The sequence below is a fragment of the Flavobacterium sp. HJJ genome (assembly GCF_015351475.1).
Lineage (GTDB): Bacteria > Bacteroidota > Bacteroidia > Flavobacteriales > Flavobacteriaceae > Flavobacterium > Flavobacterium marginilacus.
This window is the reverse complement of sequence record NZ_JADKPR010000025.1, coordinates 1-57,671: the sequence shown is the minus strand read 5'-3', so window position 1 is coordinate 57,671 and position 57,671 is coordinate 1. Positions and strand designations below refer to the sequence as shown.

General features: G+C 35.5%; 58 protein-coding genes (1 of these 58 running past the window's edge). 40 read left to right on the top strand and 18 right to left on the bottom strand.

The genetic code is table 11. The annotated features are described in order from the left end of the window. Positions 1-35, bottom strand: the beginning of a protein-coding gene (locus IRZ80_RS17190) for an FKBP-type peptidyl-prolyl cis-trans isomerase (RefSeq protein ID WP_194642930.1). It extends 427 nt beyond the left edge of the window; only the first 35 of its 462 coding nucleotides appear in the window; its start codon is at positions 33-35; its stop codon lies beyond the left edge, outside the window. 393 nt (positions 36-428) lie between these two features. Here IRZ80_RS17190 and IRZ80_RS17185 point away from each other — a divergent pair, with 393 nt between their 5' ends. The 17 genes from IRZ80_RS17185 (at position 429) to IRZ80_RS17105 (ending at position 17,589) form a co-directional block, all read left to right on the top strand. After that, on the top strand, positions 429-1,787 hold the full coding sequence (locus IRZ80_RS17185) for a rhodanese-related sulfurtransferase (RefSeq protein ID WP_194642928.1): 1,359 nt from the start codon (positions 429-431) through the stop codon (positions 1,785-1,787). 6 nt (positions 1,788-1,793) lie between these two features. Then, positions 1,794-3,035, top strand: a complete 1,242-nt coding sequence (locus tag IRZ80_RS17180; RefSeq protein ID WP_194642926.1) for a peptidase U32 family protein — start codon at positions 1,794-1,796, stop codon at positions 3,033-3,035. Next, the gene (locus IRZ80_RS17175; protein ID WP_194642924.1) at positions 3,035-3,265 is read left to right on the top strand and encodes a ferredoxin; all 231 of its coding nucleotides are present in this window, start codon (positions 3,035-3,037) and stop codon (positions 3,263-3,265) included. Before IRZ80_RS17180 ends, IRZ80_RS17175 begins: the two co-directional genes overlap by 1 nt. 92 nt (positions 3,266-3,357) lie before the next feature. After that, positions 3,358-4,347 (top strand): virulence RhuM family protein, encoded by a 990-nt coding sequence (locus IRZ80_RS17170; protein WP_194642922.1) that lies wholly within the window; start codon positions 3,358-3,360, stop codon positions 4,345-4,347. 160 nt (positions 4,348-4,507) lie between these two features. After that, the gene (locus IRZ80_RS17165) at positions 4,508-5,911 is read left to right on the top strand and encodes a stage 0 sporulation family protein (protein ID WP_194642920.1); all 1,404 of its coding nucleotides are present in this window, start codon (positions 4,508-4,510) and stop codon (positions 5,909-5,911) included. Further along, positions 5,895-6,374: a gliding motility lipoprotein GldH gene (locus IRZ80_RS17160; protein WP_194642918.1), complete on the top strand. Its 480-nt coding sequence runs from the start codon at positions 5,895-5,897 to the stop codon at positions 6,372-6,374. The genes IRZ80_RS17165 and IRZ80_RS17160 overlap by 17 nt, the downstream gene beginning before the upstream one ends. Positions 6,375-6,383: 9 nt before the next feature. Continuing rightward, the gene (locus tag IRZ80_RS17155) at positions 6,384-8,702 is read left to right on the top strand and encodes a penicillin-binding protein 1A (RefSeq protein ID WP_194642916.1); all 2,319 of its coding nucleotides are present in this window, start codon (positions 6,384-6,386) and stop codon (positions 8,700-8,702) included. A gap of 257 nt (positions 8,703-8,959) precedes the next feature. Next, the gene (locus tag IRZ80_RS17150; protein ID WP_194642914.1) at positions 8,960-9,658 is read left to right on the top strand and encodes a CoA transferase subunit A; all 699 of its coding nucleotides are present in this window, start codon (positions 8,960-8,962) and stop codon (positions 9,656-9,658) included. 40 nt (positions 9,659-9,698) lie between these two features. After that, positions 9,699-10,358: a CoA transferase subunit B gene (locus IRZ80_RS17145; RefSeq protein WP_194642912.1), complete on the top strand. Its 660-nt coding sequence runs from the start codon at positions 9,699-9,701 to the stop codon at positions 10,356-10,358. Positions 10,359-10,708: 350 nt separating this feature from the next. Beyond that, entirely contained in the window at positions 10,709-11,824 is a 1,116-nt protein-coding gene (locus IRZ80_RS17140; protein WP_194642910.1) for a sensor histidine kinase, read from the top strand. Further along, positions 11,821-12,510 carry a LytR/AlgR family response regulator transcription factor gene (locus IRZ80_RS17135; protein WP_194642908.1) on the top strand — a complete coding sequence of 230 codons (690 nt, stop codon included), beginning with the start codon at positions 11,821-11,823 and terminating at the stop codon, positions 12,508-12,510. The genes IRZ80_RS17140 and IRZ80_RS17135 overlap by 4 nt, the downstream gene beginning before the upstream one ends. A gap of 132 nt (positions 12,511-12,642) precedes the next feature. Next, positions 12,643-13,398 carry an intradiol ring-cleavage dioxygenase gene (locus IRZ80_RS17130; protein WP_194642906.1) on the top strand — a complete coding sequence of 252 codons (756 nt, stop codon included), beginning with the start codon at positions 12,643-12,645 and terminating at the stop codon, positions 13,396-13,398. 14 nt (positions 13,399-13,412) lie between these two features. Beyond that, positions 13,413-14,111 (top strand): pirin, encoded by a 699-nt coding sequence (locus tag IRZ80_RS17125; RefSeq protein ID WP_194642904.1) that lies wholly within the window; start codon positions 13,413-13,415, stop codon positions 14,109-14,111. Positions 14,112-14,117: 6 nt separating this feature from the next. Next, entirely contained in the window at positions 14,118-14,630 is a 513-nt protein-coding gene (locus IRZ80_RS17120) for a hypothetical protein (protein ID WP_194642902.1), read from the top strand. 341 nt (positions 14,631-14,971) lie between these two features. After that, complete coding sequence (locus IRZ80_RS17115) at positions 14,972-15,346, top strand: hypothetical protein (protein WP_194642900.1); 375 nt, start codon at positions 14,972-14,974, stop codon at positions 15,344-15,346. 451 nt (positions 15,347-15,797) lie between these two features. After that, the gene (locus IRZ80_RS17110; RefSeq protein WP_194642898.1) at positions 15,798-16,265 is read left to right on the top strand and encodes a GNAT family N-acetyltransferase; all 468 of its coding nucleotides are present in this window, start codon (positions 15,798-15,800) and stop codon (positions 16,263-16,265) included. 64 nt (positions 16,266-16,329) lie between these two features. After that, complete coding sequence (locus IRZ80_RS17105) at positions 16,330-17,589, top strand: MFS transporter (RefSeq protein ID WP_194642896.1); 1,260 nt, start codon at positions 16,330-16,332, stop codon at positions 17,587-17,589. 63 nt (positions 17,590-17,652) lie between these two features. Here IRZ80_RS17105 and IRZ80_RS17100 read toward each other — a convergent pair whose 3' ends face one another. Both IRZ80_RS17100 and IRZ80_RS17095 read right to left on the bottom strand, forming a co-directional pair. Further along, positions 17,653-18,396 (bottom strand): hypothetical protein, encoded by a 744-nt coding sequence (locus tag IRZ80_RS17100; RefSeq protein ID WP_194642894.1) that lies wholly within the window; start codon positions 18,394-18,396, stop codon positions 17,653-17,655. 60 nt (positions 18,397-18,456) lie between these two features. Beyond that, on the bottom strand, positions 18,457-20,058 hold the full coding sequence (locus IRZ80_RS17095) for a fumarate hydratase (protein ID WP_194642892.1): 1,602 nt from the start codon (positions 20,056-20,058) through the stop codon (positions 18,457-18,459). 451 nt (positions 20,059-20,509) lie between these two features. On the opposite strand from IRZ80_RS17095, the gene IRZ80_RS17090 reads away from it, so the two are divergent. After that, positions 20,510-21,073, top strand: a complete 564-nt coding sequence (locus IRZ80_RS17090; RefSeq protein ID WP_194642890.1) for a DUF4256 domain-containing protein — start codon at positions 20,510-20,512, stop codon at positions 21,071-21,073. Here IRZ80_RS17090 and IRZ80_RS17085 read toward each other — a convergent pair. Further along, the gene (locus tag IRZ80_RS17085; RefSeq protein WP_194642888.1) at positions 21,070-22,710 is read right to left on the bottom strand and encodes a S41 family peptidase; all 1,641 of its coding nucleotides are present in this window, start codon (positions 22,708-22,710) and stop codon (positions 21,070-21,072) included. The genes IRZ80_RS17090 and IRZ80_RS17085 overlap by 4 nt on opposite strands. A 225-nt stretch (positions 22,711-22,935) precedes the next feature. Next, entirely contained in the window at positions 22,936-23,337 is a 402-nt protein-coding gene (rnpA, locus tag IRZ80_RS17080) for a ribonuclease P protein component (RefSeq protein ID WP_194642886.1), read from the bottom strand. Between the two features lie 264 nt (positions 23,338-23,601). On the opposite strand from rnpA, the gene IRZ80_RS17075 reads away from it, so the two are divergent. From IRZ80_RS17075 to IRZ80_RS17055, 5 genes are all read left to right on the top strand, one after another. Then, positions 23,602-24,183 carry a lysophospholipid acyltransferase family protein gene (locus IRZ80_RS17075; protein WP_317174788.1) on the top strand — a complete coding sequence of 194 codons (582 nt, stop codon included), beginning with the start codon at positions 23,602-23,604 and terminating at the stop codon, positions 24,181-24,183. A gap of 142 nt (positions 24,184-24,325) precedes the next feature. Further along, on the top strand, positions 24,326-25,060 hold the full coding sequence (locus IRZ80_RS17070) for a lysophospholipid acyltransferase family protein (RefSeq protein WP_194642884.1): 735 nt from the start codon (positions 24,326-24,328) through the stop codon (positions 25,058-25,060). A 12-nt stretch (positions 25,061-25,072) separates the two neighbouring features. Then, entirely contained in the window at positions 25,073-26,059 is a 987-nt protein-coding gene (locus tag IRZ80_RS17065) for an acyl-ACP desaturase (protein WP_194642882.1), read from the top strand. Positions 26,060-26,154: 95 nt separating this feature from the next. Continuing rightward, the gene (locus tag IRZ80_RS17060) at positions 26,155-26,808 is read left to right on the top strand and encodes an HD domain-containing protein (protein WP_194642880.1); all 654 of its coding nucleotides are present in this window, start codon (positions 26,155-26,157) and stop codon (positions 26,806-26,808) included. 32 nt (positions 26,809-26,840) lie between these two features. Continuing rightward, positions 26,841-27,296 (top strand): hypothetical protein, encoded by a 456-nt coding sequence (locus tag IRZ80_RS17055; protein ID WP_194642878.1) that lies wholly within the window; start codon positions 26,841-26,843, stop codon positions 27,294-27,296. 77 nt (positions 27,297-27,373) lie between these two features. On the opposite strand, the gene IRZ80_RS17050 is transcribed toward IRZ80_RS17055, so the two are convergent. The 6 genes from IRZ80_RS17050 to IRZ80_RS17025 form a co-directional block, all read right to left on the bottom strand. Then, complete coding sequence (locus IRZ80_RS17050; RefSeq protein ID WP_194642876.1) at positions 27,374-27,772, bottom strand: hypothetical protein; 399 nt, start codon at positions 27,770-27,772, stop codon at positions 27,374-27,376. A 217-nt stretch (positions 27,773-27,989) separates the two neighbouring features. After that, positions 27,990-28,772, bottom strand: a complete 783-nt coding sequence (locus IRZ80_RS17045) for an enoyl-CoA hydratase/isomerase family protein (RefSeq protein ID WP_194642873.1) — start codon at positions 28,770-28,772, stop codon at positions 27,990-27,992. Between the two features lie 10 nt (positions 28,773-28,782). Next, a complete protein-coding gene (locus tag IRZ80_RS17040) occupies positions 28,783-30,198 on the bottom strand; it encodes a sensor histidine kinase (RefSeq protein ID WP_194642954.1) in 1,416 nt (471 codons plus the stop codon). Positions 30,199-30,254: 56 nt separating this feature from the next. Then, positions 30,255-30,809 (bottom strand): CopD family protein, encoded by a 555-nt coding sequence (locus tag IRZ80_RS17035; protein WP_194642871.1) that lies wholly within the window; start codon positions 30,807-30,809, stop codon positions 30,255-30,257. A 34-nt stretch (positions 30,810-30,843) separates the two neighbouring features. Then, positions 30,844-31,857 carry a ferrochelatase gene (gene hemH / locus IRZ80_RS17030; RefSeq protein WP_194642869.1) on the bottom strand — a complete coding sequence of 338 codons (1,014 nt, stop codon included), beginning with the start codon at positions 31,855-31,857 and terminating at the stop codon, positions 30,844-30,846. Between the two features lie 101 nt (positions 31,858-31,958). Beyond that, on the bottom strand, positions 31,959-32,831 hold the full coding sequence (locus IRZ80_RS17025) for an AraC family transcriptional regulator (RefSeq protein ID WP_194642867.1): 873 nt from the start codon (positions 32,829-32,831) through the stop codon (positions 31,959-31,961). A 228-nt stretch (positions 32,832-33,059) separates the two neighbouring features. On the opposite strand from IRZ80_RS17025, the gene hemA reads away from it, so the two are divergent. The 9 genes from hemA to IRZ80_RS16980 all read left to right on the top strand — a co-directional run bounded on the left by hemA (position 33,060) and on the right by IRZ80_RS16980 (position 40,402). Continuing rightward, positions 33,060-34,316, top strand: a complete 1,257-nt coding sequence (gene hemA, locus IRZ80_RS17020) for a glutamyl-tRNA reductase (protein WP_194642865.1) — start codon at positions 33,060-33,062, stop codon at positions 34,314-34,316. Between the two features lie 158 nt (positions 34,317-34,474). After that, complete coding sequence (hemC, locus tag IRZ80_RS17015; protein WP_194642863.1) at positions 34,475-35,401, top strand: hydroxymethylbilane synthase; 927 nt, start codon at positions 34,475-34,477, stop codon at positions 35,399-35,401. 16 nt (positions 35,402-35,417) lie between these two features. Next, positions 35,418-36,071 carry a uroporphyrinogen-III synthase gene (locus IRZ80_RS17010; protein ID WP_194642861.1) on the top strand — a complete coding sequence of 218 codons (654 nt, stop codon included), beginning with the start codon at positions 35,418-35,420 and terminating at the stop codon, positions 36,069-36,071. 92 nt (positions 36,072-36,163) lie between these two features. Beyond that, positions 36,164-37,189 (top strand): uroporphyrinogen decarboxylase, encoded by a 1,026-nt coding sequence (gene hemE, locus IRZ80_RS17005; protein WP_194642859.1) that lies wholly within the window; start codon positions 36,164-36,166, stop codon positions 37,187-37,189. Between the two features lie 81 nt (positions 37,190-37,270). Beyond that, positions 37,271-37,648 carry a hypothetical protein gene (locus IRZ80_RS17000; protein WP_194642857.1) on the top strand — a complete coding sequence of 126 codons (378 nt, stop codon included), beginning with the start codon at positions 37,271-37,273 and terminating at the stop codon, positions 37,646-37,648. Between the two features lie 44 nt (positions 37,649-37,692). Further along, the gene (locus IRZ80_RS16995) at positions 37,693-37,998 is read left to right on the top strand and encodes a hypothetical protein (protein WP_194642855.1); all 306 of its coding nucleotides are present in this window, start codon (positions 37,693-37,695) and stop codon (positions 37,996-37,998) included. Beyond that, a complete protein-coding gene (gene hemF, locus IRZ80_RS16990) occupies positions 37,999-38,901 on the top strand; it encodes an oxygen-dependent coproporphyrinogen oxidase (protein ID WP_194642853.1) in 903 nt (300 codons plus the stop codon). A gap of 118 nt (positions 38,902-39,019) precedes the next feature. Further along, positions 39,020-40,015, top strand: a complete 996-nt coding sequence (gene hemB / locus IRZ80_RS16985; protein WP_194642851.1) for a porphobilinogen synthase — start codon at positions 39,020-39,022, stop codon at positions 40,013-40,015. Positions 40,016-40,018: 3 nt separating this feature from the next. Continuing rightward, positions 40,019-40,402, top strand: coding sequence for a c-type cytochrome (locus IRZ80_RS16980; protein WP_194642849.1), 384 nt, complete (start codon positions 40,019-40,021; stop codon positions 40,400-40,402). A gap of 211 nt (positions 40,403-40,613) precedes the next feature. Here the strand turns inward: IRZ80_RS16980 and IRZ80_RS16975 are convergent, their stop codons facing one another. Both IRZ80_RS16975 and IRZ80_RS16970 read right to left on the bottom strand, forming a co-directional pair. Next, complete coding sequence (locus IRZ80_RS16975) at positions 40,614-41,321, bottom strand: class I SAM-dependent methyltransferase (RefSeq protein WP_194642848.1); 708 nt, start codon at positions 41,319-41,321, stop codon at positions 40,614-40,616. Between the two features lie 11 nt (positions 41,322-41,332). Then, positions 41,333-41,956: a class I SAM-dependent methyltransferase gene (locus tag IRZ80_RS16970; protein WP_194642846.1), complete on the bottom strand. Its 624-nt coding sequence runs from the start codon at positions 41,954-41,956 to the stop codon at positions 41,333-41,335. 90 nt (positions 41,957-42,046) lie between these two features. On the opposite strand from IRZ80_RS16970, the gene IRZ80_RS16965 reads away from it, so the two are divergent. From IRZ80_RS16965 to IRZ80_RS16940, 6 genes are all read left to right on the top strand, one after another. After that, positions 42,047-42,919: a LysR family transcriptional regulator gene (locus tag IRZ80_RS16965; protein WP_194642844.1), complete on the top strand. Its 873-nt coding sequence runs from the start codon at positions 42,047-42,049 to the stop codon at positions 42,917-42,919. A gap of 56 nt (positions 42,920-42,975) precedes the next feature. Beyond that, positions 42,976-43,740 carry a hypothetical protein gene (locus IRZ80_RS16960; RefSeq protein WP_194642842.1) on the top strand — a complete coding sequence of 255 codons (765 nt, stop codon included), beginning with the start codon at positions 42,976-42,978 and terminating at the stop codon, positions 43,738-43,740. A 33-nt stretch (positions 43,741-43,773) separates the two neighbouring features. Beyond that, entirely contained in the window at positions 43,774-44,244 is a 471-nt protein-coding gene (locus IRZ80_RS16955; protein WP_194642840.1) for a methylated-DNA--[protein]-cysteine S-methyltransferase, read from the top strand. A 98-nt stretch (positions 44,245-44,342) separates the two neighbouring features. Further along, complete coding sequence (locus IRZ80_RS16950; RefSeq protein WP_194642838.1) at positions 44,343-45,056, top strand: 3'-5' exonuclease; 714 nt, start codon at positions 44,343-44,345, stop codon at positions 45,054-45,056. 12 nt (positions 45,057-45,068) lie between these two features. Further along, positions 45,069-46,139, top strand: a complete 1,071-nt coding sequence (locus tag IRZ80_RS16945) for a winged helix DNA-binding domain-containing protein (protein ID WP_194642836.1) — start codon at positions 45,069-45,071, stop codon at positions 46,137-46,139. A 325-nt stretch (positions 46,140-46,464) separates the two neighbouring features. Continuing rightward, positions 46,465-47,904: a nucleoside recognition domain-containing protein gene (locus IRZ80_RS16940; RefSeq protein WP_194642834.1), complete on the top strand. Its 1,440-nt coding sequence runs from the start codon at positions 46,465-46,467 to the stop codon at positions 47,902-47,904. Positions 47,905-48,521: 617 nt separating this feature from the next. On the opposite strand, the gene IRZ80_RS16935 is transcribed toward IRZ80_RS16940, so the two are convergent. The 5 genes from IRZ80_RS16935 to IRZ80_RS16915 form a co-directional block, all read right to left on the bottom strand. Continuing rightward, on the bottom strand, positions 48,522-50,219 hold the full coding sequence (locus IRZ80_RS16935) for a SulP family inorganic anion transporter (RefSeq protein WP_228520940.1): 1,698 nt from the start codon (positions 50,217-50,219) through the stop codon (positions 48,522-48,524). Then, a complete protein-coding gene (locus IRZ80_RS16930; RefSeq protein ID WP_194642831.1) occupies positions 50,212-51,183 on the bottom strand; it encodes a polyphosphate kinase 2 family protein in 972 nt (323 codons plus the stop codon). Before IRZ80_RS16930 ends, IRZ80_RS16935 begins: the two co-directional genes overlap by 8 nt. Positions 51,184-51,574: 391 nt before the next feature. Continuing rightward, positions 51,575-51,985 (bottom strand): BrxA/BrxB family bacilliredoxin, encoded by a 411-nt coding sequence (locus IRZ80_RS16925; RefSeq protein WP_194642829.1) that lies wholly within the window; start codon positions 51,983-51,985, stop codon positions 51,575-51,577. Between the two features lie 138 nt (positions 51,986-52,123). Beyond that, positions 52,124-52,588, bottom strand: a complete 465-nt coding sequence (locus IRZ80_RS16920; protein ID WP_194642827.1) for a thioredoxin family protein — start codon at positions 52,586-52,588, stop codon at positions 52,124-52,126. Further along, a complete protein-coding gene (locus IRZ80_RS16915) occupies positions 52,589-54,865 on the bottom strand; it encodes a TonB-dependent receptor (RefSeq protein WP_194642825.1) in 2,277 nt (758 codons plus the stop codon). Positions 54,866-54,955: 90 nt separating this feature from the next. On the opposite strand from IRZ80_RS16915, the gene IRZ80_RS16910 reads away from it, so the two are divergent. Then, on the top strand, positions 54,956-56,827 hold the full coding sequence (locus IRZ80_RS16910; protein WP_194642823.1) for an Nramp family divalent metal transporter: 1,872 nt from the start codon (positions 54,956-54,958) through the stop codon (positions 56,825-56,827). A gap of 46 nt (positions 56,828-56,873) precedes the next feature. Next, positions 56,874-57,527 (top strand): metal-dependent transcriptional regulator, encoded by a 654-nt coding sequence (locus tag IRZ80_RS16905; protein WP_194642821.1) that lies wholly within the window; start codon positions 56,874-56,876, stop codon positions 57,525-57,527. Positions 57,528-57,671 lie beyond the last annotated feature (144 nt).

Below are 57,671 nucleotides of genomic sequence, written 5' to 3'. Positions count from 1 at the left end.
AGTACTGCTATAATCGCCAAAATTGAGTATTTCATAAGTTTTTTAATTATTGTTGGTCACAAATATACTTTTTTGAGTTCATATTAGTAATAAGATTTTCTAAAAAAAATCCAAACAGGCATCCATTTCATTATGTGTTTTTTGGATAGGATGTCAATTTGAATCCAATTGTAAATGGTGGAAAATCAATACTATATTTCTTTTTGAGCACAGATTGCGGCGAATTGCTTCGCCAGTTCGGCTTTCAGCCTCATATACAAGACCAATCTTACTAAAAACATCAAATCTTTCTGCTTCCAAAAAAGTTGAAATCACAATATTCCGCTAAATATCAAGTGAAAATACTAAAAATTCACTAATTTTGCGCCCGATTTCGAACCAACGCTATCGGAATCAACATATATTTCTCAACTTAAACTGTTTATAGCATGCAACTGTACAACACCTTAAGCGCAGAAGAAAGAGCCATCATGATCGATGATGCCGGTAAACAACGACTAACGTTGTCTTTCTATGCGTATGCCAAAATTCAAGATCCTAAACAATTTCGCGACGATTTATTTGTAGCCTGGAATGCACTCGATGCTTTGGGCCGAATTTATGTTGCCAACGAAGGCATCAATGCCCAAATGAGTATTCCTGCCGAAAATCTGGAGGCTTTTAGAGCGACTCTGGAAGTCTATGATTTCATGAAAGGCATTCGTTTAAATGAGGCTGTTGAGCATGATGATCATTCCTTTTTGAAACTGACCATCAAAGTTCGTCACAAAATTGTTGCTGACGGTTTGAACGACGATACTTTTGATGTAACCAATATAGGCGTTCACCTGAAAGCCAAAGAATTCAACGAAATACTTGAAGATCCAAACACGATTGTGGTGGATTTTAGAAATCACTACGAAAGTGAAGTGGGGCATTTTAAAAACGCCATCACTCCTGATGTGGAAACATTCAGAGAGAGTCTGCCAATAATCAATGAACAGCTTCAAAACCACAAAGAAGATAAAAACCTGGTAATGTACTGCACCGGAGGTATTCGTTGTGAAAAAGCAAGTGCATATTTCAAACACCAAGGTTTTAAAAATGTTTTTCAATTAGAAGGCGGAATCATCAACTATGCAAAACAACTGAAAGAAGAAGGTCTTGAAAGCAAATTCATTGGTAAAAACTTCGTGTTTGATAATCGTCTAGGTGAAAGAATTACCGATGATATTATTTCGCAATGCCACCAATGCGGGAAACCTTGCGACAACCACACCAATTGTGAAAACGACGGCTGTCATTTATTGTTTATCCAATGTGACGAATGCAAAAGTGCGATGGAAAACTGCTGTTCTACTGAATGTCTTGATATTATTCACCTGCCATTGGTGGATCAGGTGCGATTGAGAACTGGGCAACAGGTTGGAAACAAAGTTTTCAGAAAAGGAAAATCGGAGAACCTAAGATTCAAACATTCGGGTGACTTACCAAATACAGCTTTGGCTCCTGCAGAAAAAACTGTCGATATTCGTCAAAAAGTAAAAGTAAAAAAAGTGCTTCTTGGCAAAGCGGAACATTTTTACGTGAAAGCGAGCGTTGGTCAATTTACTATTGAAAACCACGAACTAAACAGTGGTGACAAAATTTTAATCTCTGGCCCGACAACAGGTAATGAGGAATTAGTTTTAGACAAAATTATCGTAAACGGAGCTGCAACTCCAACGGCTAAAATTGGCGATAAAGTGACTTTTGAAGTTCCTTTCAGAATTAGATTATCGGATAAAATATACAAAATTTTAGAATAGTTTATCATGACAGCAACAAACAAAATTGAACTCATGGCTCCCGCTGGGAACTTTGAGTCGCTTCAGGCTGGATTAGATAATGGCGCTGATTCTGTTTATTTCGGAGTAGAACAATTGAACATGCGTGCCCGTGCCACGGTAAATTTTACGATGGACGATTTACCCGAAATCGCCCGCCGTTGCGAAGCCCAAAATGTTAGAAGTTATTTAACGTTGAATACTATTATTTACGATCACGACTTATCGGTTGTCAAAACATTATTGAACAAAGCCAAAGAAGCCAATATCACTGCGGTGATAGCCTCTGACCAAGCAGTCATTGCAATGGCAAGAGGAATTGGAATGGAAGTTCATATTTCGACACAGTTGAATATCACCAATATCGAAACCATCAAATTCTACAGTCTTTTTGCCGATACGATGGTTTTGAGCCGTGAATTGAGTCTGCGACAAGTAAAAAAAATCACGGAACAAATCGAAAAAGAACAAATCAAAGGGCCAAACGGTAAACTTGTTGAAATCGAAATTTTCGGTCACGGTGCTTTGTGTATGGCCGTTTCGGGGAAATGCTATTTGAGTTTGCATTCGCACAACTCATCGGCAAACCGTGGTGCCTGCAAACAAAATTGCCGTAAAAAATATACCGTTATCGATCAGGAAACGGGTTTTGAAATCGAGTTGGACAACGAATACATGATGTCTCCAAAAGATTTATGTACATTGGATTTTCTGGATCAGGTAATCGATTCGGGCATTCAAGTATTGAAAATTGAAGGCCGAGGCCGTGCTCCGGAATATGTTGCTACCGTAATAAAAACCTACCGTGAAGCAATTGACAGTTATTTCGAAGGTACTTTTACCAAAGAAAAAATAGCAGTTTGGATGGAAGATTTGAACACTGTTTATAACCGTGGTTTTTGGTCAGGTTATTATCTTGGTCAGGAATTAGGTGAATGGAGCGATGTTTCGGGATCGATGGCGACACAGAAAAAAGTCTATGTGGGGAAAGGAACCCATTTTTTCCCAAAAGCGGCAATTGGACAATTCAAAATCGAAGCTTACGACATAAAAATCGGTGATAAAATATTGGTAACAGGTCCAAGCACCGGAGCGCAGGAAATGGTTATTGAAGAAATGTTTGTGAATGACACTACAGCAGAGAAAGCAACGAAAGGTGACGACTGTACTTTGAAACTTCCTTTCAGAATCCGAATGTCCGACAAATTATATAAAATCGTAGAAACCTAATGGTCATTGTTACGCTACAAAGGGACAAATGTATTGGCTGCAATTATTGCGTAGAAATGGCACCAGTTCAATTTCGAATGTCCAAAAAAGACGGAAAATCGGTGTTGATTAAAAGCGTGAATGCTAAAGGTTTTTTCACTTTGAAATCACCCGACCACACGATAGTTGAAAGTTGTGAGCTGGCAGCCAAAGCTTGTCCGGTGAAAATTATTACGTTGAAAGAGACTTAGAAATTCGTAAAAAAACTACTTTTTTATTTTGCTATCTTTACATTTGTTCCAATTCAAATCCAATGATTTTAGAATAACATTGACAAATAGTTATGAGTGAAGATCTAAAAAAGTTTATTTTATATACCGCGCCAAACGGAGAAATTCGTGTTGATGTACTGCTTCAAAATGAATCGGTGTGGTTGACTCAAAAAGCAATAGCAGAGTTGTTTGGCGTTAAAGTTCCAGCTATAAGTAAACATTTTAAGAATATTTTTGAAGAAGGAGAATTGGTAGAATCTTCAGTTATTTCCAAAATGGAAACAACTGCTTCTGATAATAAAAATTACATTACAAGTTATTATAATCTCGATGCTATAATTTCAGTTGGATACCGAGTAAACTCTACAAAAGCAACCCAATTTAGAATTTGGGCAACTCAAACTTTAAAAGACTATATTATAAAAGGTTTTGTATTAGATGACAATCGTTTAAAACAAGGTCAGGTTATTTTTGGAAAGGATTATTTTAAAGAATTACTTCAAAGAGTTCGTTCTATCCGGGCGAGCGAAAGAAGAATTTACCAGCAGGTAACCGATATTTTTGCCGAATGCAGTATTGATTATGACAACAATTCAGAGATCACTAAAAACTTCTATGCAACAGTTCAGAACAAATTTCATTTTGCCATAACCGGCAAAACTGCTGCCGAAATAATATTTAATACTGCCGACGCCCAAAAGGAAAATATGGGACTGACTACCTGGAAAAACAGTCCAAACGGAAGGGTTTTAAAATCGGATGCGGTGATTGCAAAAAACTATTTACAGGAAAAAGAAATTAAACAGCTGGAACGAACAGTAACAGGTTATTTTGATTACATTGAAGGATTGATAGAAAGAGAAAATACTTTTACAATGGAACAATTAGCAACAAGTGTTAATAAATTTCTCGACTTTAACGACTATAAAGTTTTGGAAGGAAAAGGGAAAATTTCTAAAATTCAGGCTGATAAAAAAGCAATTGCCACTTATGAAGTCTTCAATAAAACACAAAAAATAATTTCTGATTTTGATAAGGAAATAAAAAAACTCAAATCATAATACCATTAATTTCTTAATTCCGCCTTCAGCTTTTCAGCAAAACTTTACATTTTTTTTGGCATTTTTACCCCTTGCGACTTAAACCAAAAAAATACTATCTTTACAGATTAAATCTTTTAAGAACTTAAATTGCTTTTATAGCAATACTACATATAGCATTATGGCATGTACAAGTTGTTCAACTTCTGATGGCGGCGCACCAAAGGGTTGTAAAAATAATGGGACTTGCGGCACCGACAGCTGCAACAAATTAACGGTTTTTGACTGGCTTTCGAACATGAGTTTACCCAATGGAGAAGCTCCTTTTGACTGTGTGGAAGTCCGTTTTAAAAACGGCAGAAAAGAATTTTACCGAAATACCGAGAATTTAACATTAAGCATGGGGGATATAGTGGCAACTGTTGCTTCGCCTGGACATGACATTGGAATTGTAACCCTTACAGGAGAATTGGTAAGAATTCAAATGAAGAAAAAAGGGGTGAATCCTGCCGGTAATGATGTTGCTAAAATTTATCGCAAAGCATCTCAAAAAGATATCGATATTTGGACTGTAGCCCGAAACAAGGAAGAGCCGATGAAGGTTCGTGCCCGTGAATTGGCCATTGCCCAAAAACTGGAAATGAAAATTTCGGATATTGAATTTCAAGGTGACGGCTCTAAAGCGACTTTCTATTATACTGCCAATGACAGAGTCGATTTCAGACTTTTAATCAAAGATTTTGCTAAAGAATTCAGCACCAGAGTTGAGATGAAACAAGTAGGTTTCCGTCAGGAAGCAGCTCGTTTAGGCGGAATCGGTTCCTGCGGAAGAGAATTATGCTGTTCTACTTGGCTGACTGATTTTAGAAGTGTGAACACATCAGCTGCACGTTATCAGCAATTGTCTTTAAATCCTCAGAAACTTGCGGGTCAATGCGGTAAACTGAAATGCTGTCTTAATTACGAACTGGACACTTACATGGATGCCTTAAAGGATTTTCCTGAATTTGATACCAAATTAATTACTGAAAAGGGAGATGCCATTTGCCAGAAACAAGACATTTTCAAAGGTTTAATGTGGTTTGCTTACACTAATAATTTTGCTAACTGGCATGTTCTAAAAATTGAACAGGTAAAAGAAATTATTGCTGAGAACAAACTAAAAAACAAAGTTTCTTCGTTAGAAGATTATGCGGTTGAAGTTGTTTCTGAGCCAGAACAGAATTTTAATAACGCAATGGGTCAGGAAAGTTTAACACGTTTTGACCAGCCGAAAAGAAAGAAAAAACCAAACAAAAAACCAAGAGCTGCGGGTGAAAAAATGATAGTACCAAACAATGGTAATAATGCAAACAATCAAAATAAGCCTGCAATTCAGAAAAATAATCCCCAAAATAATACAAAATCAGGCATTGACCAGAAAGAGAATCCAGTCAGAGAAAATCAGAACGGAAATAACGCCAATAGAAACCGCAAGAAAAACAACCGCAAAAAACCAAACGGTAATCGTCCGGCTGGTGCTGAGAATAAATCAGAAGAGCCTAGAAAACCAATAATTATTAAAAAAAATGAGAATAAAGAATAGTCTTTTACTGATTTTCGCTGCAGTGCTTCTTTTTTCATGTGATAAAAAAAGAGTTTTTGATGAGTATAAATCTGTAGGAAGTGCTTGGAACAAAGACAGTATTGTTACTTTTGATCTGCCTGTTTTGGATTCTACAAAAAGATACAATTTATTTGTAAATTTAAGAGATAACAACAATTATAAATACAGCAATTTGTTTCTTATTGTTTCTTTGGAAAGTCCTAATGGATATACCAAAGTTGATACTTTAGAATACCAAATGGCAGCACCTGACGGGACACTGCTAGGAGATGGTTTTACAGATCTTAAAGAGAGCAAATTATATTACAAAGAGAATGTCCGTTTTAGAGGTAAGTACAAGGTGCATATTAAACAAGCGGTCAGAGAAAACGGAAAAGTGCCTGGCGTAGCTTTTTTGGACGGGATTACCGAAGTTGGTTTTAGAATAGAAAATAAAGATTAGAACACGATTATGGCTATCAAAAAAAATAACCCTCAGACAAAAAACATCAATAAAGATGTGAAATATTATTCCAGAAAATTTTGGAAAATTTACTTCTACGGACTGGGAATTATTGCTTTATTCTTCCTTTTTGCTTCATGGGGTCTTTTTGGATCTATGCCTTCGTTTGAAGATTTAGAAAATCCAGATTCTAATTTAGCAACCGAAATTATTTCTTCTGACGGAGTTGTTTTAGGTAAATACTTTAAGCAGAACCGTTCACAATTAAAATATTCGGACTTGCCAAAAAGTCTAGTTGACGCGTTAGTCGCTACCGAAGACGCACGTTTTTACGAACATTCAGGTATAGACGGAAGGGGAACATTAAGAGCTATCGCAAGTTTAGGAACAAGCGGAGGAGCGAGTACTTTGACGCAGCAGTTAGCAAAACAGTTATTTCACGGAGAAGGATCGAAATTTTTACCTTTCCGTATTGTACAGAAAATGAAAGAATGGATTATTGCCATTCGACTGGAAAGACAATATACTAAAAACGAAATCATTGCAATGTACTGCAATGTGTATGATTTTGGAAATTATTCTGTAGGCGTAAGCTCAGCTGCCAAAACGTATTTTTCTAAAGAGCCAAAAGATTTAACTACCGACGAATCAGCTATTTTAGTAGGTATGTTCAAAAACTCAGGACTTTATAATCCGGTTAAAAATCCAGTTGGTGTAAAAAACAGAAGAAATGTGGTGCTTTCTCAAATGGAAAAGGCAAAACTCATTACTGAAGATCAAAAACACCAATTGCAGAGCCTGCCTATCACATTACATTTCAAATTAGAAAGCCATAGAGAAGGTACAGCAACTTACTTTAGAGAATACCTTCGTGAATACATGAAAAAATGGGTAGAAGAAAATAAAAAACCTGATGGTTCTGACTATGATATTTACAAAGACGGTTTAAAAATTTACACTACAATAGACTCCAGAATGCAGGCTTATGCCGAAGAAGCCGTTTCGGCGCACATGGCTAATATGCAGGAAGAATTTTTTATTCAGTCCAAAACCAATAAAAATGCGCCTTTTGTTAATATTTCTGATGCAGAAACCGATCGCATCATTAATCAAGCAATGAAATCATCTCACAGATGGGCTGTTTTAAAGGAACAGGACAAAAGTGACGAAGAAATCATTAAAACCTTTGGCGAAAAAACCAAAATGACGGTTTTCACTTGGAAAGGAGAAAGAGATACTATCATGACTCCAATGGATTCCATCCGCTATTACAAGCACTTTCTGCAGGCTGGAGTAATGTCTATGGAGCCACAAACAGGTAATATTAAAGTTTGGGTTGGTGGAATTAATTACAAATATTTTCAATACGATCACGTAGGACAAGGAGCCAGACAAGTAGGATCTACGTTCAAGCCTTTTGTATATGCAACTGCAATCGAGCAATTGAATATGTCTCCTTGTGACTCTATACTCGATGGTCCGTTTATGATACGCAAAGGACGTCATCATGTAACCGAAGATTGGGAACCAAGAAACTCTGATAACAATTACCGTGGAATGGTAACTTTAAAACAGGCACTAGCCTACTCCATCAATACAGTATCGGCAAAATTAATTGACAAAGTAAGTCCAGAAGCTGTAGTTGAATTAACTCATAAATTAGGAGTAAAATCAGATATTATCAATCAGCCGTCCATTGCTTTGGGAGCTGTTGAGATTACTGTTGAAGATATGGTAGCAGCCTTCAGTACATTTGCTAATCAAGGAGTTTACACCAAACCGCAGTTCTTAACTAAAATAGAGAACAAAAGCGGCGAAGTTATCTACGAACCAATACCGGAATCCCACGATGTTTTGAACAAAGACATTGCATTTGCCATTATTAAACTGCTAGAGGGTGTAACTGAGAGCGGTTCTGGAGCAAGATTGAGAACTCAAGGAGGAGGAAGCGGAGACAACCGATGGACAGGTTATCCGTATATGTTTAAAAACCCTATTGCAGGAAAAACTGGAACTTCTCAAAATCAGTCTGATGGCTGGTTTATGGGAATGGTACCAAACCTTGTAACGGGTGTTTGGGTAGGCTGTGAAGACCGTTCGGCACATTTCAAGAGTCTAACTTACGGCCAGGGAGCTGCAATGGCTTTGCCTATCTGGGGGTATTTCATGAACAAATGCTACAAGGATGAAAATTTAAAAATTTCCAAAGAATCTTTTGAAAGACCAGCCAATCTTTCTATCAAAGTAGATTGTTACACACCGCGACACACCGTTGTGCAAGACTCAACTGCAACTCCAGAACAGGATACAGAGGAGTTCGCATTATAAAAAGCCTTATCCTATCCATTAGGACGTGACACCGCTAGAACAAGGAGCCCAATATAGCAAAACGCTTATTCGGCTCCTTTTTCTATTGCTGTCAGGCTATCCGTGCTGCTTCGGCAGCTAGCTCCTATTCCCTCACCAAAAAAAACAGAAATCAAAAAAAAGAAAGCGGAACAAATATGATTATTTTACTACATTTGATTGCTAAAATCATTTTTATAAATTAATTACGAAATCGATATAGTAATAAAAAAATTATCATGATTAATAAAAAAGTAAATACTGTTCAGGAAGCACTGCAGGGAATTGAAAACGGAATGACACTGATGCTTGGCGGCTTCGGACTGTGTGGCATTCCAGAAAATTCCATCGCCGAATTGGTTCAAAAAGAAACTAAAAATTTAACCTGCATCTCTAATAATGCTGGAGTAGACGATTTTGGTCTTGGTCTGCTTCTGCAAAAAAAACAAATCAAGAAAATGATTTCTTCCTATGTAGGCGAAAATGCCGAGTTCGAGCGCCAGATGCTTTCTGGCGAACTTGAAGTGGATCTCATTCCTCAGGGAACTTTGGCTGAAAGATGCCGTGCTGCTCAGGCTGGAATTCCAGCTTTTTTTACACCGGCTGGTTATGGAACTGAAGTCGCCGAGGGAAAAGAAATTCGTGAGTTCAATGGTAAAATGCATATTATGGAACACGCTTTCAAAGCCGATTTTGCAATCATAAAAGCATGGAAAGGTGATACCGCAGGAAACCTCATCTTTAAAGGAACAGCCAGAAATTTCAATCCAGCAATGGCAGGAGCTGCCAAAATCACCGTCGCCGAAGTAGAAGAACTAGTCGATGCAGGAACTTTAGATCCAAATCAAATTCATATCCCAGGGATTTTAGTGCAGCGTATTTTTCAAGGCGAAAAATATGAGAAAAGGATAGAACAGCGAACAGTAAGAGCTAGATAATAAAACACATTATCTAATTTTCTAATTAACACATTAACAAATGGCATTAGATAAAATAGGAATTGCAAAACGAATTGCACAGGAATTGAAAGACCGTTATTTCGTGAATCTTGGAATAGGTATTCCGACTTTGGTGGCAAATTATATCCCAAAAGGAATTGATGTCGAATTTCAAAGCGAAAATGGTGTTCTCGGCATGGGGCCGTTCCCTTTTGAAGGAGATGAAGATGCTGATATTATCAATGCGGGAAAACAAACAATTACCACTTTACCCGGAGCTTCCTTCTTTGATTCCGCCACCAGTTTTGGAATGATCCGCGGAAAGCATGTTGATTTAACTATTCTAGGTGCCATGGAGGTTTCAGAGAACGGCGATATTGCCAACTGGAAAATCCCAGGCAAAATGGTTAAAGGAATGGGAGGAGCGATGGATTTAGTTGCTTCGGCTGAAAATATTATTGTAGCAATGATGCATGTCAACAAAGCAGGAGAATCCAAAATATTAAAAAAATGCACCCTGCCATTAACAGGCGTAGGCTGTGTAAAAAAAGTAGTAACCGAATTGGCTGTTTTAGAAATCACATCCCAAGGATTTAAACTGCTTGAACGTGCTCCAGGAGTTACAGTCGAACATATTGTCGCCTCGACTGAAGCCAGCTTGATTGTAGAAGGTGATATTCCGGAAATGATAATTAATTAACATTTTCAGTAAAAAAGAATTCTTATAAATTGTTTTTATGACAGAACTTATAAAAGAGGATTCGTTTATAATCGCTTGGAATACTGGATTTTTTGTGTTTTAGTCTATAAATTAGCATATAATTTGGATACAGGTGATGGTATCACGTATGGTGCTGGATTCGATTTTCCTCAAAAATCAACTTCTGTAGAACTTAAATACTTAAGACTTGATACCTTTATGGCAACTCGACAGAGTTGCTTTTTTTGTTTATGCAGTTTCTCTGAAAGTAACCGCAGTAATTCTCATTTCTATCGCAATAATTTTATTCGAAAGGTTAATAATCATACTTTTGAGAAATTAATCTGATTATGAAAAAAAATATCTCCTTTTATGTAATGCACTTTTGTCTGTGCTTCATATTTCTGTTTTTGCCGTATGCTTTTACAGCTTCCGGGAGTATTTTTAGTCTGCCAAAACTGGCAAGCAATCCGCATGACAGAATTTATTTTTTTATTTATTTCTTATTACTGCTTTTCTTCTATTTCAATTATTATGTTTTAATTCCAAAGGTTTATTTCAACGAAAAACAAATTCGGTATGCAGTAATTTTGGTGTTGTTTCTATTGTTTTTTCTTTGGATTTCTACAGTTTTTGATACTCCTGACCGCAATTTCCTTGATTTTAGATCTGGTAAATCATTTCCCTCAGGAGAAATGCATCCGCCAAAACCAGGTGAATTTAAACATCCAAATGGTTTATTTCCGAATAAATTTACTCACCCTGAGTCAAACGCCAAAGCGCATTTTGGAGGACCTCCAACACAGTACAGCCATACTATTTTAGTTTACTTGATTGGTGTTGTTTCCAGTTTATTCATTGCCATAAAAATCCGTCTTCAAAAGGTAGAAGAAGATAAAATGAAATCGGAACTGTCATTTTTGAAAGCACAGATAAATCCGCATTTCTTATTTAATACCTTGAACAGTATTTATTCATTGGCCATAAAAAAAGACGATAAAACTGCCGATGCTGTGGTACAGTTATCCGAATTGATGCGGTATATCATTACAAATGCTAATGATGATGTTATCGCATTAGACAAAGAAATTAATTACATCAATAATTATATACAATTGCAAAAGACCCGTCTGGGAAATACTGTGACTGTTGATTATACAATGGAAGGAAATCTATTTGGTAAGGCTGTTACACCGCTTATTTTAATTTCATTTATTGAAAATGCTTTCAAACATGGTGTAAATCCAAATGAAGATTCTGTAATTTGTATCCGGATTAACATTGTTGGCGAGTATCTGACTCTATTTGTTTCTAATAACAAGGTACAGTCTAAACAAACCGATAGCGGCATTGGACTGCAGAATACAATTGAAAGACTCACACATTTGTATCCCAATAATCATGTTTTGGTAATTGATGATAATTCAAAAACATATCAAGTAACTTTAACTTTAAAAGTAGGATGATAAAAGCGATTGCTCTTGATGACGAACCGCCTGCACTTGAGGTTTTGCAAAATTTTTGTGGTAAAATTGATTTTATCGATTTAGAAAAAACATTTACAAAATCAGAGGATGCTCTCAAATATCTGAAAAAATACCCTGTTGATTTATTGTTTTTGGATATTAACATGCCTGCTATTTCTGGTATTGATTTCTATAAAAAACTGCCTAGAAAAACAATGGTGATATTCACTACCGCTTATTCAGAATATGCTGTAGAAGGATTTACATTGAGTGCTACTGATTATCTGCTGAAACCTATTTCATTTGTACGTTTTGAGCAGGCTGTTGAAAAAGCATACTCCCAATGGAAATCACAAAATCAGAGTTCAGAACAGCAGTATCTTTTTATCCGTGCGGATTACAGTCTGATAAAAATTCTGCTTTCGGATATTTTATTTATAGAAGGACTGGATGATTATCTCAAAATTCATATTCAAAACCAAAAAACAATTGTCGCCAGAATGACCATGAAAGCATTGCTGCAAAAACTGCCAGAGTCTGAATTTATTAGAGTACACCGTTCTTTTATTGTTTCCATCTCTAAAATAGAAAAAGTGAGAAGCAAAATAATCTACATAAACGACGAAGAAATTCCAGTAAGTGCGAGTTATGAGGTTACCTTTTTTGCCTTGCTCAATCAACAGTAATTTAGCATTTGCTGTTAAAAAAGGATACTATTATCTTATTTACCTCTTAAAATCATGACATTACCTCATAAATTTTAGTGCATTTAAGTGTTTAAATACTTTTACAGCAGTAACCTTAAAATTGTATTTAGTATGGAAAGAAAAGATTTTTTAAGAGGATTAGGTTTAGCAGGATTGGGGTCTTTGGGCATTGTTCCAATAATTAACGCATGCAGTAAAGATGATGATGCGGTTTCTGCTTCATCCGATACAACTCAGGCAACAGATACAGGAGGAAGTTCTTCTACTGGAAGCTGTTCTGTTACCGCATCAGAAACAGCAGGTCCGTTTCCAACCAAATCACCTTCTTCATTAGTCACAGCAAATATTGTTAGTGATAGAACAGGAGTTGGATTCACCATCAATATCACTATCAAAAACACCAATGCCAGCTGTGCAGCATTGGCTGGAGCAATTGTCGATATTTGGCATTGCGACAAAGACGGTTATTATTCTGAATATGGAGGAACTACAATGCAGTCTGCCGACTTTACAAGTGTTCATTTCTTAAGAGGCAGACAAACAACCAATGCTAATGGGCTAGTAAGTTTCAAATCTATTTTTCCAGGCTGGTACACCAGTAGGGCTACTCACATTCACGTACATATTTACAACGCTTCGGGAACTTCGTTACTGGTTACTCAAATTGCTTTTCCAGAAGGCTCAGGAAGTGCTGTGGCATTGGTCAACGCATCTACCGCCAATGGATATACAAAAGGATTATCGGGTTATACCTATAATGCTTCAGACAATGTGTTTTCTGACAGTGTTGCCAACGAAATGTCGACAATTACAGGAAGTGTTGCCGATGGTTTTGTGTTGACGCATACGATAAACGTTGCCGGTTAATCACTTATAGAAAAATGATCAAGCAAACTCCAGCCCAAATTTTTAAATCCGATTTACGAGGTATTTCTAAATCGGATGCTTTTCAAAGGCTGTCGGTTTTCAATTTTGAGACGTATCATGATTGGTCCAGAAAACCGTTTGGTACTTTGAAAGTTTTAAATGAAGTGCTATTAGAACCTTCGAAAAAAACATTCACATTCATTGATATTGATACAGAGGTAATTCTTCTGCCTTTGTTTGGCGGCATTGATTATAAAGACAACACGGGTAATGAGGATTTTATCAGAATTGAACAAATAAAGCACATTTCGGCACAAAAAGGAATGTCCTTTGAGGTTTCTAATCCCTATGCATCAGAAACTGTGAGTTATTTGGAAATTTGGTTTTCGGCTAAATCAGCTGGTTTTTGTTTAAATGCCGATAGAATTGATTTTGATTTTTCAGAAAGGAATAAAATGAATCTCCTTTTTGAGTTTGCAGACACTATGGGTTTCATCGGTATTTATGATGGAAGAAAAGAAGGATTTTATACGTTGAAAAATAATTTGAACGGCCTATTTGTTTTTGTAATCAGTGGTGCATTTGAAGTTGAAAACAGATTACTGCAGGCAAAAGATGGTTTGAGTCTTAAAAAAATAGAAACTGTTGAATGGGAAGCTCTCTCAGAGAATGCAGTTTTGTTATTGTTTGAAGTGCCAATAGAAAATTTATAAACCATTATGGATAAAGCTAAAATACGATTGGCTTACCGGATTGAGATTGACAGCAGTTCGGTATTTCTTTGGGATAAATATGTATGGGAAGATACGTTCAAAGAATATTTGATGCAAAACCAGCAATTTAACTCGAAAGAAAATCCCAAAAACACTTTTAGAGAATTATTGTCGGAAAATGAAAAAGCAGTACAGCTGCATTATTTGGTTGGCATTGCTGCAGAGGGTTATGTTAAACAGTTAAAAGGTAATCTTCACCGCATCACTGATGTGTTAGGAAATAACTATTTACCTTTTGTGAATTATCAGTTGGATATTATCAATACAGACATTACTGATCCGTCAAAACACAAAATCGGTATTACTTTCTATTCCCCTTTTTTAACATTAATAGGTATTGTTGAAGGCAATTATTTGGTTTCAAAAAATTGTGAGTCCGTCAATGGACTGGAAACTTTGATGTTTCCTGTTCAGCCACATTTGTCGATTTGTTATTATGAAAAAAATAATCCTTTATAAATTAATTAGTTTTAAATTGTTTGAATAGCATTATTTAAACAATTTAAAATAATCCTTTTTTATTTTTTTAGAAATATTTTGATACATAACATTAAATAATTAATTGATATTTTAAGAAAAAAAAATGAACTATGTTCTTAATCCTTATGGGTTTATATTGTTTTTAATATCTAAAAATATAATTTTAATCTCTTTTTGTTATTAATAAATCAACTAATTCCCAAAATAAGCATTTATTCCTTATTTAACATTTGTTTAATATTTATATTTTATTGTATATACAACTATTGCAAATATTATACTTTATTTTTGCATATAACAATTTTAAAAAAAATACCACCATGTCAGATTTTTTAAAACAATTTGGAGAAGAAGTAAAAAAAAATATTCCTGGATACATAGCAGTAGCAGTATCTGAAATTAAAAGCGGTATCTCTTATTACAGCGATACTTCAGTACCAAGTTTTGATCCAGAATTAGCTTCAGCATTTAATCTTGAAGTTGTAAAAGCGAAACTAAACGCAATTAGTGCTTTAGGATTAAACGAATCTATCGATGATATCATGATTACGCTAACGAATCAAATACACATCATTGATATTTCAGCAAACAACGAATATTTTATTTATCTAGCAGTTGATTCATCTAAAGCAAATTTAGGTATGACCAAAGCGCTATTGAATAAATACAAAAAAGAAATTGCAGAAAAATTGTAAAAGCTGTTTTTATAAAATTATCTTCAAAAGTTTTACCACCTAAAATCAAAAAAAATACTACTAAATAAATATTTTTTTGATAATTATTAGAAAAACTTATAGCGAGTTGTTAATTGTAACAGCTCGCTATTTTTTGATTTTTATATTCAACTTATTTCTCTCATTTAGTTATGTCTTTTTAACTATTTGAACCCAAACACTAATATAAAACAGCTGGTTAAATTTATCCTCACCTCAGTCTTCTCTATAGTCGAAAGACTACAGATTTTATTATTATATATTTTCGTTTGGTATGAGATAATTTTTCATACAGCATTCCTAATAAATATGCTGTTTAGGAATAAATTTCATTACATGAATATAATACTCGATTTTTTGGAAAATTTTTTTGAATAAAGAAAACCATTAATCTATTTAATACGTATATAATTTTAACGCAACACAGTTCTTAATGGATATTGGAGAAATAGAAGAAATTAAATCTAGCGATTTTCATACAGTAGTTGATATAATTTATGAATCTAAATTAATTGATGAACAATTGCTTGATTTAGAAAACGCAATAGTATCTATAAAACACAAGTTAGATAGAAATAAAGCTAAGATTTTTGTAAAAAAACAAAATGGAATTCCTATCGCATTCCTGGTTTTGCATTATAAAGTAAATGTATTATCTGCAATAAAATACAATTGGCATATATCGTATTTATATGTTAAACCTGAATTTAGAAGAAAACATATAGCAAAAGAAATTATGATGAAATGTATTGACTATGCTAGACGGACTAAAGTAGATCATATCTCTTTAAATACGGATATCGAAAATTATCCTGCACATCAACTATATGAAAGTTTCGGCTTTAATCGCATGAATTTTATTTCAAATTATTATTATTATGAGATAAAAATGAATCCATAATCTTCAATTTTAGATACAATTTATTAGATACAGTTAAAAAAATATTTTCCCAAATTATTACGCAATGATAAAAAAATTACTTTCCAATTATTTGCAGCATTTTAGAGATTTTTCTTTAGAAGTTAAGATTTTAGCAATAGCAACTTTTATTAATAGATGTGGTGCAATGGTTGTACCGTTTTTGTCTAAATACATGTTAGAAGAACTCCATTTTACCTATAGCCAAATTGGCTGGGTGATGGTTTTTTTTGGAGTTGGATCTTTTATAGGAACTTGGATCAGCGGAAAATTGTCTGATAAAATAGGTTTTTATAAGGTGATGATTTTTAGTTTATTTACTACTGGAATTCTCTTTATCCTTTTGCAGTTTTTAACTACTTTTTATAGTTTTTGCTTCGGAGTTTTACTTTTAACGACTGTATCAGACATGTATAGACCCGCCATGTTAGTTTCATTAGACACTTATGCTACTAAAGAGAATAGAACAAGAGCATTATCTTTAGTGCGTTCTGCGGTTAATCTAGGTTTTATGTTTGGCCCTGTTATTGGCGGAATAATAATCACTGTTTTAGATTATAATTTTCTTTTTTATATAGATGGTTTAACCTGTATGCTAAGCATTTTAATATTTTACATCTATATTAAAGAAAAGAAATTACCTTATAAATTAAAAGTTTTTAAACATCTAAAAGATACTAGTTCCGTTTTTGATGATAAACCATTTTTAATTCATCTTTTAGTAACACTGATAACAGGCATTTTGTTTTTTCAAATATTTACCACCTTATCTCTATACTATAAAGAAGTTTTTAATTTTTCAAGTTTCCAAGGAGCTTTGTTTTTGGCATTGAATGGTGTTTTAATTTTACTTTTTGAGCTGCCAATTGTAAAATATGTTGAAACAAATAATATCAACAAACTAATGGTCGTTAGTTATGGTGTTTTAGCAATGTCTTTAGCGTATTTGTTTCTGTTGATTGAAGGAAATGTTTTCACACTAATTCTGATGATGCTGTTAATGACAGTAGGTATGATGTTTACTTTTCCGTTTGCAAACTCCTTTGTTAAAAAAAGATCTTTAAAAAAACACGAAGGCAAATTCATGGCAGTATTTACCATGAGTTATAGTATCGCTCAGATAATAAGCACAAAAACAGGAATGGAAATTATTGGAAATTATGGTTATAAAGCAAATTGGATTTTCTTGTCTGCTCTTGGTTTAATTGGTTTTGTTATTGCTTATCGTTTAGTTTATATCGTAAAAAAGGAAAAAGAAATCTTAAAGGGAAAAATTGTACAATCTCTTTTTGCTGATTCTAAATGATTAGGTATAATTTATTAAAACAAAAACCGCCAGAAATTGGCGGTTTTTGAAATATTTTAGATTCTATTTACTACCGAAAACACGACTAAAAAGAGATTTTTTTTCTTTGTTTTCTTTTTCGGCTGTAACTTCACTTTTGGGATCGTCTTTTAACCCTTGCGATTCATCAATAGCTTTTGTTGGTTTACTTAGAGTCTCATTTTTGTCATTTTCTATTGATAATTCAAGTTTTAAAATACCATTAGCTTCTAATAAACCTGTATTATTCTCTTTGGCATAATTTAATGATTCAATAAATGCTTTTGCATTACTTTGTTCAAAAAAATCATCTATATCTTTTTTTACAATCAAATTCCCATTGTAATCATTCAGTAATTCGACAACTTTTTCTAAAGGAATATAAATACCTGATGAAGGTGTATCAGTAGTTAGACTATTTAAAAAGGTAAAATTGCCAGCTTTTTCTAAAATCTCTTCCCAAGGTTTTGTATATTCTTTAAAATACTCTTTTTGCTCTATCAATCTAGAAAATGAAACATTTACAATAAACGATTGCCTAAAATAATTTTGAATTGTAGCTATAAAAAAACCATGCGTGCTATCAAAAACAGCATTAGAATCTGTTTTTACCGCTTGTTTCATCGTTTTGATGTACTTTTTCAAAGACTCATCATTCATTTTTTCAGCACGAGCTGTTTTTATCATTGAATAATTTACATCATCAGAAATTAAAGAAAAATCCATATTGTAATACCAATTATGAATTTCTTTCTCAGATATAGGATGGTAACTAATGACAGTTTTCATGTTTTATTTTAGTCAAATTTAAAATTTTAGACCGTTATTGATTTTTTTAGGTTAAAAATATTACAAATTCGAGAAGAAATCATTCCCTTTATCATCAGTAATAATAAAAGCAGGAAAATCTTTGATCGTGATTTTACGAACCGCTTCCATTCCTAATTCCTCAAAATCAACAACCTCAACCGAAAGGATATTTTCTTTGGCCAAAATCGCTGCAGGCCCTCCGATAGAACCTAAATAGAATCCTCCGTACGTTTTGCAGGCATTCATTACGTCTTTGGTTCTGTTTCCTTTGGCAAGCATCACCATGCTTCCTCCGTTCTTTTGGAACTCTTCTACATACACATCCATACGGCCTGCAGTTGTTGGTCCAAAACTTCCCGAAGCCATTCCTTCCGGAGTTTTTGCAGGACCTGCGTAATAGATTGGGTGGTTTTTAAAGTATTCTGGCATTGGTTTACCGGCATCCAGTAATTCTTTAATTTTGGCGTGAGCAATATCACGGGCAACGATTAAAGTTCCGTTTAATTTCAATCGGGTTTTGATTGGGTACTGTGATAATTTTTTAAGGATATCGGCCATTGGCTGGTTCAAGTCAATTTCTACGGCTTCTTCCAAATGTGGTGGTGTTTCTGGCAATAATCGTTTTGGATTTACTTCCAATTGCTCTACAAAAATACCGTCTTTGGTAATTTTACCTTTAATATTTCTATCCGCCGAACAGGAAACGCCCAATCCAACCGGACAGGAAGCAGCGTGGCGCGGTAAACGGATGACACGTACATCATGCGTAAAGTATTTTCCGCCAAACTGTGCTCCAATCGCACTTTGCTGACAGATTAACTGTACTCTTTTTTCCCATTCTAAATCACGGAAAGCCTGACCGGCCATGTTTCCGGATGTTGGTAAATTATCAAAATAACCTGCAGATGCTTTTTTCACTGCAGCTAAATTCGCTTCGGCAGAAGTTCCTCCAATCACTAAAGCCAAGTGATACGGCGGACAGGCCGAAGTTCCCAAATCCATTATTTTCGCACGAATGAAAGCATCCAGTGATTTTTCGTTTAGTAACGATTTTGTCTGTTGGTACAAATACGTTTTATTAGCCGATCCTCCGCCTTTTGCCAAAAACAAAAATTCATACGAAGCTCCTTTTTTAGCATAAATATCAATCTGTGCCGGAAGATTCGAACCTGAATTTTTTTCTTCAAACATTGAAATTGGCACAATCTGCGAATAACGAAGATTACGCTCCTGATACGTATTAAAAATCCCTCTAGATAGCCATTCTGCATCATCGGCTCCCGTATATACATTTTCGCCTTTTTTGGCCATTACAATCGCTGTTCCGGTGTCCTGGCACGAAGGTAATTCACCGTCGATGGCAACAACTGCATTCTGTAATAAATTATAAGCCACAAAACGGTCGTTGTCTGTCGCTTCCGGATCGTCAAGAATGGCTCTTAATTTTTCCAAATGCGAAGTACGAAGCATAAATGAAACGTCTTTCAGTGCTTCCTCAGCTAAAAGTTCCAATCCTTTTGGGTCCACAGTTAGTATTTCTCTGTCCCCAAGCTGTTCTGTTTTTACAAAATCAGAAGTGATTTTACGGTATTGGGTATCGTCTTTTAAAATAGGATAAGGATCCTGGTATATAAAGTCCATAGTTTGTTTGTTTTTTTAAGAACGCCAAATATAAGAATTGTTCAAGGATTCTTAACTGATTTATATCACGTTCGGTAAAGAAATTATTAAAAAAATAAGAGTGATTGTCTGTTTTTAGAAGCAGAAGATTTTGCATTTCCTAGCAAGTTCAGTCCCGCTCTTCGTTGCAATCTCTTGTACTGAACCCCAGTACAAGAGGATTTCCATTTCGATCGGGGCTAAAGATGAAAATTTAACTTTTCATAATGATTTACATTAGGTAACGGTATTTGGTTTTAAATCCGTGATAATCCGTTTTATCAGTGCCATCCGTGGCTAATTAAATCGTTCGCTAGATAAACTTTTTTTGTAATTTTACTGAAAAGCTATTTCATTAAAATTAGTAAACGCTTGCATAATAGCTAAATAGCGATAATGAAAAATACGAACCTAAATAAATAATCTAAAAAGAATGGGAACTAAAAAAGAGCTGTTACAAGAAAAAAGTACCGAATTGCTTCAAATATTAAAAACCCGTTTTGAAAAACATTCAGACCGACACAAAGGTCTTGAATGGGAAAACATACAAGCAATATTAGAAGCCGATCCTGAAAAATTATGGTCTCTTAATGAAATGGAAGCAACAGGCGGAGAGCCAGACGTAGTGGGTTATGACAGTAAAACCGGCGAATATATTTTTGTCGATTGTTCTGTAGAAAGTCCTTCCGGCCGAAGAAGCTACTGCTATGACCGTGAAGCGCTTGACAAAAGAAAAGAAAACAAACCTAAAGACACCGCTATCGACGCAGCATCAGCAATGGGCATTGAACTCTTGTCCGAAGATCAATATCGTGACTTGCAAAAACTGGGAAAGTTTGACAATAAAACCTCCAGCTGGATTGTAACACCAGCTGATATCAGAAAACTTGGCGGAGCCCTTTTCTGCGATTTTAGATATGGAACGGTATTCGTATATCACAATGGTGCCGATTCCTATTATGCCGCAAGAGGATTTAGAGGTTCGCTAAGAGTTTAAATTTTCAAAATCGAATTATACTCAGCGGTGGTATTCAAAATAGTAACAGCTTTTTTAATTTCAGGATTGTTTTTGATGTAATAATCATAAAGTCCTTCCTGATATTGATAGCGTTTGATGATTTCGTCCAGCAGCAATCCTTTGATTTCCTTTTGATTTTTATCCAATAAAGCATTCTCCGATTTTTGAAGCGCAGTAAGAAGCTGCTGGTATTCTATCGTAATAGCTTCATCCAGTTTTTCTTTTTTGGCGGCAGCCAAAGTGTTTTTCAAAGCGATTTCGGTTTCAGTATCAAAATTGAATTTTTGTGCTTTTAAATATTGTTTGAAATCGGCATAATCAGCATCAGTGATTACTGGGATTTTAGTTCCTAGATTTGGATTTTTGTAATAATATTTGGTTGCATAATCAAAAATACCGTCATTTTTTAATAAGGCATTGGCAATCGGGCTTGTTTTGGTTTCTTCCATTTCGATGTCCGGCAAAATGCCGCCGCCATCATAAACCGTTCTTCCTTTTCGGGTTTTAAAAGCGTTATAATTTTTGGAATCCGTTCGGGTAGCAACACCATTTTTGTCTTTATGAGCATAATCCAAAGCTTGAATACATCTGCCGGAAGGGGTGTAATAGCGGGAAATTGTAACTTTGAGCTGCGTTCCATACGTTAACTCAACCGGTCGTTGCACCAGTCCTTTTCCAAAACTGCGGCTTCCCAAAACTACAGCTCGATCTAAATCCTGTAGCGCTCCCGAAACAATTTCAGAAGCAGAGGCGCTTCGGCCGTTTACTAAAATCACTAAAGGAATTGTCGTATCCACAGGTTCCTGTGAGGTTTTATAAGTGTTGTTGTGTTTTTCAATTTTAGATTTGGTAGTAACTATTATTTCATTTCTAGGTACAAAAAGATTACAGATGTTTACTGCTTCGTTCAGTAATCCTCCAGGATTTCCTCTTAAATCCAAAACGATTCTTTCGGCTCCTTGTCTTTTTAATTGTTCTAGTGCGTCTCTAGTTTCATTTGAAGCTTTTCTGTTGAAGTGAGCCAATACGATGTAACCTGTTTTGTCATCAATTTTGGCAAAATAGGGAACCGATTTGATTTCGACTTCATCCAATACAATTACAGCCGAATAGGGTTTTCCCTGACGGATGTATTTAACGTCAATTTTTGTGTTTTTCGATCCTTTAAAAAGCTGTGAAGCATCGTCTTTAAAATCGGCCAAAGGCGTATCGCCAATCTGAATGATTTCGTCACCAGCTTTGAGTCCTGCTTTGTCGGCTGGGAAATTTTTATACGGTTCTTTTAGAATCAGTTTATCATTTTCGCGAGTGATTAATGCACCAATTCCGGTATATTCACCGGTATTATTGATTTTAAATTTAAGCACTTCCTGCTCATTAAAATATACGGTATAAGGATCAAGAGAACTCAGCATCCCTTTAACGGCGTTGTTCATCAGCTCGGCGGGAGTTGTTTCGTCGACATAATTTTTGTTCAATTCTTTGAACAGCGTCGTGAAAATTTCCAATTGTTTGGCAATCTCAAAATAGTCGTCTTTGAAACTTACCCCCACAAACAAAAATGCGGATGCAATAACTGGAATAATGAATTTTTTTTGGAAAAATTTCGTTTTCATGTTCAATGGGATTGATTTTATTGCACTAAAATAATAATTAAATAGAACAATGGTCTTATTTTATTGACCTCAAATGTAATTTTGTTTTTTGCTTCAAATGAATAAACAAAAAAAATTACCGCAAATTCGCAAATTTTTAAAAGATACGATTTGAAATAATTTGCGAATTTGCGGTTAAAATACGTTAGCCAAACAATGTAGATTTTAATTTGATAACTAATGTTATTATTGGTTTTTTTCTGAATTTAAATCTGTCTGCTTGATCTCCAGTGCAAATTTTTCAAACAATTGGACTGTTTTTGTATTGATTTCTTCAAAAGTCAAACGGTCCTTGCATTGGTAAAAAAGCATAAAAGAATACGGCTGATCCAGATTGTCCAAAAGTAAATGTTTGTTGAGTCTGTAAGTTTCCCGCAGTACTCTTTTGAAATAATTACGGTCTACTGCTTTTTTGAAATATTTTTTAGAAACCGAAACACCTATTTTTATTTTTTCGCCTTCGCCAAAAGTTCCTGTATTATAAACCAACCGCAACGGATATTTAGCCACCGATTTTCCTTCGGTAAATAACAGCCCGATGGTGATTTTGCTTTTTAGTTTTTCGTTTTTTGGATAAGTGAAGTTCATTCTATTTTGAAAAAAGGCAAATGTTTGGCATCAAAGGTACAATTAAACACTAGATGACATAATTGTTCCGGTTTAAAATTGAGTAATTAGGAAGGGATTTATTATTTTTGAGTATAATTTTATTGTAATGAAGAATGTTTTATTATACCTCATAACATCAATATATTATTCGGTTTATTTTGTAGTGATGTGTGTTATGCAGCCTATAGAATGGCTTGCTTTTAAAATTTTTGGGAATCTTGGACTGCTGACAGTCTTTAATTTATAGCGTTTATCAGTTTAAAATGCAATCATATTTTAGGAACCCGTTTTTCTTTTGAGAACATAGATTATATTTCAAAAAATTTTGCAGTTATTTTTGTAGCCAATCATCAGAGTCTGTTAGACATCGCTGGAATTATCTGGTATCTGCGAAAGTATAATTGTCTTTTTGTTACCAAAAAAGAACTGGCAAAAGGGATTCCGAGTGTTTCTTATTTTCTGCGCAATGCAAAATATGTACTTATTGACAGAAGCAATCCAAAGCAGGCTATTCCGCAGATAAAATCATTGGCGGAATATATTGAAAAAGAAAATTATTCAGCAGTCATTTTTCCCGAAGGAACCCGAAGCAAAGACGGAAAACCAAAAGAATTTGCCGAGAGCGGACTTAAAATTTTATGCAAATACGCTCCTTCAGCTTACATTGTTCCAATAACTATTAATGATTCCTGGAAAGTATATCGATACGGTTATTTTCCGTTGAGTTTTGGAAATCATATTAAATTTACGGTTCATAAACCGCTAAAAGTGGGTGATTTTTCATTTGATGAAATAAAGAAAAAGACTGAAGATGCTATTGTTTAGGGTATAAAGATTTAAAAATCTGTTTAGTATCGGCTTTTATTTTTATTTAAGATCGAATTAAAGCCTCAATGAAAATCCAGCTGTTTTGGGAAAAGACTATAAGTAAAGTATAATTTACTACTTTTGCACTAAATTTAATAGTATGCAGAAGTTAATTTCGTATCCCTTATCTTTTATTGTTTTAATATTGGTATTGCTGACTTTGGTGGTATTTCACCCAATTCAATGGATTTGTCTGAACATATTTGGTTATCAGGCGCATAAAAAAAGTGTCGATTATCTCAATTTTGTACTGCTGAAAATTGTTATACTTCTAGGAACAACTTTTACTTTTGAAAACAGGGAAAGCATCCCGAAAGGAGTGCCTATTATTTTTGTAGCCAATCATCAGAGTTTGTACGACATTATTATGTCGATTTGGTATCTGAGAAGATTTCATCCAAAATTTGTAAGTAAAAAAGAATTGGCAAAAGGAATTCCAAGTGTTTCCTATAATCTGAGACACGGCGGATCAGTAGTTATAGACAGGAAAAACCCAAAACAAGCGATACCAGAGATCAAAAAAATAGCTGAGTATATAGAAAAGCATACTCGCTCAGCAGTCATTTTCCCAGAAGGAACCCGCAGTAAAGACGGTAAGCCAAAGGAATTTGCAGAAACAGGTTTAAAAATATTATGCAAAAATGCGCCATCGGCATATATAGTTCCCATAAGTATCAATAATTCATGGAAACTCGTAAAATATGGAACTTTCCCCTATGGTTTGGGAAATCATATTACCTTTGTAGTGCACGAAGCATTTGCAGTAAAAGATTTTGAGTTTAAAGAGATCATGGAAAAAACCGAGTCGGCAATTGTAAACGGAATAAAAATTTAATAATTATATATAATGTCTATAAAAAACATTCGTCTGGAAGTAATGCAGTTTCTGGAAAACAAGGTTGACAGTTTTGTGGATCAATACCTAATACCTGTAGAAAAGATTTGGCAGCCTTCTGACTTTTTGCCCAACTCCGAAAGCGATAATTTCCTTGAAGAAGTAAAAGAACTTAGAGAAATTTCCAAAGATCTTCCTTATGATTTTTGGGTCGCTATGGTTGGAGATATGATTACCGAAGAAGCACTGCCAACTTACGAAAACTGGCTGATGGAAGTAGAAGGAGTTGATAATGAAGGCAGAAACGGCTGGTCAAAATGGGTTCGTGAATGGACTGGAGAAGAGAACCGTCACGGTGACTTATTGAATAAATACCTGTATTTGTCAGGCCGTGTGAACATGCGCGAAATCGAAATGACTACTCAGCATTTAATTAACGATGGTTTTGATATTGGAACTGGAAGAGATCCATATAAAAATTTCGTTTACACTAGTTTTCAGGAGTTAGCGACTTATATTTCTCATAACCGTGTGTCGCAATTGGCCAAAAGTTATGGAGATAAGAAATTATCCAAAATGTGCAAGATGATTGCTGGTGACGAAATGCGCCACCACCATGCGTATAGCCATTTTGTTACCGAAATTTTTAAAGTAGATCCAAGCGAAATGATGCTGGCTTTTCAATACATGATGAAGCAAAAAATCGTTATGCCTGCTCACTTCCTGAGAGAATCTGGAGAGAAAATTAGCTCTGCATTTGTACATTTTTCTGACTCAGCACAGCGAATTGGTGTTTACACCGCAAGTGATTATGTTGATATTATGCAGAAATTAATCGAAAAGTGGGAAATCGACAAAATTGGAAGTTTAACTGATGAAGCCGAAAAAGCCCGTGATTACTTAATGAAACTGCCAGCAAGAATGGCTAAAATTTCTGAAAGATTAGTAATCCCGACAGAATCATTTCAATTTAAATGGGTAGAACCCGCAAGATTGTAGATTGCAGATTTTTGATTAACGATTTAAAATTTGAAATTGCTGATTTTTGAGGTTTATACTTTAAAAGTCAGCTTTTTTTATAAATGCGGACAGCTATGAGTAATCCCGATTTAATAAATAAAACGATTCTTTTTGTAAAAGAAAAATTAGAAAATGCCGAAGGAGGTCATGATTGGTTTCATATTCAGCGCGTGTATAAAAATGCGCTGTTAATTGCCAGCGGTGAAACCTGCGATGAAACAGTCGTTAAACTTGGCGCATTGCTCCATGATATTGCCGACAGTAAATTTCATGGCGGTGATGAAACTGTTGGGCCAAAAGCTGCTCGTGAGTTTTTAGAAAAAGAAGGTGCTTCAGAAGATACAATCAAACATATTGTCCAGATTATAGATAACATCTCTTTTAAGGGCGGAAATAACGAAAAGACATTCTCGTCTATCGAGCTGGATATCGTTCAGGATGCGGATCGTTTGGATGCAATTGGAGCCATTGGAATTGCCAGAGCTTTCAACTACGGCGGATTCAAGAACAGAGCGATGTATAATCCTCAAATTTCCCCTAATTTGAGTATGACCAAAGAAGAATACAAAAACAGTCAGGCACCGACAATTAATCATTTCTATGAAAAGCTGTTATTGCTAAAAGACAAAATGAATACCCAGACAGGTAAAGAAATTGCCCAAAAAAGACATGAATATATGCAGGGATTTTTGTCGCAGTTTTACGCAGAATGGGATGGGGAATTGTAGATGTTAGAATGCAGAATTAAAAATGTCTAAAAATGAAAATATCTTTTGATCTTGATGACACATTAATTTCTAAGACCAAATTTCCATTGGAAAAAGATACTTTTTTTCATCAATTTTTTAGTTTTGAAAGAATTCGTTTAGGAACAATTGATTTATTTAAAAAGCTGAAATCTGAAAATCATGAGATTTATATTTACACTACATCTTTCAGAAGTGTGAGTAAAATTCGGCTGATGTTTTTTATTTATGGAATTTCAGTTGATGGCATAATTAACCAGCAGAAGCATATAAAAGTTTTAGGCGAAAAAAGCAAAACCATTTCAAAACTGCCTTCAAAATTTGGAATAGATATTCACGTAGATGACTCAAAAGGAGTTGAAATGGAAGGTGAAAGACATGACTTTAAAACTATAATAATTTCAGATAATGATAAAAATTGGACGAATTTTATTTTAAAAAACATTAGAATGCAAGCTATTAATATCTAATCAGTAAATGGCATTTTTATCAATTTTAGTGTTGACTGCAATCTAAATTCTGCCAACTGAATACTGAACACTACCCTCTAAATTCCCTTCTCTTTCATCTCCAGAATCACATCCGAAGCATTTTTAAAAGTCGGTGCCAGCTCAGTAATTGTTCCTGTTCTTTTTTTATTGAGTTTAAAAGTAATATCATTTTCTGTGGTGAATAATATTGCCGACAAAAATGGATTATTCATAAAGGGAGCCAGTACAAAAAAAGCTTCTTCCAGCGAATGAAAGCTCTCTGTTTCTTCAGTCTTGTATCGGGCAATAATCGAAAGCTTGAACTCGTCATTTTCCAATAAAACAGGACGAACATAAATATTTTTCAAATCGGTATCACCAATGGTTTTGGCCAAAGTTAATTTGGCAAAGGTTTTATCAGCAATGCTTTCTTTTACTTTTTCCCAAAATTCGGCAAATACAGGCTGGAAGGACATATCTATTCGTTTTTATTTTTTATAATGAAAGCACAAAATTAAGTTATGTCTTTATGATTCTCACTTTTTTAAAGCAAATAATCCCAAAAAATTCTTTTAGGATTATTTGAAAAATATAATAATATGATATTACAATATCAAAAAAATATAATAATTTGATATTTGAGGCGACTAACGTAAACTGTGCACTAATTACTAAACACTGCCAGCTTTTTAATTATTTTCCTTTAAAAACGGGCTTTCTTTTCTCTAAAAATGCCTTTGTTCCTTCATTGAAATCTTCAGTTCCGAAACAGCGCCCGAAGTTTTTTATCTCCGTTTCGTATCCGTTTTTGCCTTCAGTAAAATTAGCATTGACAGCTTTTATCGCTCTGCCGATAGCAAAAGGAGAATTATTCATGATTTTTTGCGCTATAGAAGCAGCAAATTCAATTAATTCAGCTTGAGGAACTACGTGATTTACTAACCCATACTGTTTGGCTTCATCGGCAGTAATCATCCCGGCAGTCATTATCATTTCCATCGCACGGCCTTTGCCCACTAACTGCGGTAAACGCTGTGTTCCTCCATAACCGGGAATAACACCAAGTGAAACTTCCGGCAGTCCCATTTTTGCATTGTCCGAAGCTACTCGGATATGACAAGCCATGGCCAGTTCTAATCCGCCTCCCAAGGCAAAACCATTCACCGCAGCAATGACAGGAGTTTTTAAATTTTCTATATAATTAAAAAGCAGTTCTTGTCCCTGAAAAGCCAGCTGAGCTCCTTCTTCTATAGTGAAATGTGCAAATTCTGAAATATCGGCACCGGCAACAAATGCTTTATCTCCGCTTCCGGTGAGTATGATAACTTGAATTTCCTTGTTTTTCCCCAATACTTTAATGGCTTTATGCAAGTCATTTATAGTTGCGATATTCAACGCATTTAATTTGGCCGGTCTATTGATTACAACAGTTGCAATGCTGTTTTCGATTGTGATTGAAAGATTCTCGTAGTTCATTTTTTTGTAGTTAAGAGTTTATGATGGGCAGAATTACCGTAAAAATGGTTCCTCTTCCGTATTTAGTTTCAAATGTTATTGTTCCGCTGTAGTTTTCGATGATGTTTTTTATAATTCCGAGGCCAAGACCCATTCCGCTGTTTTTGGTAGTGAATTTGGGTTCAAAAATATTGTCAATATGTTCTGGATTTATGCCTGTTCCGTTATCTTTTATAACAATGATAACCTGATTATTTTCTTTCTTAATGCTGACCAATATCATTTTGGTCTCCTGATCACAAGGGATGGCCTGAATGGCATTTTTAACCAAATTTGTAATGATTCGAATGAGCTGTGTACGGTCAATTTTTGAAATAATCTCTTTTTCAGCGCATTCAAAAACAATATAATCTTCATGAAAGATATCCAAAGTCAGCTCTACCACTTCGACCACATTCAGCAGTTCGTTTTGCTGGGCAGGCATAGACGCAAAATCTGAAAAGGCAGATGCTACCGAGCTCATCGTATCAATCTGCTGAATTAGCGATTCGGAAAAATCATTTAGTTTTTGTCTGATATTTGGTTCTTCCGGATTGAATTTTCGCTGAAAGCTTTGAATCGTAAGGCGCATAGGGGTTAGCGGATTCTTGATTTCGTGAGCAACTTGTTTCGCCATTTCTCTCCAAGCCAGATCGCGTTCGTTCTGCGCAAGAACTATGGCATTTCTTTCCAGTTCTTCGGTCATTCTGTTGTAGGCGATTAATAGCATGTTGATTTCTTTAATCTTTGCCGAAAACGGAATTTTTTCATTCTTCTGATTCAAGCTAGTTTCTCGTAATTTTTCAGCAAAATCGTAAATCGGCTTGGTGATAAATGATGATAATATGTAAGCCAATCCAAAGGCAATTGCAATCATCAGCGAATAAACCTGCACCAAACGGATTAAAAAGCTGTTTAGTTCTTTTTCATAATAGCCGTCATCTGGAATATTTGGCAGTTTTAAAATTGCAATGGGTTTGAACTTCTTGTTTTTTATCAAACTATACGAAGATCTGTACTTGATTCCATTAACGGTTTTAACTTCAAGAAATCTTTTGTCGATGGAAGAATTAACCAGCCGAAGGATGAATTTTGATACTGTTGGTGAATATTTTTCTACCGAAAATGATTCTTTGGATGATTTAATCAGGTTTCCGTTTAGAGAATAAATCTGTATTTCAGCATTTTGAATATCTGATATTTCGTGGATTTTGTCCTTAAAAATTATCTTGATATTGTCATCAGTCAGCGGGTAGTCTGTTGTTGAAAGCATGTAGTCAATATGCTTTTTTACATACATTTCCATGCCTTCTATTCGCCTTTGATTGTACTTTTTGGCGACATTTTTATACTGAATAATGGAAATGGTTATGAGTAAAAGAGAGGTAGCAATGATTAGTATAACCATCGAAATGAAGATTCTAAAACGTAATGAAATTAACGGAATCTTTGCTTTAAACATGATTATGAATTGTTTTTCTCTCTGATTTTTTTATAAAATTTAAAGCCTAACATAATGGTAATCGAGAATACAAAAATTCCAATTACACCGTAAATCCAGTTTACTGCATTTTTTAATATGACCAAAAATACTACTGCAAATAATATAATCGTCGCTATTTCATTCCACAAACGCATAAAATTGGTGGTGTATTTCACTTCGTTTCTTTGTAATTGACTGAAAATCTGCTGGCATTTTAAATGATATAAATATAGCACAAAAACAAAGCCAAGTTTCACATGCATCCAAGGCATTTGGAGCCAGGCATTTCCCATTGGTGTAAAAAACAGCATCCAAAATGCAAAAACACTAGCCAAAACAGCACTTGGCCAAGTAATAATGTACCACAATCGATAGGTCATTAATTTGTACTGTTTCTGCAGAATTTCTTTTTCCGGCGAAGGTTTATTATTGGCTTCAATTTGGTAAACAAACAATCGGACGATATAAAAAAGACCGGCAAACCAAGTGATTACAAAGATGAGGTGCAGGGATTTTAGGTAGTTATAATATTCCATTTATGTCTTTTTTCTTTACTCTTTGCTCTATTTTCTATTTCGCCCACTCATTAATCCAATTTCCAACCGTCTCACACCATTCGTCATCATCATTCAAACAAGGAATCGCCAAGAAATTTTCACCGCCTTTGGCTTCAAAATCCTCTTTGGCGCGCATTGCAATTTCTTCAAGAGTTTCAAGACAATCCGAAACAAATGCCGGAGTTACAACGGCAAGATTTTTAATTCCTTTTTCGGGCATTTTGTCAATTTCGACATCAGTATAAGGCTCTAGCCATTTATCTCCCGCCAATCTTGACTGAAAAGTCAGGCTGTATTTGTCTTCGGGAAGATTTAGTAATTTAACGACTTGTCTGGTAGTTTCGTAACATTGATGACGGTAACAAAAATCATGTGCAGGCGATGGCGTATTGCAACAAGAGCCATCAATTTTGCAGTGCGATTTGGTCACATCTGTTTTGCGGATGTGACGCTCCGGAATTCCATGATACGAAAACAATAAATGATCGTATTCAAATCCGGATAAATGCTTCTGAATCGAATCGGCTAAGTTTTTTATATAATCAGGTTTGTTGTAAAACGCAGGAACATCGGTAAATTTCATATTTGGAAATTTCTTCTTGCGGATTTCTTCGGCTTTGATCAAAATAGTCAGAGTCGAAGCCATAGCATACTGCGGATATAAAGGAAAAAGCAATACCTCATCAACACCTTTATCGTGTAATTCCTGCAGTCCTTTTTCAATATTCATCGAGCCGTAACGCATTGCTAATGCTACAGGAACATCCACTAAAGGCTGTACTTTTTTATGCATTCTTTCGGAAAGAACTACTAACGGTGAACCTTCGTCCCACCATATTTTCTGATAAGCATGAGCCGATTCTTCCGGACGTTTTCTTAAAATAATCCCACGAACCAATAAAGCACGAAATAAATAAGGAACGTCAATAACATATTTATCCATTAAAAATTCGTCTAAATACGGTTTTACATCTTTTGTCTGCGGACTTTCTGGTGAACCTAAATTTACTAATAATACGCCTTTCATTTTTTTTGTCTATTTTTTGCCAAAAGTATATAAAGGTACTTTTGGGGGATATGATAAATGTTATTTTTTAGTTATGATTTGATGTTCAAAATCGATTGTTTTTACACATTCGAATTAATCGACATCAGGTATTTTTTGGGAGTAGTACCAAATTTTTTCTTGAAGGCCGCAATAAAATGGCTTCCGGTGCTGTAACCAATTTTCAGTCCCACTTCGTTAACATTATAAGAACCGCTGTCCAGCAATTGACGGGCGTAATCCATTTTGTAATCAAAAAGATAGCCATAAACGGTGTCGCCATAGATTTGCTTGAAACCCATTTTGAGTTTTTTTAGCGTTAAGCCAATTTCGTCTGCTAATTCCTGCAGTCCTGGAGGTTCAGCCATATTAGCGATGATGATTTCTTTGGCTTTTTTAATTTTATAGACGTTTTCTTCATCAATCAAAAACGGACATTGTTCTGCATTCGGATCTTCGGAACGATTGAAATACAAGCTTAACAATTCGTAACCTTTGCCTTTGTAATATAAATTCTTGATGGAAGGATTCAGATTATAATGAAACAATTGGCTCAACACAATTGCCATAGAAGGACTGATATCTCCCTCTTTATAATATTTTTTATCTTTGTTTTCTTCGCTCAAAAAAGGAATATGTCCGGCATCATTCGAAAATAACCTGTGGAATTTTTGAATCGAAATTAAAATGGAGATTACCCAAGTATTAGGTGCTAATTCCAGATTAAGCGGTAATTCTTTTTGCGGATTGTAGAACAGATAAGACTTCTCTTCGTTCAAATCCAACACGTAGCTCCCTTGATTAAAGTTGAATTTGGCCTTTCCCTTTAATCCAAAATGAAATTGAATCAGCCCACTGCTGACCTCATGCTGTGCATGAAAGGAAACATCAGAATCATTTTGAAAACGAAGTAGGGTAAAATCCTCTTCAATTGTTATAATATCTTGTGAACTCATAACGATATTTTTTATGTAAAAAAATGACTTTTTTCGAAAACTTTTATTTAGAATGACTCTAAATAAAATTCAATATAACCCTTGATAACACTGCAAAAATAGCAGTTTTTCTTAAAAAACAACGAATTAAATTCAAAAAAGCATACAGCGACACAAAAAGAACTTTTAGCGTTATTTTTATAAAAACGATAGTAATAGTTTTGTAATACTTTATATGAAAGTGAATATATGGAAAATCATAACGTTTCGAAGCATCAGTTTTTTTACTCCATCGGATTGAGCTACAAAAAAGCCGATGCAGAAACAAGAGGCAAATTTAGCCTCGATACTGTAGCAAAAACACGTTTGCTGGAACAGGCAAAAAACGAAGGAATCCAGAGTTTGTTCGTGACTTCTACCTGCAACAGAACCGAAATTTACGGGCATGCCGAACACCCTTATCAATTAATCAAATTACTTTGCGAGAACAGCAACGGAACAGTTGAGGATTTTCAAAAAGTAGCGTATGTTTATAAAAGCCAAGAAGCGATTTCGCATTTATTCCGAGTTGGAACCGGTTTGGACAGTCAGATTCTGGGTGATTTTGAAATCATCAGCCAAATCCGAAATGGTTTTGCGGAAGCCAGAGCAATGGGTTTGTCTAATGCTTTTTTGGAACGATTAGTCAATGCGGTAATCCAGTCTAGCAAAAAAATCAAAAATGAAACCGAAATCAGTTCGGGCGCTACTTCGGTGTCTTTTGCTTCGGTTCAGTATATTATCAAAAATGTTCCGGACATTGGAAACAAAAACATTTTACTTTTCGGAACAGGGAAAATCGGAAGAAATACCTGTGAGAATTTAGTAAAACACACCAAAAACGAGCACATTACCTTAATCAACAGAACCAAAGACAAAGCCGAGAAATTGGCCGGAAAACTGAATCTGATTGTTAAGGATTATTCCGAACTGCATATCGAACTTCAAAAAGCGGATGTAGTTGTGGTAGCTACGGGAGCCCAAAACCCGACTATCGACAAAGCCATTCTAAATTTGAAAAAACCGTTACTGATTCTGGATTTATCGATTCCAAAAAACGTTAACGAAAACGTCAAAGATCTTGAAGGCGTGACTTTGATTCACATGGATCATTTGTCGCAGATGACTGACGAGACGTTGGAAAACAGAAAAGCCCATATCCCAGCTGCTGAGGCTATTATTGAAGAAATAAAGGAGGAATTTGTCGCCTGGACAAAGATTAGAAAGTTTGCTCCAACGATTAACGCCCTGAAAGAGAAGCTGAACACAATCAAAAATTCAGAATTGGACTTTCAAAGCAAAAAAATCTCCAACTTCAACGAAGAACAAGCCGAAATCATCAGTTCAAGAATCATCCAAAAAATCACGACCCATTTTGCCAACCATCTTAAAAATGAAGATACTATGGTAGATGAGAGCATCGATTGGATTCAAAAAGTTTTTCAAATAGAAACGGTTACTAAATAGTTTAACCAATTTAATTAAAAAATTGAACCATTAAGATATTAAGAAAATTAAGTTTTGATGGCTAAAAAATGAACCATTAAGGGATTAAGATAAATTAAGTTTGTATTTATAAAAGTAGACTTAATAACCTTAATATCTTAATGGTAAAAAAACAAAAAATGGCTGAAAAAACAATCAGAATTGGAACACGCGATAGTGAATTAGCGCTTTGGCAAGCTCACACAGTAGAAAAAAAACTAAACGATTTAGGGTATAAAACTGAAATCATTGCCGTAAAATCGGAAGGTGATATTATTCTTGACAAACCGCTGTACGAATTGGGAATCACAGGAATTTTCACCAAAACATTAGATATTGCAATGATTAACGGTCAAGTTGATATTGCCGTGCATTCGATGAAAGACGTTCCAACAGCTTTGCCAATCGGAATTGTACAATCGGCAGTTTTGCAAAGAGCCAATACTTTGGATATTTTGGTTCATAAAGGGAATCTTGATTTTCTGGAAACTAGCGGAACTATTGCCACAGGAAGTCTGCGTCGTCAGGCAATGTGGCTTAATAAATATCCCAATCATACTGTAGTTGATTTGCGTGGAAACGTAAATACTAGAATGCAAAAATTAAAAGATAACGACTGGAACGGAGCTGTCTTCGCAGCTGCAGGTCTGGAAAGAATCAACTTAAAACCGACTGATTTTATAGATTTGGATTGGATGATTCCTGCTCCTGCTCAGGGTGCGATGGTAGTTGTGGCTATGGCCAATGATGAATTTGTTCTGGATGCGGTTTCTCAGCTGAATGATGTCGAAACGGAAGTCTGCACACACATTGAAAGACAATTTCTGAAAATTCTTGAAGGTGGCTGTACCGCGCCAATTGGAGCATTGGCAACTTATTCTGAATTAGAAGATACTTTTACTTTTAAAGGAATTTTATTGTCTATTGATGGAAAACAGAAGTTGGAAATCGAAAAAACAGTAGATGTCAGCGAATGGAAAAAATTAGGTTTCAATTGTGCCAAAGAGATTTTGGATAATGGCGGAGCCAAATTGATGGAAACCATAAAAGCAACTTTGAAAAAATAATTCGGTTTCCCAAATTATGAAAATACTATCAACCAAAATACTTGCCGATTATCAAAAGAAGCCTCTAACTGATGCGGGTTTTGAGCTAATTGAAAATGATTTTATTACTGTCAAAACCAAATCTTTTGATTTAAAAAACATAAATGAAAGTTTGATTTTCAGCAGTCAAAATGCAGTAGAAAGCATTTTACAGCATCCTGATTTAGAAAAATTAAAAGCTAAAAAAGTGTATTGTGTTGGTTTGAAAACCAAAAATTTACTGACTGATAATGGTTTTGAAGTTGTAGCTTATACGGGTTACGCTTCTGATTTAGCCGAAATCATCACTTTGATTTACAAATCAGAAACTTTTACTTTTTTTAGCGGAAACCTTCGAAAAGACACATTGCCAAATGCGTTGAAAGAAGCTGAAGTAGTTTTTAACGAAATCAACGTTTACGAAACGACTTTAACACCTCATAAAATAAAAAATTCTGTAGATGCTATTTTGTTTTTCAGTCCTTCAGGAATTGAGAGTTTTCTAAAAGAGAATATAATCAAAAAAGAAATGTGCTTTTGCATCGGCGAAACCACCGCATCAGCATTGGAGAATAAAACAAAAAACATCATCATCGCAGACCAGCCAACTATAGAAAATGTGATTGAGGATGTGATCGAAGAATATAAATAGCAATACGCTTTTGGTAATAAGCCATAAGCAAGAAAATTAGACAAACAAAAAATGCTTAAAGCCTAATGCTTAAAGCCTAACGCAAGAAAACAATGATTAAGAACGACCTATTTTTAAAAGCATTAAAAGGAGAAACAGTACAACGCCCGCCGGTTTGGATGATGCGTCAGGCTGGAAGATATTTGCCAGAGTTTAGAGCTTTGCGCGACAAATATGATTTTTTCACCCGTTGTGAAACTCCTGAATTGGCTGCCGAAATCACAGTACAGCCTATCCGAATAATTGGTCCAGATGCTGCAATATTGTTTTCGGATATTTTGGTTGTGCCAAGAGCGATGGGAATTCACGTAGAATTGAAAGACAATTTGGGTCCAATTATTCCAAATCCAATTCGCACGATGGAACAAGTTAATCAAGTTTATGTTCCAGATGTAAATGAAACTTTGGGTTATGTTTTTGATGCGGTTAAATTGACCAAAGAAATGCTGAATGATGAGGTGCCTTTGATTGGTTTCGCAGGTTCGCCTTGGACAATTTTCTGTTATGCTGTTGAAGGAAAAGGTTCAAAAAGTTTTGATACCGCCAAAGGATTCTGTTTTTCAAACCCAGTAGCAGCGCATACTTTATTGCAAAAAATCACGGATACCACTATTTTATATTTAAAGGAAAAAGTAAAATCAGGAGTAAATGCCGTTCAGATTTTTGATTCTTGGGGAGGAATGCTTTCTCCGGTTGATTATCAGGAATTCTCTTGGAAATATATTAACCAGATCGTTGATGCTTTGGCTGAAGTGACTCCAGTTATTGTTTTCGGAAAAGGATGCTGGTTTGCCCTAAACGATATGGGAAAAAGTAAAGCTTCGGCACTTGGTGTAGATTGGACATGTTCAGCTAGAAATGCCCGTTATTTATCAGGTGGCAATATTACTTTACAAGGTAATTTTGATCCGTCAAGATTGCTTTCGCCAATTCCGACTATCAAGAAAATGGTACACGAAATGATTAACGAATTCGGAAAAGACAAATACATCGTAAACCTTGGCCATGGAATTTTACCAAATATTCCTGTAGATCATGCCAAAGCGTTTATTGATGCGGTGAAGGAATACGGTCAATAGTTGACGGTTGTTAGTTGATAGTTGTTGGGAATCTCATTACGACTATCAACTAACAACTAATAACCAACAACCAATAAAAAAATGTTAAACAAAGGCTTAAGAGACAAAGAAAGTACCCGCATTGACAATGTGCTAAAAAAACTAATGTCATTGGTTTATGTGCCTAAGTTTTGGAATTTGGAAGACTTACTTTATCTCGAAAATGACTTGAAAGACTTGGCGATGAATATTGAAAGTCTCAAGAATTTTAAGGAAGAAGAATTGGTTGTTCACTTACAGCGCCTTAATCTGGATTGGAATCAGTTGGAATTATTTGCTGATTTTTTGGTGGCGTTTTCCAAAGACAATCAATTTGATTTTTCACAAAAAGCAATTGCCATTTACAATTATATCCAACAGGAAAGCAAGACCTTTTCGGTTGGAATTTTTAATAAAATTATTGCTTCGAAATTAAATTAAAAATTAACTAGATTTATAATTATAAACTAAAAAAGGGAAACTTTATGAGAAAATTTGTTGTTTTTTTCGTTATTCTTCCTTTGTTGATAGCTTGTGAAGGAAATAGAGTAGGCACGGGAATTATTATAGATAAAACAACGAATAAACCTGTTGATAGTGTAAAATATTTTCATATTGAAAGAGATCCATACATTTTATATACCGATTCAACAGGAAAGTATTATGTAGAAGGACCTTTTGGTGGATGTATGCGAGATTGTTTGGATTTTGAGGCAGAATTTTCTAAGAAAGGATATAAAACTATTAAACTCATAAATCCTGATGGGGATATTTATTTAGAGCAAGAATAAATGAAAAACAAATTTTATCAATACATACAAAACCTTCAAGACCAAATTGTAACAGGATTAGAAGCTGTTGATGGTCAGGCCAAATTCAAAGAAGACCTTTGGGAACGCCCGGAAGGCGGAGGAGGAAGAACCCGCGTGATTGAAAACGGAGCCGTTTTCGAAAAAGGCGGTGTAAATATCTCAGCTGTTCATGGTAAATTACCAGACAGTATGCAAAAATTATTCAACGTAGGCGAAGCCGATTTTTTTGCCTGTGGACTGAGTTTGGTTTTGCATCCAAAAAACCCTATGGTGTCAACGGTTCATGCGAACTGGCGATATTTCGAAATGTATGATGATAACGGAAATGTAATCCAGCAATGGTTTGGCGGCGGACAGGATTTAACGCCCTATTATCTGTTTGAAGAAGATGCAAAACACTTTCATCAAACGTGTAAAACTGCTTGCGACAAACACAATCCGGAGTTTTATCCAAAATACAAAAAGCAATGCGATGTTTATTTTTGGAATGCACATCGCAACGAAGCCAGAGGAATTGGAGGTTTATTCTTTGATTATTGCAAAGCTACTGACGAAATGAGTATGGAAAATTGGTTTAACTTTGTAACTGAAGTTGGTAATAGTTTCTTAGAAGCTTACATTCCGATAGTAGAAAGAAGAAAAAATTTACCATATTCACCAGAACAAAAAACCTGGCAGGAAATCCGAAGAGGCCGATATGTAGAGTTCAATTTGGTGCACGACAAAGGCACATTATTCGGCTTAAAAACCAACGGAAGAATTGAAAGTATTTTAATGTCTTTACCCCCTCATGTGCAGTGGGTGTACGATCATCATCCGGAAGCGGAAAGCGTAGAAGAAAAATTAATTAAGGTATTAGAATCACCAGTTAATTGGGTTTAGATTTAAGAATGAAGATTAACGATTTTTGATTTAAGATATAAATCCAAAGCACAAATAATTTTCTTCAATCTAAAATAAATCTAAAATCATAAATCAACAATCTAAAATCACAAATCATATGTTCCCATTACACAGAGGCAGAAGATTACGCGTAAACGAATCAATCCGTTCATTAGTTCGTGAAACCACATTAAGCCCATCCGATTTTATGTTCCCGATGTTCATTGCCGAAGGCGAAAACGTAAAGGTTGAAATACCGTCAATGCCAGGAATTTTTCGACGTTCGATAGATTTGACGGTGGAAGAAGTAAAAGAATTATTTACTTTGGGTATTCGTGCAGTCAATATTTACGTAAAAGTAAGCGAAGATTTAAAAGACAACACAGGTAAAGAAGCCTGGAATCCAAACGGATTGATGCAACAGGCAATTCGTGCGATCAAAACGGCTTGTCCGGAAATGATTGTAATGCCAGATGTGGCTTTAGATCCATATTCTATTTACGGTCACGACGGAATCATTAGCAATGGCGATGTCGAAAATGATGCTACGAACGATGCTCTGGTAAGAATGGCCGTTTCGCACGCCCAAGCCGGAGCCGATTTTGTAGCTCCTTCCGATATGATGGACGGACGCGTATTACGCTTGCGTGAAGGATTAGATAAGGCAGGTTTCTACAATGTTGGAATTATGAGTTACTCGGCTAAGTATGCATCTGCATTTTACGGGCCTTTCCGTGATGCATTGGATAGTGCGCCTAGGGAAGCTGATGTTGTGGTTCCAAAAGACAAAAAAACGTACCAAATGGACTATGCGAACCGAATCGAAGCTGTCAAAGAAGCGCTTTGGGATGTTGAAGAAGGTGCTGATATGGTTATGGTAAAACCTGGAATCGCTTATTTGGATATCGTTCGTGAAGTTAAAAACGCCGTGAATGTTCCAGTAACGGTTTTTCACGTATCGGGCGAATATGCAATGATCAAAGCCGCCGCCGAAAGAGGATGGCTGGATAATGACAAAATCATGATGGAGCAGTTAATGTGTATCAAAAGAGCAGGAGCAAGCTTGATTTCGACTTATTTTGCCAAGGAAGCTGCCATCCTTTTAAACAAATAAAAAATGAAGAAATTAGTATTCTTATTATCCTTTTTGACTTTTCTTTCTTGTAAAAAAGAAAGTCAGGAACCTTTTGGAAAACCTACAGAAACAACAACAGAAGTTAAATCTCCCGAAGCATTAGGAAAAGAAATTTTCGAAGGGAAAGGAAATTGTATCTCTTGCCATCAAGTGGGTCAAAAAGTGATTGGGCCAAGTATTCAGGACATTGCCAAAATCTACAAAGACAAAAACGGCAATCTTGTCAATTTTCTAAAAGGTGAAAGTGAAGCTATCGTTGACCCTGCTCAATTTCCTGTTATGCAGGCTAATTTGGCAATTACCAAAAATTTTACTGATGAAGAATTAAAAGCGGTTGAAGCTTATATCAATTCGAATCTAAAATAATTTCAACCTGAGTTTTTTGGATGATCAGGAGCTAATCCAGCTGTCCACTATATCTTATGGCGAACCCCGCATAAAAGGCAATTGTGAAAACAATTGAACCATCTTGGCTAGTGAATACCAAAATAACAAAACCATCCCTGAAAATGAGATGGTTTTGTGTTTTTTAACATTCGCGCGCTTATGACTGATTAGTCACTTAATGTTTGAAAGTCTATTTAATCCCTCCAAAAGCCCCAAAACAGGCATTTTTATGCAAAATTTCTACGCTTGAAAAACCGACTTTCTTCATTAATTCCAATTGATAGGTCATTGATCTTGGTGTATCTTCAATCTCAATGTAATCAAAGACTTTTTGCTGGTATTCCTGACCTCCGTGCTGTGTCAAATAATCAGCATATCTTTCCCACACCATTTGGTTTACTCCTTCATGATCCTGAACTAACAAATCTGAAATCATCAGACAGCCTCCAGGCGATAAACTGTTGTATAATTTCTGGAAAACAAACTCCCAATCGGAGTCTTCTCTTAAATGATGCAGAACGGCTCCAGCCAAAATGATATCAAAATGGTTTCTTGGCAATTCTATATCTCGGATATCGCCTTGTATTGTTTCTACTTTCCCCGTTGTTGCTGCTAAAACACGTTCCTGTGCCTTGTCTAACATATTTTGGCTTAAATCAATCAAAACAGAGTTCAAATTGGGTATTTTCGAAAGCATTTTCAAAGTATAATTCCCTGCTCCGCATCCAATATCAAGAACATTTACTGCTTTTGGCTTTATTGCTTTTGACGCTGAGGTTAAAAGTTCCAATGATATTTGGGCATCCATTGTTGCCACCTGGCCTGTTTCTAAATTTGCAAAACGTTCGACATCGTTGTCAAATCGCTTCTTGATTTCATTTACTGTTGATTTTTTCATAGCTGTAAGTTTTACTTTTTTCGTCCCACAAATCGTATTACCGATCCTTTTCCATTGTGAAATTCTCCCTCGTTAAGTTCAATTTCTATTTCTGTCAATTCTTCAAAATCATAATCTGGAAAATCAGACTGTATTTCTTCGATGGAGAATAGCGATTCAATATCTTTTGGACCGCCAACTTTCGCATCTTTTTGAACATATTCCAGATGTTTTTTGCTGAAAGCTTCAAAAATTACAACACCCTCTTTTCGCAGATACGTATCCAAAATCCTGTGATATTGTGATTTAATGTTCGCAGGAAAATGAGCATAAATAAGAGCTATTGCATCAAATTGACCTGTTTCATAATTCATTGTCTCTAATTCGCCAATTTCATAACTGATTTTTACATTATTGGAATCGGCAAGTTGTAATGCTTTCCTTTTTCCCTCCGAACTGATGTCGAATGCAAAAACGTTCCAGCCTTTTTTGGCTGCATACACAGCATTGCGCCCTTCTCCTTCAGCTGGAAAAAGAATGGTTCCGGATTTTAGTTTATCTAATTCATTTTTCAGGTATTTATTAGGTTCCTTTCCGTATGCAAACTGTTCGCTGCTGTATCTTTCGTTCCATCGGTCTTTCCAAATTTCTTCCATGATTGTTTTCTTTTGTTTTACAAACCTATTATTTTTATATATGACTTAAAAATACTTATTTTGTCAATAATTAATACTTAATAGGTATTTATGAAACTCCGTCATATTAAATATTTCCTGAAACTAGCCGAAGAACTCAGTTTTGTTCGGGCTGCCGAAAAATTATTTATTTCACAGCCGCCGTTGAGCCGGCAGATCAAGGAATTGGAAACCGAAATCGGCGCGCAGCTCTTTGAGCGAAATAACAAACGGGTCATTCTCACCGAAGCTGGTAAATTCTATGAAAAAGAAATGAGCGGAGTATTGAAAAACATAGAACGCATCAATATTCAAACCAAAAGAATAAGCGAGAATCAAAGCGGTGAGTTTCGGATTGCCTATGTGAGCTCCACTTTCTCGGGAGATATTTCTAAGCTGCTGCAGTTTTTGTCCGAAAAATATCCTTTTGTCAATTTTCGGTTATATGAAGTGCCAACGGTTAAGCAGATTGCAGCTCTGGAAGACGGGAAAATTGACTTGGGAATCATTCGGGCACCTCTTTATTCGTCCAAAATTGACTCTCAATTGTGGTTTAAGGACAGTTTTTCTATTGTTTTTAACCGCAATAAATACAGTATTACCGCTGAGGAGGAACTCGAAAAGCTGAAAGAAGCGACTTTTGTGTTTTTTAATAAAGATTACGCGCCGTACTTTTATGATGTTTTACTGCAGATTTGTGCGCAATATGGTTTTGAACCAAAAGTGGTGCATGAATCCAATAATATTTCGTCGATCATCCAGTTAGTCAAAAATGGTTTGGGCATTTCGATTGTGCCTACAAATGTGGTTAAAAATTATAATGATCCTGATTTAGGTTTTGTAGAACTCAAGAAAATTAACCTTTTCACCGATATTTTATTGGCAACACCTAAAAATCAAAATTCAGAAATAGGTCAAAGGGCAATTGCTTTTTTATTGACATAAAATTTATCTACATTTATGCCTAAATCAAATTTAAAGTTGCAAAAAATATTAAAATAATGAAAAAAAGTAACCTACTACTTATTATAATATTTGTGACTTTCAATTATGGGTATAGTCAAGAAATTAATTTGGATACGATACGAATAACTAATCAGATTAAAGTTTCCAAAAAAATTTCTAAAGACTACATAAAGAATGTTGTTGATAGCGAAGAAATAATTCAGTATAATTATCAAAACAAACAACTTACTTCAATAATAACAACTTCACCAGCTGGTGATGTGATTGAAAAAGAAACAGTTAAATATCAAGATAACAAATTGAATGAGATTCATTATGAATATTTTAAATATAAAGATATTGAAGCTTCAGCGTTTACATTTAGTTTTGAATATACTAATGACTTAATTACAAAATTAATAGAGACTGAAAACGGCATACAAACGGAGGAACATTACACTTATAATAAATTAAATCAGCTTAAAGAAGTCCGAATTGTAAAAGATAAAAAAGTATTAGAAACGAGAAAATGTAAGTATAACAAAAAAGGGCATTTGGTTAAAGTAATCTATATTGTAAACAATTATTCTTATAGTGATAGTTATAAATCCTATGATACCAAAAAAAATAGCTATGAATTAATTTTTCCTAAACCCTACTTAAAATTAATAAATTCGGAACGAAACAATGTTTTAGAAGAAAATATAAAAGGTGATAATTTTACCTATGATTACGAATATAATTCTGATGACTATCCTGTAAAAATAATTGAAAAAAAGGATAACGAAATAGTAAATATTACCACAATCGAATATCAGTAAAGGAATTATTTAAAATAAATACGATTTTAATTTATGCAAATTGTCACCATAAAAACTCCTTTAGGAATTGCTAAAATTATAGGCAATGAAAATGGTATTTCTGAAATTTCTGTTTTGGATGAAGGAGCAGTTTCTTCAACAATTCCTAAAGTTTTACAAGAAGCTGTTACTCAACTCAACGATTATTTCGAAGGCAAAAGAATAGATTTCGACTTTAAACTCAATCCAAAAGGAACCGAATTCCAACAAAAAGTATGGAAAGCCTTATTGGAAATTCCATACGGAAAAACCAGAACGTATCTGGAACAATCCAAAATTTTAGGAGACGTAAAAGCGATTCGTGCCGTGGCTTCCGCAAATGGAAAAAACCCGCTCTGGATTGTAGTCCCATGTCACAGGGTAATTGGAACTGACGGTTCGCTTACAGGTTATGCAGGTGGATTATGGCGAAAAAAATGGCTTTTGGAGCACGAAAATCCAACTACTCAACAAAGTTTATTTTAGGTTAGACTTTTAGATTATAAGATAATTAGACTATCTTAGATTTTTACTATTGCAGATTTTAGTCTACAAATCTAAGTTGTCTAATGAAAGTCTAAAAAATGATCGAAAAAATTAATCTCAACAACATCCTTTTTCTAGATATCGAAACTGTACCGGAAACTGAAAATTTCAATACTTTGGATTCCGAAATGCAGGTTTTGTACGAACAAAAAACCCAATACCAGCGAAAAGATGATTTTACTGCAGAAGAATTCTATGACCGAGCTGGAATCTGGGCTGAGTTTGGAAAGATTATCTGTATCTCTGTTGGTTTTTTTGTTATTAAAGGGGATATCCGGAATTTCAGGGTAACTTCTTTTTTTGGCGATGAGCCGAAACTTTTGAAAGACTTCAATAACCTGCTGAATAATCACTTCAACGGACCACAGCATATTTTGTGCGGTCATAATGCCAAAGAATTTGATATTCCGTTTCTGGCACGCCGAATGATCATCAATCAGATTCCAATTCCCGATAAGCTGAATTTATTTGGCAAAAAGCCTTGGGAGATTCCGCATTTAGATACTTTGGAATTGTGGAAATTTGGCGATTACAAACATTTTACGTCTTTAAAATTAATGTGTAAAGTCCTCGGAATTCCTTCTCCCAAAGGTGATATCGACGGCAGTCAGGTAGGGCATGTTTTTTATGTTGAAAAAGACATTGACCGAATAGTCACTTACTGCGAAAAGGACACAATTGCTGTCGCACAGATCTTTCTCCGCCTTCGAAGAGAAGATTTATTGATCGAAGAGGAAATTATTCACGTGTAATTTTTGTTTTAAATGACCCATCACGAAATTGCAAATTATCGGCTTGCTTCTCAAAATCTTTTAAAAACAAATGACAAGTCAGCTCAGGATATAGTACGTCATTTAGGTGCAGTACAGGCGCAGGATTATGCTATGGCAAAATGGGCAGTTGGTTCTAGAGGCAGCGCGACTGAAAAAGAAGTTGAAGAAGCGGTTAATTCAGGTAAAATTATACGGACACACATTCTTCGTCCAACGTGGCATTTTGTTTCTGCTGATGATATTTACTGGATGCTCGATATTTCAGGACCAGTGGTTAAACGTCTTTTTGCTTCGATGGCCAGACAGCACGGTTATGATGATAAGAAACTGGATCAGGTTAACTCGGCTATCGAAAAACTTTTGGCTGGAAATAATCATCTAACTCGGGATGAAATCATGCAGGAGCTTAATATTCAAAAGGCTTCGGGTGACTTATCTCCCGTTATTATTATGATGAATGCAGAACTGGATGGTTTGGTTTGTAACGGCAGGATGAAAGGCAAAAAAATCACCTATGCACTGCTTGAAGAACGCGTTCCAAAACCCAAATCAGCTTTGACCAAAGAAGAGGCGTTAGCTAAATTAGCAAAGCGGTATTTTGAAAGCCACGGACCGGCGACTCTGCTTGATTTTTCGTGGTGGTCTGGTTTTTCGAAGACTGTTGCAAAGCTGGCGATTAATTTAATTGAATCAGAACTGAATTCGGTTGAAATAGATAATCAGAAATACTGGTTTGGAATAAATATGCCGAATGCGGATAACTTTCGTGAGAGCGTACATTTTCTGCCGGCTTTTGATGAGATTTTGATTTCGTACAAAAATAGGGAAGCTTCCATACCATTGGAACATCAATCAAAAGCATTTACGAACAATGGCATTTTTAAACCTATTATTCTCGAAAACGGAAAAGTCATTGGAGACTGGAAACGAACCTTCAAAAAAGATCATGTAAAAATCGAAACACAGTTTTTTTCTCCGATTGATGACACTAATAAAGCAATTCTTTTTGAAGCGGTAAAACCTTTTGAAGATTATCTGGAAACCAAAATTAGTATTGAATAAATTGATTCCGCTCTTTAAGAGAAGGTAAAAATTACTAATGTCACTATTTTCCAAAAAAGATATATTCTAACTCAAAGTACTGTGTTTTCTAGAAAAATTATTTTGACTGAGCGGTCAGTTTTTAATTTTAGCAGTTTTTTATCTAAATCCATCTTCATTTATGAAGAGTTTAATAGACAATAAGATTTAAAAAATAATATCAATGACAAAATTCAATGACAGTTTCAATAATTGAGTTTTATTATTGATTTTTGCAATTGTCATTGCCATTGATTTTGCCTTTCTCATTGCGATTGATTTATTATATTTACAAAAAATATAAATTATGGTATTAAGCAGATTCTGGTTAGTTATTTTTATTTCATCGATTGTCTTTATTGTTGTCAGTCTGTTTACTGCCAATACGTATACCATAGATTATGTTTTGAACGGAAAAAAAGACGATCCTGTTTTAATTTCTGAAAAATATATTGAACAGGTTCCTGCTTTTATCAGAGACAGTATCAAGAAAGCAACGGATCAGACGATGATTATCAATCGTGATACGCTGAATGCTGATACGACTTATGTTTATAAAAACAAAACCGTAAAAATCTTCAGCGGAGTTCAAAAATCAGACGGTCTACTGCCAACGTGTAAGAGTACTTTACTTGATCTAATTTTGCCGCTTATTGCTTATCTGGCCTTCTTCTGCGGACTGATGGAACTTTTAATTATTTCCGGCGCTTCCGGGAAACTGGCAAAATTATTGAGTCCAGTGTTTGTAAAAGTGTTTCCTAGTATCCCAAAAGATCATCCGTCTATTTCGTATATGACATTGAACTTTGCTGCTAATTTCTTGGGATTGGACTCCGCCGCAACGCCTTTTGGACTAAAGGCGATGGAAAGCCTGCAGGAAATAAATCCCGAAAAAGATCGTGCGAGCGATGCACAGATTATGTTTATGTGTCTCCACGCTTCAGGATTGACATTAATTGCGACTTCAATCATTGGTTATCGCGCGGCAGCAAATGCCACGAACCCAGCCGATGTGATGTTGCCTTGCATTATCACTTCGTTTATTGGTACGATTGCCGCATTCCTTATTGTTGGAATCAGACAGAAAATAAATTTCAAAAGTGCTTCTCTGGTTGTGGTACTGATGGGATTAATCGCTGCAATTGTTGGTTTGCTGATGTATGTAAACCACTTGGATTTAATCGGGAAAAATTACTTTACCTCTAATCTTTCGGCTTTAATCTTAGTGGGAATTATTGCTTTTACTTTGGTATTTTCATTTATAAAAGAGAAGAAATTTACAGAAGCGAAAACCACCGTTTTTGAAGCTTTTGTTTCAGGAGCAAATAATGGGATTAAAACCGGAGTTACTATTTTTCCTTATGTTTTAGGAATGCTGGTAGCGATTTCATTGTTTAGAAACAGCGGTTTATTTGAAATTATCAGTGATTGGATTGCTTTTGCTTTTTCGAATATGGGCGTAAGCAAAGAAATCACCGATGCCCTGCCGGTAGCTTTGCTCAGACCATTTAGTTCAGCAGGTTCAAGAGGATTTCTGATTGATTCGATGAATACTTTTGGCGCCGATTCCATGACTGGCAGATTAAGCAGTATTTTTCAGTGCAGTGCCGAAAGTACTTTTTATGTAATTGCCGTTTATTTTGGTTCGGTAAATATCAAAAATACCCGTTACGCTTTGGGTACAATGCTTCTGGTGGATGTGGTTTGTGTGATTACGGCTATTTTTGTCGCCAGCTGGTTTTTTTGATTAAAAATAATGGAATATTTATAAATACATTTTCTTTGGAATATTAATTTATTTTTCATTCTTTTGAACGCTTTACAAATCTTTAATAAAATTAAAAAATGTCAAAATACACAAAATACATCGCTATAGGCTTACTTATCTTATTCTTAGTTACTAGTTTATTAAGTTAAATTTTCTGTTATTATTAAAAAAACAAAAGCTACAGGTTGAACATAACCTGTAGCTTTTTTGCTTTATAACATTTTAAAGACGTTAATTTTTTTAGGAGCAGAAACATTAGGTACTTTTATAAACATTCCTCCCGCTTTCCATTGCAATCTTTTGTAGAGACGGGTTTGAAACCCGTCTCTACAAAAGGATTTCCACTTCGATCGGGGCTATAAATCAGCATTTGTGCTTTTTAGAAGAATCCAGAATAACCGTTGAAACATTAATTTTCATTATTCAAACAATGTAGATTATGCCTAACAATTCTCTGTGCTGTATTATTGTTTATGACTATCATTAACTAATACCTAACAGATCGAATTAGCCACTGATTACAAAGATTTTTTAAAAAAATAGTAATGAAATCTGTGAGAATCTTTGTAATCAGCGGCGAAAAAAAGAACATGGTATTATTTGCGGACAGTCAAATTATTGTTTTGTATAGCAACAACTACCAAATCATCCACCGAAACTGAACGGCTGATGTGTCCCAAAAGCTCTTCTAGGCCCTCAGCGCGAAGACTGTCGCGGACTTCGGCGCGTGCTTCGGCAATTTTTAGTGAAATATCCATGGTTTTCAAATCCATAAAGAGATTCTTTAAGAATCGGGCTCCCGAAATATCAATGCGGGGAGAAGAATTGAGATCTAAAATTACCGTTTTTAAGTTACTGGCTTCACTGTAGATTTTTTCCCAAATACATTCCTTGATGTATTCGGTATTAAAATAGAATATTGATGATTCCACCCTTACAATCAGTATTCCTTCGAGGTTTTCATTGTCAGGATGCCTTTCAATATCAGTGTAGCGTTTAGTGCCGGGAATTCTGCCAAGAAAAGCTACTGTTGGTTTTGAAGTTGCTTTTATCAGCAGCAGTAAAGTTACTATGGCTGCAAGCAGAACGCCCGTCAGGATTCCCCAAATAAGCACACCAATAAACGCAATCATCGCTACGCCAAATTCCTGTTTGTTTATTCGGTAAAGATGCTGTATTTCTTTAAAATCAAAAAGGCCTCTAATAGCCGCCAATACGATAGATGCTAAAATCACCGTTGGCAAATTTTGAAGATAACCTGTTAAAAACAACAGACAGAACGCAATTGTTATTGAAGCAAATACCAGTGACAAAGGAGTTCTGGCACCAGCAGTATCATTTACTGCCGACTGTGATAATCCGCCGGCAACAGGATATCCCTGTCCAAAGGCAACAGCTGCATTAGCAATTCCAAGTGCCAGTAACTCCTGACGGGGATCGATGACATATCCGTTTTTTTGTGCCAATGTTCTCGCTGCCGAAACACTTTCGATATAAGACAATAAAAAGCAGGCCATAGCGAGAGGCAGTACACCATCGACATCTTTGATTTGAAGTGTAGGCACATTAAATTCCGGCAGACCCGTGGGGATGGCACCAACAGTATTAAATCCATGAATTCCTAATGTCGTAGTCGAAATAAGTATTATCGATAAAATGACTATCAGAATTGCTACAGGACGGCCTGGAGCCATTTTTTCGCCAAGAATAAGAATGATAATTGCAGCTATTCCAAAAATAAAGACAGCAGTATTCATGTACGGCAATTGGCTGAAAAGAGTGACTATTCGGTCAATAAAATTATCACCACCGCCTTTTACACCAAATAATTTTGGGAGCTGTGTCAGACCTATGGTTATGGCTGCTCCGGCTTTGAAACCAACCAAAACAGTTTCGCTTATGAAATTGATGATACCGCTCAGCCGCAGTAGATATGCGGCTATTGCCATTACTGCAAATACGAGCGCGGTGAGCGAAGCAATATCAGCCCATCGCTGGATATCTCCGTGTGCCATCTTGGCTATGGTTGTGCCAATCAATAATGAAATTGCCGATGTTGGCCCAATAGCAAGCTGTCTGCTGGTTCCCAGCAGGGCATAAAATAAACCGCCAATAAGGTAACCATAAATTCCATATTGCGGAGGCAGTCCCGCGAGTGTGGCATAGGCAAGTGACACAGGAATACCATACGCGGCAAGCGTGATTCCAGAAATAAAATCGCTTTTTAGAATTTTGGCATTATATTCTTTAATCCAGACCGCCGGAGGAAAAAGTTTAGAGGCTATACTAGTCATTCTCGTCCAATAATGCTTGCTTAACGGCATTCAATTCGGCTATTTTTTCTGCACTAACTTTTGGGTATTCCAAATCCATTTCTTCCAGTGCTGTGATAATTGCCGATGCTATTGCAATACGGGCATAGGATTTGTTGTCGGCAGGGATTACATACCATGGAGATTTTTTAGTGGAAGTGTTTTTTATCAGTTCCTGATAAGCGTGCATATAATCGTCCCAATAGCCTCTTTCTTTGGCATCGGAGGTACTGAATTTCCAATTTTTGTCCGGATCGTCTACTCGTTCTATAAATCTTTTTTTCTGTTCTTTTTTGGAAACATTCAGAAAAAATTTTAGAACTATTGTTCCGTTTCTGGTCAGGTATTTTTCGAAGTTTCGAATGTCATGGAAGCGTTCGTCCCAAATATCTTTGGTGACCAGTTTTTCGGGGATTTTTTGGCTTTTCAAAATTTGTTCATGTACGCGCACTACAAGTACTTCCTCATAATACGAACGGTTGAATATCCCGATGCGGCCTCGTTCCGGCAAATGTTTTTGGCACCGCCATAAAAAATCATGATCCAAATCCTCGGAACTCGGCGCTTTAAAAGAAAAAACCTGACATCCCTGCGGATTCACCCCAGACATTACATGCTTGATGGCCCCGTCTTTGCCCGCGGCATCCATTGCCTGAAAAACAAGAAGCAAAGACCATTTATCTTGGGCATACAGCACTTCCTGCATGGCTGCCAAGGCATCAACTCCCATTTGCAGGGTTTGGTTTACCAATGGTTTTCCTTCTTCTCCCAGATTGAAACTGGCTTTGGTTTCATAATCTTTTAATTTGAAATTGTCACCATCGCCTACACAATACTGCTTGGAGAATTTTTTTGCCCGCTGTATTAATTCTTTTTTACTCAAAGAGTTAAAGTCAATTAGATTTTCTTCAAAGTCATTAGGTTCTTTTTTATTCGATTTTGACATAATCCCGAAATTTAATATTACTGAAAAGGCTGTTAGTTGTCTGTAAAAAGAAAAGAATCTTTTTTGTACCAAAAAATTTAATGAATTATTAATGAACTAATTTAATGAAAAAATAATTACAGGTATTGTTTTTAATAATGAATTACTCCGAGGCAGAGCCTTAAGAAATTCAACTGATTAATTGCGATTTGTCAATAGTGCTTTTAATCTGCGATAATTTTTTGTATGCTGGGTAATCAAAGGGCAGCTGCGAACACTTTGTATTAATTCTAAAAAGTGATTATAAGAAACTGTATTTGGAAACTCATTTTGCATAGTCCTGATAGGTATGGAAACGAAAAAAAAAATCCAGCAATTGCCGGATTTTTTAAATAGTATAATTTATTTATGCTTAGCAGAATTCGTTGAAAGCATCTTTTAAGTTTTCTGCAATAGTTTCTGCAGGACGTCCTTCAATATGGTGACGCTCCAGCATGTGAACCAATTCACCATTTTTGAACAAAGCAATACTTGGAGATGATGGAGGAAAAGGGAACATGTGCTCTCTTGCGGCATTTACTGCATCTTTATCAACACCAGCAAAAACGGTGATTAAATGATCTGGTTTTTTTGAGCCTTCTAAACTCATAATTGCTCCCGGACGTGCATTTCTTGCTGCACAGCCACAAACAGAATTTACTACTACAAATGTGGTGCCTTCTGATTTAATTGCATTATTAACTTCGTCAGCACTATGTAAATCTTGAAAACCAGCAGTTGTCAATTCAGCCTGCATTGGTCTTACCATTTCTTCTGGATACATATTTTTTATTTTAAGTTTAACTTTTAGAACTGCAAAGTTACAAAGTTTCAAATCAAGATAGGGGTTTGAATTATAAAGTTTTGTTATAGTTTTATAAGATGTTTTGTGCTGATTTTGAGAACTTTTTTTAAAAAGGAATTATTTGGTCTTTTCCAGAATAGCGACTAATTCTTTGGTATTCAAAAAAGAGTGCTTTTGAAATACAACGGAATAATCATCCTGCAGAATAGTAAACGCTGGATAAACTACTTGGGAATCAATTTCGGCCAAGGCAGTGGCGAGTTCGTGAATTCCAGTATTCGGACCTTTTGGCTTGAATTTGAAAGTATGATTATTGAATTGAATATCATTCCTGCTTTCGGCATCCAACGAAATGAAATAGAAATTTGAGTTTAAAAGCTGAATGATTTCGGGGTTCTTGAAAGTGGAGTTTTCCATCATTCTGCAGTAATTACACCAAGAGGTATGAATGAAAACTACAATTGGTTTGGGTTTTTCCTTGGATAATTTTTCGATTTCTTCGAAAGTATGGATTTTCAACTGGGCAAAACCAGATGGCATTGTACAGAAGAAAATTAATAATATGTAAAGTACTTTTTTCATTTAAAACAAATTATAACGAAGCCCAAAGAAACCTCTGATTCCTTGATTCGAGCCGTAAACATAAGTAGTGTCGAATGTTAAACCATAGGGATTATTGGGAGTTACCAATACTTTTCCGTTAGAATCGTATTGTACATTTTTATCAAAGGGATCTTCTGTTCTGGAAATCAGGAACGGATTATTTTGCTTAGGAGTAAAGTTAAGCAGGTTTTTGATTCCGGCGTACAACTCAAAATTTTTCCATCCGGCATAGGTAAACTGTATGTTTTGTAAGCTGTACCAAGGAGAGTCAGGGCTTCTGGGATCAGTGTCGCTTAATAATGGCAGTTTCATTGGGCTGTAACAGTTTCCGGTGTAATCAATGGAGAGCTTTATCGGATTAATTTTGTACGAAATGCTCCAGGTTGCCGTGAAATTTTCGGTCAAATAAGGCCTTGTTTTGATTCCGTTTTCTACATTGGAAACATCCATATACGTTGCGCCTAAAATGAATTTCAATCCGTTGGTAAAATTGATGTCCGCATTACAGCTGATTCCCTGGCTCAATGCATATCCGTCAATATTATGGTAAATGATTTTGTTTGGATCGGTTTCATAATCCGATACAATTTTGTTGCTGAAACGGGTGTAAAAGGCGGTGGTTTCAATCCCTAAAAATGTTCCGTTTGGAAAGTATATTTTTTTGATGTAATTCAAATTGGCATTAACAGATTTTTCCGGATCTAAATCTTCGGTAATTACCACCTCGCGTGATCCTGTGAGGGCGGCGTGATCTTCGGTAAATAAATTGACTACTCTAAAACCGGTTCCGGCATTGAAACGCACAATATTGTTATCATTAATCTTTAATTTATAAGCAAAGCGCGGGGTAAAAATGTTTCCATGAATGGAGTTGTAATCGTATCGTATGCCAAGCAGTATTTTGTGTTTCTCGCTGAAAGAGATTTCATCCTGAAGAAAAATCCCTGGAAGCCATGTTTTTTCGGGATTGTTTTCACTTAAAATTGCTGTCGCCGCTGTGTTGTCATCATAATAAGTATAACGTGAAGCGATTCCGGCAAGTAAATCACTATTTTGGATTTTCTTGTCCCAAGTCAGCTGCAGAAAACCAATTTTTTGATTCGCAATATAGGAAGTCGTTCCATAACGGCTGTCCTGAAAATGCATCGTTCCCGAAAAGGAAAGCATTAGTTTTTCGGTTGCAGGTAATTGATAACTTCCTAAAAGTTCGCCTCGTTTGGTGTAAATGCTTTCGCCGTAAATTTCATCACCGCCGCGGTATTTTTTCTCCCAGCGGACATCGCCTCCCCAGCGGTCTTCATACATTCCTCGGACAGCAACAGTAAATAATCTGTTCTGCGTACGGCTAAAATTCCATTTGTTAAAAACCGAAATTCTATTCTGTGCTGTTACATCGGTAAATCCATCGTTATCATTGTCAATAGTCTGTCCGTAATTGTAATAATTGATTCCTAACAGGGATGAGGTTTTTTCTTTAATATTAAATTTCATTCCTAAATCGGCATTAGTTTCCAGCCAAGCCGTTGTAAATACATCGGCAGAAAACTGCGGAGCATTATTTGGGTTTTTGGTAATAATGTTGATCAATCCGCCCACGGCTTCACTTCCATACAGAGAAGAAGCTGGACCTTTTACGATTTCGATTCTTTCGACCAATGAATTTGGAATTCCTGATAATCCATAAACTGTGGACAAACTGCTGACAATAGGCATTCCATCAATCATTACCGATGTATAAGGGCCTTCCAGTCCGTTGATGTGGATGTCACCCGTATTGCAGACGCCGCAGTTGAGCTGTGGCCGGACTCCGTTTACATTCTGCAGGGCTTCATAAATACTTGGAGTTGGGTTTTTCTTGAAGAAAACTGGAGTGAATACTTCGACAGGAACTGCGCTTTCGAGTCTTTTTATGGGTTTTAAAGTTCCTGAAACTACGACTTCGTTGAGTTCGTTTTCATCTGGGTGCAGCTGAAAATCAAGCTGAACTGGTTCCTGCATTTTGATGGACAAGTTTCTTCTCTGTGTTTTATATCCAGTGGCAGTTACTTGTATTTTATAATCACCTTTTGGAATATTTTGAAAGGTATAAATGCCTTGATTGTCTGTTTCTGTTGAGTATTGAGTTCCGTTTATTTCGATGAGAGCTTTTTCAATTGGATTGGTTTTATGCATTATCACTCCTGTTATTAATATTTTTTCCTGTGAATAGGAAGAAGAGAGTATAAGTGTTGTGATGAATAAAAATATTTTTTTCATTTTGTTAAAATTAAATTTTAGACAAAGCTAAAAAAATAATTTTATTGGTGTAAAGTTATTTTTATATATTTGTTTATTAAAAGATTAAAAATGTCCAAGTCTCTTGAAGAAGTACACCAATCGGTGTCAACCCAGAATAAAAAAACAGTTTTCAAAAAAATATTGGCCTTTTTTGGTCCGGCCTATTTAGTAAGCGTTGGATACATGGACCCCGGTAACTGGGCGACCGATATTGCTGGCGGAAGCCAGTTTGGATATTCCTTATTGTGGGTTTTACTGATGAGTAATTTAATGGCATTGCTTTTGCAAAGTTTAAGTGCACGTCTCGGAATTGTAACTCAGCGCGATTTGGCACAAGCCTCCAGGGAAACTTATTCTCCTTTTATCAACTATATACTTTATTTTTTGGCTGAAATTGCCATTGCAGCCTGTGATCTGGCAGAAGTTTTGGGGATGGCGATCGGGATTAATTTATTATTTGGGATTCCGCTGATAGAAGCAGTATTGATTACAGTTCTGGATACTTTTCTGCTGCTTTTTCTGATCAATAAAGGAATACGGAAAATGGAAGCTTTTATCATTGCATTGGTAATGATTATAGGATTGTCATTTATATTCGAAATGGTATTTGCCCAGCCCGAAATAGATAAGGTGCTTTATGGATTGATTCCTTCGCTGCCAAATGAATCGGCGCTTTATATTGCAATTGGTATTATTGGAGCAACGGTAATGCCTCATAATCTGTATCTGCATTCGTCATTGGTACAGACCCGAAAATTCAGCCGTACCGATGCAGGAATCAAGCAGGCCTTGAAATACAATTTCATTGATTCTACTATCGCTTTGAATCTGGCATTTTTTGTAAATGCAGCTATTTTAATTTTGGCTGCAGCCACTTTTTACAAACATGGAATGCATGAAGTTGCCGAAATTCAGGATGCTTATCGTTTTCTGCAGCCTTTGCTGGGAACAAAATGGGCACCTGTTTTGTTTGCCGTTGCCTTGATTGCTGCCGGGCAGAGTTCTACGGTAACAGGAACATTGGCTGGACAGATTGTTATGGAAGGCTATCTTAATTTAAGAATCCAGCCTTGGGTGCGCCGTATTTTGACCCGTTTGATTGCGATTGTGCCCGCGGTAGTGGTTATTTTGATTTATGGTGAAAGCGTTACAGGAAAACTTTTGGTGCTGAGTCAGGTTATTTTGAGTCTTCAGCTGGGCTTTGCGATTATACCGCTGATTCATTTTGTGAGTGATAAGTCCAAAATGAAGGGATTTCATATTGGTAAACTGACTCAAATCACAGCTTGGTTAATTGCAGTGATAATTGTTTCGCTTAATGCCAAATTGGTTTTTTCTGAAATTCAAGGCTGGCTGGAAACCTCAGATAATCCGGCTGTTCTTTGGTTTACTGTTGTTCCTTTGGCTTTTAGCTTTTTGATTTTATTGCTTTATATTGTCATAAAGCCTTTCTTTTCTAAAGCTAGACTGAATATCGAAAATCATTCACCACATAATATGAATTTGAAATTTGAAGAATTTCCAGTTCAGGATAATAAGAATATAGCTATTACCGTTGACTTTTCTTTTGCCGATGAAAATGCGCTTAACTATGCTTTCAAGATGGGTGGCAAAGATGCAAAATATACTTTGATTCATGTGGTTGAATCGGTTGGGGCGATGATGTACGGCAAACAGATTGACGATCATGAAACGACCATAGACGAAACCTTACTGCTAGAATACAAATCTATGTTCCGCGAAAAAGGTTTTCAGGTAAAAACGCTGTTAGGTTTTGGGAAACCAACCAAAGTTATTCCGAAGCTTGTTAATAAAGGAACTTTTGATATTTTGATTATGGGTACTCATGGACATACAGGGGTGAAGGATTTGCTTTTTGGAACCACTGTTGACCGTTTGAGACATAAAATAGTAATACCTTTGCTGATTGTAAAAAAATAAAAAGAATTAAGATTTTGGAATAATAATTTTTAAATCATCAATCAAAATGACTTTCTCCGAAGAAAATTACTTAAAATCAATATACCATCTTACCGCTAATTTTGATAGTGAAGTAAGTACCAATGCCATTGCTGAAATGATGGAAACCAAAGCCTCTTCAGTAACAGATATGCTTAAGAAACTGGCCGAAAAAGATTTGGTGAATTATAAAAAATACCAAGGAGTTTCATTAACCGAAAATGGAAAGCTTGCGGCCAAAATGATTGTGCGGAAACATCGTTTATGGGAAGTTTTTTTGGTTGAAAAGCTAAATTTTTCCTGGGATGAAGTGCATGACATAGCTGAACAGCTAGAACATATTAAATCAGAACAGCTCATTAATAAGCTTGATGATTTTCTGGGAAATCCAACAGAAGATCCGCACGGTGACCCAATCCCTGATGCACAGGGAAGAATTATAGCCATTGAAAAACAACTGTTGTCTGAATTATTGTCTAATCAAACAGGGATATGTGTAGGGGTAAAGGACAATTCCTCTGATTTCTTGAAATATCTCGACAAACAGCAGATAGGATTAGGAACTAAAATTGAAGTTCTTGCCAAGGAAACCTTTGATTTATCATTGAAAATTAAAATCAATGATACCGAACTGGTGATTTCGAATAAAATAGCAAGCAATCTCTTTGTAAAAATGCTTTAGATTTAAAATTCTCCTTTTCCGAATTTATAATTTAGTAAAGGAACTAGTTTAAACTTAAAGCTGAATTCTCTCTTTGTTTTATTTGGATTAAAAACTTGATATTCAGTATTTAATTGTTTTGTCAATACAAAAAGACAAATTTTA

Bases quoted from the DNA above. Each gene is read 5' to 3' on its own strand.
- IRZ80_RS16915 (WP_194642825.1), bottom strand. From the start codon at position 54,865: ATGAAAAAAATATTTTTATTCATCACAACACTTATACTCTCTTCTTCC.
- IRZ80_RS17150 (WP_194642914.1), top strand. From the start codon at position 8,960: ATGATTAATAAAAAAGTAAATACTGTTCAGGAAGCACTGCAGGGAATT.
- IRZ80_RS17035 (WP_194642871.1), bottom strand. From the start codon at position 30,809: ATGGAATATTATAACTACCTAAAATCCCTGCACCTCATCTTTGTAATC.
- IRZ80_RS16975 (WP_194642848.1), bottom strand. From the start codon at position 41,321: ATGAAAAAATCAACAGTAAATGAAATCAAGAAGCGATTTGACAACGAT.
- hemH (WP_194642869.1), bottom strand. From the start codon at position 31,857: ATGAAAGGCGTATTATTAGTAAATTTAGGTTCACCAGAAAGTCCGCAG.
- IRZ80_RS17135 (WP_194642908.1), top strand. From the start codon at position 11,821: ATGATAAAAGCGATTGCTCTTGATGACGAACCGCCTGCACTTGAGGTT.
- IRZ80_RS17185 (WP_194642928.1), top strand. From the start codon at position 429: ATGCAACTGTACAACACCTTAAGCGCAGAAGAAAGAGCCATCATGATC.
- IRZ80_RS16925 (WP_194642829.1), bottom strand. From the start codon at position 51,985: ATGTATCCAGAAGAAATGGTAAGACCAATGCAGGCTGAATTGACAACT.
- hemF (WP_194642853.1), top strand. From the start codon at position 37,999: ATGAAAAACAAATTTTATCAATACATACAAAACCTTCAAGACCAAATT.
- hemA (WP_194642865.1), top strand. From the start codon at position 33,060: ATGGAAAATCATAACGTTTCGAAGCATCAGTTTTTTTACTCCATCGGA.
- IRZ80_RS17105 (WP_194642896.1), top strand. From the start codon at position 16,330: ATGATAAAAAAATTACTTTCCAATTATTTGCAGCATTTTAGAGATTTT.
- IRZ80_RS17170 (WP_194642922.1), top strand. From the start codon at position 3,358: ATGAGTGAAGATCTAAAAAAGTTTATTTTATATACCGCGCCAAACGGA.
- IRZ80_RS16995 (WP_194642855.1), top strand. From the start codon at position 37,693: ATGAGAAAATTTGTTGTTTTTTTCGTTATTCTTCCTTTGTTGATAGCT.
- hemB (WP_194642851.1), top strand. From the start codon at position 39,020: ATGTTCCCATTACACAGAGGCAGAAGATTACGCGTAAACGAATCAATC.
- IRZ80_RS17040 (WP_194642954.1), bottom strand. From the start codon at position 30,198: ATGGTTATACTAATCATTGCTACCTCTCTTTTACTCATAACCATTTCC.
- IRZ80_RS16955 (WP_194642840.1), top strand. From the start codon at position 43,774: ATGCAAATTGTCACCATAAAAACTCCTTTAGGAATTGCTAAAATTATA.
- IRZ80_RS17120 (WP_194642902.1), top strand. From the start codon at position 14,118: ATGGATAAAGCTAAAATACGATTGGCTTACCGGATTGAGATTGACAGC.
- IRZ80_RS16960 (WP_194642842.1), top strand. From the start codon at position 42,976: ATGAAAAAAAGTAACCTACTACTTATTATAATATTTGTGACTTTCAAT.
- IRZ80_RS17055 (WP_194642878.1), top strand. From the start codon at position 26,841: ATGAAAATATCTTTTGATCTTGATGACACATTAATTTCTAAGACCAAA.
- IRZ80_RS16920 (WP_194642827.1), bottom strand. From the start codon at position 52,588: ATGAAAAAAGTACTTTACATATTATTAATTTTCTTCTGTACAATGCCA.
- IRZ80_RS17145 (WP_194642912.1), top strand. From the start codon at position 9,699: ATGGCATTAGATAAAATAGGAATTGCAAAACGAATTGCACAGGAATTG.
- IRZ80_RS16930 (WP_194642831.1), bottom strand. From the start codon at position 51,183: ATGTCAAAATCGAATAAAAAAGAACCTAATGACTTTGAAGAAAATCTA.
- IRZ80_RS17125 (WP_194642904.1), top strand. From the start codon at position 13,413: ATGATCAAGCAAACTCCAGCCCAAATTTTTAAATCCGATTTACGAGGT.
- IRZ80_RS17140 (WP_194642910.1), top strand. From the start codon at position 10,709: ATGAAAAAAAATATCTCCTTTTATGTAATGCACTTTTGTCTGTGCTTC.
- IRZ80_RS17010 (WP_194642861.1), top strand. From the start codon at position 35,418: ATGAAAATACTATCAACCAAAATACTTGCCGATTATCAAAAGAAGCCT.
- IRZ80_RS17025 (WP_194642867.1), bottom strand. From the start codon at position 32,831: ATGAGTTCACAAGATATTATAACAATTGAAGAGGATTTTACCCTACTT.
- IRZ80_RS17155 (WP_194642916.1), top strand. From the start codon at position 6,384: ATGGCTATCAAAAAAAATAACCCTCAGACAAAAAACATCAATAAAGAT.
- IRZ80_RS17065 (WP_194642882.1), top strand. From the start codon at position 25,073: ATGTCTATAAAAAACATTCGTCTGGAAGTAATGCAGTTTCTGGAAAAC.
- IRZ80_RS16965 (WP_194642844.1), top strand. From the start codon at position 42,047: ATGAAACTCCGTCATATTAAATATTTCCTGAAACTAGCCGAAGAACTC.
- IRZ80_RS16970 (WP_194642846.1), bottom strand. From the start codon at position 41,956: ATGGAAGAAATTTGGAAAGACCGATGGAACGAAAGATACAGCAGCGAA.
- IRZ80_RS16940 (WP_194642834.1), top strand. From the start codon at position 46,465: ATGGTATTAAGCAGATTCTGGTTAGTTATTTTTATTTCATCGATTGTC.
- IRZ80_RS17090 (WP_194642890.1), top strand. From the start codon at position 20,510: ATGGGAACTAAAAAAGAGCTGTTACAAGAAAAAAGTACCGAATTGCTT.
- IRZ80_RS17100 (WP_194642894.1), bottom strand. From the start codon at position 18,396: ATGAAAACTGTCATTAGTTACCATCCTATATCTGAGAAAGAAATTCAT.
- IRZ80_RS17115 (WP_194642900.1), top strand. From the start codon at position 14,972: ATGTCAGATTTTTTAAAACAATTTGGAGAAGAAGTAAAAAAAAATATT.
- IRZ80_RS17165 (WP_194642920.1), top strand. From the start codon at position 4,508: ATGGCATGTACAAGTTGTTCAACTTCTGATGGCGGCGCACCAAAGGGT.
- rnpA (WP_194642886.1), bottom strand. From the start codon at position 23,337: ATGAACTTCACTTATCCAAAAAACGAAAAACTAAAAAGCAAAATCACC.
- IRZ80_RS17000 (WP_194642857.1), top strand. From the start codon at position 37,271: ATGTTAAACAAAGGCTTAAGAGACAAAGAAAGTACCCGCATTGACAAT.
- IRZ80_RS17130 (WP_194642906.1), top strand. From the start codon at position 12,643: ATGGAAAGAAAAGATTTTTTAAGAGGATTAGGTTTAGCAGGATTGGGG.
- IRZ80_RS17180 (WP_194642926.1), top strand. From the start codon at position 1,794: ATGACAGCAACAAACAAAATTGAACTCATGGCTCCCGCTGGGAACTTT.
- IRZ80_RS16935 (WP_228520940.1), bottom strand. From the start codon at position 50,219: ATGACTAGTATAGCCTCTAAACTTTTTCCTCCGGCGGTCTGGATTAAA.
- IRZ80_RS17110 (WP_194642898.1), top strand. From the start codon at position 15,798: ATGGATATTGGAGAAATAGAAGAAATTAAATCTAGCGATTTTCATACA.
- IRZ80_RS16910 (WP_194642823.1), top strand. From the start codon at position 54,956: ATGTCCAAGTCTCTTGAAGAAGTACACCAATCGGTGTCAACCCAGAAT.
- IRZ80_RS16980 (WP_194642849.1), top strand. From the start codon at position 40,019: ATGAAGAAATTAGTATTCTTATTATCCTTTTTGACTTTTCTTTCTTGT.
- hemE (WP_194642859.1), top strand. From the start codon at position 36,164: ATGATTAAGAACGACCTATTTTTAAAAGCATTAAAAGGAGAAACAGTA.
- IRZ80_RS17045 (WP_194642873.1), bottom strand. From the start codon at position 28,772: ATGAACTACGAGAATCTTTCAATCACAATCGAAAACAGCATTGCAACT.
- IRZ80_RS16945 (WP_194642836.1), top strand. From the start codon at position 45,069: ATGACCCATCACGAAATTGCAAATTATCGGCTTGCTTCTCAAAATCTT.
- IRZ80_RS17060 (WP_194642880.1), top strand. From the start codon at position 26,155: ATGAGTAATCCCGATTTAATAAATAAAACGATTCTTTTTGTAAAAGAA.
- IRZ80_RS17160 (WP_194642918.1), top strand. From the start codon at position 5,895: ATGAGAATAAAGAATAGTCTTTTACTGATTTTCGCTGCAGTGCTTCTT.
- IRZ80_RS17050 (WP_194642876.1), bottom strand. From the start codon at position 27,772: ATGTCCTTCCAGCCTGTATTTGCCGAATTTTGGGAAAAAGTAAAAGAA.
- IRZ80_RS17175 (WP_194642924.1), top strand. From the start codon at position 3,035: ATGGTCATTGTTACGCTACAAAGGGACAAATGTATTGGCTGCAATTAT.
- IRZ80_RS16905 (WP_194642821.1), top strand. From the start codon at position 56,874: ATGACTTTCTCCGAAGAAAATTACTTAAAATCAATATACCATCTTACC.
- IRZ80_RS17095 (WP_194642892.1), bottom strand. From the start codon at position 20,058: ATGGACTTTATATACCAGGATCCTTATCCTATTTTAAAAGACGATACC.
- IRZ80_RS17070 (WP_194642884.1), top strand. From the start codon at position 24,326: ATGCAGAAGTTAATTTCGTATCCCTTATCTTTTATTGTTTTAATATTG.
- IRZ80_RS16950 (WP_194642838.1), top strand. From the start codon at position 44,343: ATGATCGAAAAAATTAATCTCAACAACATCCTTTTTCTAGATATCGAA.
- IRZ80_RS17085 (WP_194642888.1), bottom strand. From the start codon at position 22,710: ATGAAAACGAAATTTTTCCAAAAAAAATTCATTATTCCAGTTATTGCA.
- hemC (WP_194642863.1), top strand. From the start codon at position 34,475: ATGGCTGAAAAAACAATCAGAATTGGAACACGCGATAGTGAATTAGCG.